The 56,893-nt window shown below is 73.8% G+C and carries 46 protein-coding genes (1 of these 46 cut by a window edge); 17 read left to right on the forward strand and 29 right to left on the reverse strand.

The annotated features are described in order from the left end of the window. The coding region (locus tag ACLJPL_RS05065; protein WP_411080010.1) for an integrase core domain-containing protein at positions 1–124 on the forward strand (124 nt) is incomplete at its 5' end. Positions 125–249: 125 nt separating this feature from the next. Continuing rightward, on the forward strand, positions 250–2,031 hold the full coding sequence (locus ACLJPL_RS05070; RefSeq protein ID WP_411079473.1) for a SpoIIE family protein phosphatase: 1,782 nt from the start codon (positions 250–252) through the stop codon (positions 2,029–2,031). A 214-nt stretch (positions 2,032–2,245) separates the two neighbouring features. On the opposite strand, the gene ACLJPL_RS05075 is transcribed toward ACLJPL_RS05070, so the two are convergent. Then, on the reverse strand, positions 2,246–2,494 hold the full coding sequence (locus ACLJPL_RS05075) for a hypothetical protein (protein ID WP_411079474.1): 249 nt from the start codon (positions 2,492–2,494) through the stop codon (positions 2,246–2,248). A gap of 105 nt (positions 2,495–2,599) precedes the next feature. Then, positions 2,600–3,964: a hypothetical protein gene (locus ACLJPL_RS05080; protein ID WP_411080011.1), complete on the reverse strand. Its 1,365-nt coding sequence runs from the start codon at positions 3,962–3,964 to the stop codon at positions 2,600–2,602. A 231-nt stretch (positions 3,965–4,195) separates the two neighbouring features. Between ACLJPL_RS05080 and ACLJPL_RS05085 the strand changes: the two genes are divergently transcribed. Continuing rightward, positions 4,196–5,455, forward strand: coding sequence for a molybdopterin-dependent oxidoreductase (locus ACLJPL_RS05085; RefSeq protein ID WP_411079475.1), 1,260 nt, complete (start codon positions 4,196–4,198; stop codon positions 5,453–5,455). Positions 5,456–5,831: 376 nt separating this feature from the next. Here the strand turns inward: ACLJPL_RS05085 and ACLJPL_RS05090 are convergent, their stop codons facing one another. From ACLJPL_RS05090 to ACLJPL_RS05100, 3 genes are read right to left on the reverse strand one after another with little or no spacing between them, the layout of a single operon-like run. Then, on the reverse strand, positions 5,832–6,752 hold the full coding sequence (locus ACLJPL_RS05090; protein WP_411079476.1) for a methyltransferase domain-containing protein: 921 nt from the start codon (positions 6,750–6,752) through the stop codon (positions 5,832–5,834). After that, positions 6,749–7,477: a DUF2064 domain-containing protein gene (locus ACLJPL_RS05095; RefSeq protein WP_411079477.1), complete on the reverse strand. Its 729-nt coding sequence runs from the start codon at positions 7,475–7,477 to the stop codon at positions 6,749–6,751. Before ACLJPL_RS05095 ends, ACLJPL_RS05090 begins: the two co-directional genes overlap by 4 nt. Beyond that, positions 7,474–8,208, reverse strand: coding sequence for a glycosyltransferase family 2 protein (locus tag ACLJPL_RS05100; protein WP_411080012.1), 735 nt, complete (start codon positions 8,206–8,208; stop codon positions 7,474–7,476). Before ACLJPL_RS05100 ends, ACLJPL_RS05095 begins: the two co-directional genes overlap by 4 nt. Before the next feature lie 374 nt (positions 8,209–8,582). Here ACLJPL_RS05100 and ACLJPL_RS05105 point away from each other — a divergent pair, with 374 nt between their 5' ends. Then, on the forward strand, positions 8,583–10,115 hold the full coding sequence (locus tag ACLJPL_RS05105) for a ParB/Srx family N-terminal domain-containing protein (RefSeq protein WP_411079478.1): 1,533 nt from the start codon (positions 8,583–8,585) through the stop codon (positions 10,113–10,115). Positions 10,116–10,133: 18 nt separating this feature from the next. Here ACLJPL_RS05105 and ACLJPL_RS05110 read toward each other — a convergent pair whose 3' ends face one another. Both ACLJPL_RS05110 and ACLJPL_RS05115 read right to left on the reverse strand, forming a co-directional pair. Further along, complete coding sequence (locus tag ACLJPL_RS05110) at positions 10,134–11,267, reverse strand: NAD-dependent epimerase/dehydratase family protein (protein WP_411079479.1); 1,134 nt, start codon at positions 11,265–11,267, stop codon at positions 10,134–10,136. Between the two features lie 105 nt (positions 11,268–11,372). Continuing rightward, complete coding sequence (locus ACLJPL_RS05115) at positions 11,373–11,987, reverse strand: hypothetical protein (protein WP_411079480.1); 615 nt, start codon at positions 11,985–11,987, stop codon at positions 11,373–11,375. Between the two features lie 467 nt (positions 11,988–12,454). Between ACLJPL_RS05115 and ACLJPL_RS05120 the strand changes: the two genes are divergently transcribed. The 4 genes from ACLJPL_RS05120 (at position 12,455) to ACLJPL_RS05135 (ending at position 15,721) form a co-directional block, all read left to right on the forward strand. Then, positions 12,455–12,781, forward strand: coding sequence for a MerR family transcriptional regulator (locus tag ACLJPL_RS05120; protein WP_411079481.1), 327 nt, complete (start codon positions 12,455–12,457; stop codon positions 12,779–12,781). 393 nt (positions 12,782–13,174) lie between these two features. Beyond that, positions 13,175–13,378, forward strand: coding sequence for a cold-shock protein (locus ACLJPL_RS05125; protein ID WP_015609674.1), 204 nt, complete (start codon positions 13,175–13,177; stop codon positions 13,376–13,378). 257 nt (positions 13,379–13,635) lie between these two features. After that, a complete protein-coding gene (locus tag ACLJPL_RS05130; protein ID WP_411079482.1) occupies positions 13,636–15,201 on the forward strand; it encodes a DEAD/DEAH box helicase in 1,566 nt (521 codons plus the stop codon). Between the two features lie 151 nt (positions 15,202–15,352). Further along, positions 15,353–15,721 carry an SCO5918 family protein gene (locus ACLJPL_RS05135; RefSeq protein WP_411079483.1) on the forward strand — a complete coding sequence of 123 codons (369 nt, stop codon included), beginning with the start codon at positions 15,353–15,355 and terminating at the stop codon, positions 15,719–15,721. Positions 15,722–15,827: 106 nt separating this feature from the next. On the opposite strand, the gene ACLJPL_RS05140 is transcribed toward ACLJPL_RS05135, so the two are convergent. After that, positions 15,828–18,242 (reverse strand): MMPL family transporter, encoded by a 2,415-nt coding sequence (locus tag ACLJPL_RS05140; protein WP_411079484.1) that lies wholly within the window; start codon positions 18,240–18,242, stop codon positions 15,828–15,830. Between the two features lie 432 nt (positions 18,243–18,674). Here ACLJPL_RS05140 and ACLJPL_RS05145 point away from each other — a divergent pair, with 432 nt between their 5' ends. After that, a complete protein-coding gene (locus ACLJPL_RS05145; RefSeq protein ID WP_411079485.1) occupies positions 18,675–19,904 on the forward strand; it encodes a cation:proton antiporter in 1,230 nt (409 codons plus the stop codon). A gap of 12 nt (positions 19,905–19,916) precedes the next feature. On the opposite strand, the gene ACLJPL_RS05150 is transcribed toward ACLJPL_RS05145, so the two are convergent. Then, positions 19,917–20,342: a universal stress protein gene (locus ACLJPL_RS05150; protein WP_411079486.1), complete on the reverse strand. Its 426-nt coding sequence runs from the start codon at positions 20,340–20,342 to the stop codon at positions 19,917–19,919. A 1-nt stretch (position 20,343) separates the two neighbouring features. Beyond that, a complete protein-coding gene (locus tag ACLJPL_RS05155; protein WP_411079487.1) occupies positions 20,344–21,882 on the reverse strand; it encodes an APC family permease in 1,539 nt (512 codons plus the stop codon). Between the two features lie 171 nt (positions 21,883–22,053). Between ACLJPL_RS05155 and ACLJPL_RS05160 the strand changes: the two genes are divergently transcribed. Next, positions 22,054–22,824, forward strand: a complete 771-nt coding sequence (locus tag ACLJPL_RS05160; protein WP_411079488.1) for a peptidoglycan recognition protein — start codon at positions 22,054–22,056, stop codon at positions 22,822–22,824. A 29-nt stretch (positions 22,825–22,853) separates the two neighbouring features. Here the strand turns inward: ACLJPL_RS05160 and ACLJPL_RS05165 are convergent, their stop codons facing one another. From ACLJPL_RS05165 to ACLJPL_RS05200, 8 genes are all read right to left on the reverse strand, one after another. Continuing rightward, a complete protein-coding gene (locus ACLJPL_RS05165; protein ID WP_411079489.1) occupies positions 22,854–23,219 on the reverse strand; it encodes a PH domain-containing protein in 366 nt (121 codons plus the stop codon). Between the two features lie 136 nt (positions 23,220–23,355). Then, positions 23,356–25,308 carry an ABC transporter permease gene (locus ACLJPL_RS05170; RefSeq protein WP_411079490.1) on the reverse strand — a complete coding sequence of 651 codons (1,953 nt, stop codon included), beginning with the start codon at positions 25,306–25,308 and terminating at the stop codon, positions 23,356–23,358. A 175-nt stretch (positions 25,309–25,483) separates the two neighbouring features. Continuing rightward, a complete protein-coding gene (modA, locus tag ACLJPL_RS05175) occupies positions 25,484–26,308 on the reverse strand; it encodes a molybdate ABC transporter substrate-binding protein (protein ID WP_411079491.1) in 825 nt (274 codons plus the stop codon). A gap of 131 nt (positions 26,309–26,439) precedes the next feature. Beyond that, on the reverse strand, positions 26,440–26,835 hold the full coding sequence (locus ACLJPL_RS05180; RefSeq protein ID WP_411079492.1) for a TOBE domain-containing protein: 396 nt from the start codon (positions 26,833–26,835) through the stop codon (positions 26,440–26,442). Between the two features lie 287 nt (positions 26,836–27,122). Further along, on the reverse strand, positions 27,123–27,881 hold the full coding sequence (locus ACLJPL_RS05185) for a VOC family protein (RefSeq protein WP_411080013.1): 759 nt from the start codon (positions 27,879–27,881) through the stop codon (positions 27,123–27,125). A 257-nt stretch (positions 27,882–28,138) separates the two neighbouring features. Then, positions 28,139–28,339 carry a hypothetical protein gene (locus ACLJPL_RS05190; protein WP_411079493.1) on the reverse strand — a complete coding sequence of 67 codons (201 nt, stop codon included), beginning with the start codon at positions 28,337–28,339 and terminating at the stop codon, positions 28,139–28,141. Between the two features lie 73 nt (positions 28,340–28,412). Continuing rightward, positions 28,413–29,405 carry a TerC family protein gene (locus ACLJPL_RS05195; RefSeq protein ID WP_411079494.1) on the reverse strand — a complete coding sequence of 331 codons (993 nt, stop codon included), beginning with the start codon at positions 29,403–29,405 and terminating at the stop codon, positions 28,413–28,415. A gap of 545 nt (positions 29,406–29,950) precedes the next feature. Further along, positions 29,951–31,078 (reverse strand): LacI family DNA-binding transcriptional regulator, encoded by a 1,128-nt coding sequence (locus ACLJPL_RS05200; RefSeq protein ID WP_411079495.1) that lies wholly within the window; start codon positions 31,076–31,078, stop codon positions 29,951–29,953. A 141-nt stretch (positions 31,079–31,219) separates the two neighbouring features. On the opposite strand from ACLJPL_RS05200, the gene ACLJPL_RS05205 reads away from it, so the two are divergent. Further along, positions 31,220–32,161 carry a carbon-nitrogen hydrolase gene (locus ACLJPL_RS05205; protein WP_411079496.1) on the forward strand — a complete coding sequence of 314 codons (942 nt, stop codon included), beginning with the start codon at positions 31,220–31,222 and terminating at the stop codon, positions 32,159–32,161. Between the two features lie 207 nt (positions 32,162–32,368). Further along, positions 32,369–33,307, forward strand: a complete 939-nt coding sequence (locus ACLJPL_RS05210; protein WP_411079497.1) for an oxidoreductase — start codon at positions 32,369–32,371, stop codon at positions 33,305–33,307. A gap of 123 nt (positions 33,308–33,430) precedes the next feature. On the opposite strand, the gene ACLJPL_RS05215 is transcribed toward ACLJPL_RS05210, so the two are convergent. Together ACLJPL_RS05215 and ACLJPL_RS05220 are read right to left on the reverse strand one after the other, a co-directional pair. Continuing rightward, the gene (locus ACLJPL_RS05215; RefSeq protein ID WP_411079498.1) at positions 33,431–34,231 is read right to left on the reverse strand and encodes a permease prefix domain 1-containing protein; all 801 of its coding nucleotides are present in this window, start codon (positions 34,229–34,231) and stop codon (positions 33,431–33,433) included. Further along, positions 34,228–34,587 carry a PadR family transcriptional regulator gene (locus tag ACLJPL_RS05220; RefSeq protein ID WP_411079499.1) on the reverse strand — a complete coding sequence of 120 codons (360 nt, stop codon included), beginning with the start codon at positions 34,585–34,587 and terminating at the stop codon, positions 34,228–34,230. The genes ACLJPL_RS05215 and ACLJPL_RS05220 overlap by 4 nt, the downstream gene beginning before the upstream one ends. A gap of 102 nt (positions 34,588–34,689) precedes the next feature. On the opposite strand from ACLJPL_RS05220, the gene ACLJPL_RS05225 reads away from it, so the two are divergent. Beyond that, complete coding sequence (locus tag ACLJPL_RS05225; RefSeq protein ID WP_411079500.1) at positions 34,690–35,220, forward strand: hypothetical protein; 531 nt, start codon at positions 34,690–34,692, stop codon at positions 35,218–35,220. 65 nt (positions 35,221–35,285) lie between these two features. Here the strand turns inward: ACLJPL_RS05225 and ACLJPL_RS05230 are convergent, their stop codons facing one another. The 4 genes from ACLJPL_RS05230 to ACLJPL_RS05245 form a co-directional block, all read right to left on the reverse strand. Next, a complete protein-coding gene (locus ACLJPL_RS05230; protein ID WP_411079501.1) occupies positions 35,286–36,758 on the reverse strand; it encodes an LLM class flavin-dependent oxidoreductase in 1,473 nt (490 codons plus the stop codon). After that, positions 36,755–38,188 (reverse strand): NtaA/DmoA family FMN-dependent monooxygenase, encoded by a 1,434-nt coding sequence (locus ACLJPL_RS05235; protein WP_411079502.1) that lies wholly within the window; start codon positions 38,186–38,188, stop codon positions 36,755–36,757. The genes ACLJPL_RS05230 and ACLJPL_RS05235 overlap by 4 nt, the downstream gene beginning before the upstream one ends. 233 nt (positions 38,189–38,421) lie before the next feature. Further along, positions 38,422–39,699, reverse strand: coding sequence for an MFS transporter (locus ACLJPL_RS05240; RefSeq protein ID WP_411079503.1), 1,278 nt, complete (start codon positions 39,697–39,699; stop codon positions 38,422–38,424). After that, on the reverse strand, positions 39,696–40,400 hold the full coding sequence (locus tag ACLJPL_RS05245; protein ID WP_411079504.1) for an SDR family oxidoreductase: 705 nt from the start codon (positions 40,398–40,400) through the stop codon (positions 39,696–39,698). The genes ACLJPL_RS05240 and ACLJPL_RS05245 overlap by 4 nt, the downstream gene beginning before the upstream one ends. A gap of 241 nt (positions 40,401–40,641) precedes the next feature. Between ACLJPL_RS05245 and ACLJPL_RS05250 the strand changes: the two genes are divergently transcribed. Then, positions 40,642–44,385 (forward strand): AfsR/SARP family transcriptional regulator, encoded by a 3,744-nt coding sequence (locus ACLJPL_RS05250; protein WP_411079505.1) that lies wholly within the window; start codon positions 40,642–40,644, stop codon positions 44,383–44,385. Between the two features lie 9 nt (positions 44,386–44,394). Here the strand turns inward: ACLJPL_RS05250 and ACLJPL_RS05255 are convergent, their stop codons facing one another. Together ACLJPL_RS05255 and ACLJPL_RS05260 are read right to left on the reverse strand one after the other, a co-directional pair. Continuing rightward, positions 44,395–48,945 carry a trypsin-like peptidase domain-containing protein gene (locus ACLJPL_RS05255; RefSeq protein ID WP_411079506.1) on the reverse strand — a complete coding sequence of 1,517 codons (4,551 nt, stop codon included), beginning with the start codon at positions 48,943–48,945 and terminating at the stop codon, positions 44,395–44,397. Between the two features lie 16 nt (positions 48,946–48,961). Continuing rightward, positions 48,962–49,369, reverse strand: a complete 408-nt coding sequence (locus tag ACLJPL_RS05260) for a CU044_2847 family protein (RefSeq protein WP_411079507.1) — start codon at positions 49,367–49,369, stop codon at positions 48,962–48,964. A 444-nt stretch (positions 49,370–49,813) separates the two neighbouring features. Here ACLJPL_RS05260 and ACLJPL_RS05265 point away from each other — a divergent pair, with 444 nt between their 5' ends. Then, a complete protein-coding gene (locus tag ACLJPL_RS05265; protein ID WP_411079508.1) occupies positions 49,814–51,034 on the forward strand; it encodes a S8 family peptidase in 1,221 nt (406 codons plus the stop codon). 268 nt (positions 51,035–51,302) lie between these two features. On the opposite strand, the gene ACLJPL_RS05270 is transcribed toward ACLJPL_RS05265, so the two are convergent. After that, on the reverse strand, positions 51,303–52,055 hold the full coding sequence (locus tag ACLJPL_RS05270; protein ID WP_411079509.1) for a DUF4232 domain-containing protein: 753 nt from the start codon (positions 52,053–52,055) through the stop codon (positions 51,303–51,305). A 187-nt stretch (positions 52,056–52,242) separates the two neighbouring features. Between ACLJPL_RS05270 and ACLJPL_RS05275 the strand changes: the two genes are divergently transcribed. Further along, the gene (locus tag ACLJPL_RS05275; protein WP_411079510.1) at positions 52,243–53,754 is read left to right on the forward strand and encodes a helix-turn-helix domain-containing protein; all 1,512 of its coding nucleotides are present in this window, start codon (positions 52,243–52,245) and stop codon (positions 53,752–53,754) included. A gap of 106 nt (positions 53,755–53,860) precedes the next feature. On the opposite strand, the gene ACLJPL_RS05280 is transcribed toward ACLJPL_RS05275, so the two are convergent. Next, on the reverse strand, positions 53,861–54,373 hold the full coding sequence (locus tag ACLJPL_RS05280; protein ID WP_411079511.1) for a DUF3515 family protein: 513 nt from the start codon (positions 54,371–54,373) through the stop codon (positions 53,861–53,863). A 163-nt stretch (positions 54,374–54,536) separates the two neighbouring features. After that, positions 54,537–55,715 (reverse strand): spore photoproduct lyase family protein, encoded by a 1,179-nt coding sequence (locus tag ACLJPL_RS05285; protein ID WP_411079512.1) that lies wholly within the window; start codon positions 55,713–55,715, stop codon positions 54,537–54,539. 323 nt (positions 55,716–56,038) lie between these two features. Between ACLJPL_RS05285 and ACLJPL_RS05290 the strand changes: the two genes are divergently transcribed. Further along, on the forward strand, positions 56,039–56,893 hold the 5' portion of the coding sequence (locus tag ACLJPL_RS05290; protein ID WP_411079513.1) for a cryptochrome/photolyase family protein. It continues 765 nt past the right edge of the window; only the first 855 of its 1,620 coding nucleotides appear in the window; its start codon is at positions 56,039–56,041; its stop codon lies off the right edge, out of view.

Genomic DNA, 56,893 nt, shown 5'->3' on the forward strand with positions numbered 1-56,893 from the left:
CCTGGACCGGATGGAAGCATTCACCGACTGGCTGCACTGGTACAACTACCACCGACCCCACACCGGAATCGGGGGCCAGCCACCCGCCAGCCGCGTCACCAACCTGTCCGAACCACACACCTAGGGCGTGTCCGGCGGATCAGAGCCGGGTCCGCGACGCCCGGCACACCCTGGGGCCCGGCCGGGCCTCCCCGTCGTACGACGCCCCCGGCGGCGCTGCGGATGCGGTGCCGGGGGCCGCCGCCCACGATGGAGATCCGGAGGCCGTCGACGGCGGAGGAGAATCCCTTGCAGGCCGAAGCGTGCGGCGACGGAATGCCGTCGTCCTTCGACCCCGCGACCGTGGCGGCCCTGCTCGACGGCAACCCCGCCGGAGTGGCCGTACTCGACGCGCACCTCCGCTACACCTACGTCAACCCGGCGCTGGAGCGGCTCAACGGCCTGCCCGCCGGGTCCCACCTGGGCCGGACCTTCTCCGAGGTGCTGCCCGAACTGCGCGGCCAGGCCGCCGTCCTGCGCGGCGTCCTGCACGACGGGGAGCCCCGGGAGCAGACGATCAGCGGGCAGACCTGGGCGGCAGGGTCCGAGGACCAGCGGTTCTGGCGCGCCACCTACCACCGGCTGGAGACGGGCGGGTCCGTGTGCGGGCTGATGGCGATCGTCGTCGAGATCAGCGACATCACCCGCCAGCGGGCGGAACTCGAACAGGCCCGCAGCCATGTGGCCCTGCTGAGCACGGCCGCCGTACGGATCGGCTCCACGCTCGACATGGACACCACCTGCCGGGAGCTCGCCGACTTCGTGGTGCCCGCCTTCGCCGACGTGGCGGCCGTCGACGTCTTCCCGCCCGAGGTGGGCCACGCCGTACGCCGCGCCGAGTCCGGTGTCCTGCGGCTGCGGCGCGCCGCGCTGCGGGGCGATGGCGCACTCGACGAGCAGATGCGGAGGTTCGGGCATCCGGAGGAGTACGTCGACTTCGCGGCGGACTCCGCGGTGACCCGCTGCCTGGCCGAGAACGAGCCGATCCTCGACGACTGGACCGCGCACCGCACCGATCGCAGCGCCTTCACCTCGGAGCGGATCGCCGCCTCCCAGGCCCTCGGCCTGCGCGAGGCGCTCGTCGTCCCGCTCACCGCCCGGGGCCGCCCGCTCGGCACGCTCAGCCTGGTCCGGGCCGAGGGCTCGCCCTCCTTCACCGACCAGGACGTGGTCGTCGCCCGGGAACTCGCCGGCCGGGCCGCCGTCGACCTCGACCACGCCCGCCGCTACGACCGCGAGCACAGCATCGCCCTGGAGCTCCAGGGCTCCCTGCTCTCCGAACCCCGGGGCCCCCACCCGCACGTGGAGATCGCCACCCGGTACCTGCCGGCCGAGCGGGGCGTCCTGGTGGGCGGCGACTGGTTCGACGTCGTACCGCTCCGGGACGGCCGCCACCTCAAGGCGATGGGCGACGTGATGGGCCACGGGGTGGAGGCGGCCGTGGCGATGAGCCACTACCGCTCACTGCTGCGGCTGCTGGCGGGTGACGACCTGCCGCCGCACCGGATCCTGGAGCAGCTCGACGCCATGGTGGAGCGGTCGGGCCTGGACCGGGCGGCGACGTGTCTGCTGGCCGTCGTGGACCGGTTCGGCGGGGTCTGCGAGGTGGCCAGTGCGGGGCATCTGCCGCCGGTGTTCATCGACCCGGGCGAGGGCGGGGCCCGCATCGTGCAGGTGGAGTCCGGCCCGCCGCTGGGCATGGGGTTCGGCGGCTACCGGACCACGGCCGTCCCGTGCGGGCCGGGGACGGTGCTGTTCATGTACACCGACGGCCTGGTCGAGCGCCGGGGCGAGGACATCGACGTGTCCGTGCGGCGGCTGACCTCGCTGACCCTCCCGCGCAGCGGGCGGCTGGAGGACCTGCTCGACCAGGTGCTGGACCGGTTCGGCGGGGACGCGGAGGACGACATCGCGGTGCTGGCCTCCCGGATCAAGGAGGGCCCGCCGGTGCTGCGGGGGCCGGCGGGCGGGGCCTGGGCCGAGACCGGGTGAGGGGCGGCCTGGGCCTGGGCCGGGTGAGGGGCGGCCTGGGCCGGAGCCGGGTGAGGGGCGGGCTGGGCCTGGGCCGGGTGACTCGGCCGGAGCCGGGTGAGGGGCAGCGGGTGAGGGGCGGGCTGAGGGGCCGGGCCCCGGTGAAGGGGCAGGCTGGTGAAGGGGAGGCCGCACCAGGGGCCGGGCGCGGACGCGGGTGACCGGCGCTCGGCGCTCACGCCGTTTCCGCGTCGTCCCGTCGCCTTCCGCGCAGCTGCCGCAGGACGAGCGCGGCCGAGGTCACCAGCGGCAGCATCCCCGCCACCGCGTCGGCGGTGTTCAGCTTGTCGTGCGTGCCCTTGGCCCGGCGCACCTGCTTGGACGCCCTGACGACGGCGAGCACGCTGCTTCCCAGGCTCAGCGCGAGCCCTGCCTTGCTGCCGCGCAGGCCCTTGGCGGGCGCGGACCGGTTCTTCTTCGCCATCGGAGGCACCTCCAGGTGGTGCGGGTGCGGTGGGTTGTGGACTCGCCCATTCCACGTAACCGGGTCCTCCCCGCCCCCGCAAACGGACCGGGCGGGGCCGCCGGTTCACCAGCCCGTCCAGAGCAGGTGATTGATCAGCAGCGCCGGGACCACCGAAGCGACCAGCCAGTACCGGGCCGCCCGGGCGGGCAGCAGCGCCGCCGCCGGCAGCAGCCACAGCAGGAACGGCTGCCAGATCCGCTCGGTCTCCGCCTTGCTCATCCCCGAGAGGTCGGCGGCGAGCAGGGCCGCCAGCGCCGCCAGGACGAGCAGCGCCAGCCGCTGCGCGGGCCCCGCGGTTCCGCTACGGAGCGCCCGTACGGCCCCGGGGGCGTACGCCGCGCTCCGGCGCACGCCGACGACGGCCGCGAGGCCCGCCGCGAGGACGGCGCAGGCGAGGTTGGCCCAGACCCAGTACGCGTACGGGCGTACGCCCCCCGCGCCCTGGTAGTAGCGCTCGACGAGCAGGTGGTACGCGGTCCACCAGTGGAAGCCGAAGAGGGTGAAGGCCGCCGGGACCACCAGCGCGCCCAGCAGGAACGGCACCACCGGGCGGGCCGTCCGGGCGAGCACCAGCACCGCGAGCAGGACGGCCGCCATCAGCCCCAGCCCGTAACTCAGGTAGCAGGTCCACCCGAACAGCAGGCCCCCGCCCACCGCCGCGACGCCCGGGAAGCGCACCCGGCGCGTCGCGGCCAGCGCGAGGAGCGCCACCGACCAGGCGGCGACGGCGGCGAAGTACCCGTCCGCGGAGACGCCCGCCCAGACGGCCGCCGGGGTGAGGACGAGGAAGGGGGCCGCGCGCCGGGCGAGGCGCTCGTCGGCCAGGACCCGCACGGTGATCAGGGCGGCCAGCACCGCCGAACTGCCCACGACGACGCAAAAGAGGGCCGCCCACGCGCCCCCGCCGAGCCCGACGCGGTCCAGCCAGACGAAGGTCAGCGTCGCGCCCGGCGGGTGCCCGGCCACATGGGCGGGCCAGTTGCCGGGCTCGCCGATCACGATGTGGTCCGTGAAGCCGCGCAGGGCGGCGGGGATGTCCTCGAAGCGGTCGATGACCCGCAGGTACTCGTGCTTGGTGGTGAGCCGCCGCTCGACGCCCCGGTACCAGCCGTCGATCAGCGCCATCGAGAGGACCCAGGCGGTGGACCCGGCCCAGGCCGCCGCGAGGAGCCCGCGCCAGGGGAGCCGGGCGGCGAGCGGCGGCCCGTACGCGACGACCAGGACGGCCATCGTCAGCGCGGCCGGTGTGCCGGGGCCCAGGTGGGGGTCCCAGGAGGCCAGGAGGGGCGGCCACTGGACCTGGAGGACGCCGGTCCGCCGCTGGACCGCCCGGCCGACGAGGACGGCGGCGGCGACGAGCAGGACCGCGAGGGCGGCGGCGGTGAGGTCGTGGCGGCGGGCGCGGGCGCGTTCGCGGGGCGGGGGCACGGGTGGTGGGCGGCTGCCTGCCGCCTCCGCACGTTCGGTGCGCTCCGTACGTTCCGTCTCTTCGGCGTGCTCCGTGTCCTCGGTCTTCACGCTGGCACGCTATGCAGGACCGGCCGCGTTCCGGCGGTACGACAGGGCCCGCGCCCGGCCGCTGGGCCGTACGAGCGGTGCGGGGGCGGCGGCGGAGCCGCGACCGCTCCCGTACGGGCCCCGGAGCCTAGCGTCGGGCCCATGCCCCTGCCCGACCTCCGCCGCGCCCGCCGTATCCGCATCCCCGCCGACCCCGCCTTCTGGCGCAGCCCGGTGCGCGGGGTGCGGTTCACGGCGGTGCTGGGGCTCGTCCTGCTCTTCGGGCTCACCGTCGTGACCGTCACCGGGCTGCTCTCGTACGCCGCCTACAACCCGGACCTGAGCCCGGCCAACGACTCGACGCCGGGCAAGGGGTGGCTCGGCTTCTACCTGTTCGCCTGGCCGACCGGGCCGCACTGGCTCTACCGGCTGACGCAGGGGCTGCACGTCACCGTGGGGATCGTGCTCGTGCCGGTGCTGCTGGCGAAGCTCTGGTCGGTGATCCCGAAACTGTTCAAGCTGCCGCCGGTACGGTCCGTGGCGCACGCCCTGGAGCGGGTCTCGCTGCTGCTCCTGACGGGCGGGGCGCTGTTCCAGTTCATCACCGGGCTGCTCAACATCCAGCTGGACTACCTGTTCCCGGGGTCGTTCTACACCCTGCACTTCTACGGGGCGTGGGCGTTCCTCGCCGGGTTCCTCGCGCACACCGCCCTCAAACTCCCGCGTGCCGTACGGGTGTTGCGCCACGGCGTCCCGCCCGGGCAGGCCGGTGACGAGCTCGCGTCCCCCGACCCGCTGCCGCCGACCGTGTCCCGGCGCGGGGCCCTCGCCCTGGTCGGGGCGGGGTCGCTGCTCCTGCTGCTCACCTCGGCCGGCCGGAGCTTCGACGGGGCGTTGCGCCGCACCGCGCTGCTCGCCCCGCGCGGCGGCACGGAACCGGCGGCGGGCCCCGGCGGCTTCCAGATCAACAAGACGGCCGCCGCCGTCCGGATCACCGCCGCCGACCGGGGCGAGGCATGGCGGCTGACGGTGCGCGGCCCGGCCGGTGAATTCCGGTTCTCCCGGCAGCAGTTGCTGGCGATGGAGCTGCACAGCGCCGCGCTCCCGATCGCCTGCGTGGAGGGCTGGTCCACCTCCGACCAGCTCTGGCGCGGGGTGCGGCTGCGGGACCTGGCGGCGATCGCCGGATATCCGGGCCGGCCACCGGGCGTGTTCGTGGAGTCGATCCAGCGCAGCGGGCCGTTCCGCAAGGCCGCCCTGCGCGACAACCAGGTCCGCGACGGCCGTTCGCTGCTCGCCCTGGAGGTCAACGGCGCGCCCCTGACGGCCGACCACGGCCACCCGGCCCGGATCATCGTCCCGGCCGCGCCCGGGGTGCTGAACACCAAGTGGGTCGGGTCGCTGACCTTCGGGGAGCTGTGATGGCGCACGGCGGCGGGGTGCGGCGGCTCGCCGGGCGGATGCGCCGGCGCTACGGCGCGGGGCCGTTGCACCTGCTCCTGCTGGCGGCCACCTTCTGCCTGGCCGGATACGCGGGCGTACGCCTCCTGGACGGCGACACCCTCGGCGTACTCCTCTGGTTCGCCGGGTCGGCGCTGCTGCACGACCTGGTGCTGCTCCCGGTGTACGCGGGGGCCGACCGGGCTCTGCGCGCGGCGCTCGGGCCCCGGCGAGCCCTGGTCAACTTCGTCCGCGTACCGGTGTTCCTCTCCGGGCTGCTCCTGCTCGTCTGGTTCCCGCTGATCACCCGGCGGACCGCCCGGCGGTACGAGGCCGCCTCGGGCGCCACCCCGGACGTCTACCTCTCCAACTGGCTGCTGATCACCGGCGCGTTGTTCGCGCTCTCCGCGCTGTGGCTGCTGGTCCGCGCGCTCCGTTCCCGTACCGGGGGACGGGGCCGGGGGTGGGGGCGGCGCAGGGAGACGAAGGCCCGGCCCTCCGCGCTCCACTGATCGGCCGGACGCCAGTCGCAGGAGCGGGCGTACCGCAGCAGCGCCGGGGTGCCGATCCGCGCCCAGGGGAACGGCCGGTCCGCCGGATCGGGCCCGGCCTCGTCCGCCGGTGCGTCGCGGCCGTCGTCCAGGCGGACCTGGACGCGTTCGTCGATGTCCAGCGGCGAGGTCTCCGCGATCAGCAGCCCGCCGGTGCCGAGCAGATCGGCCGCCCGGTCCAGCAGGGCGGCCGGGTCGCCGCCGATGCCGATGTTGCCGTCGACGAGCAGCAGGGTGCCCCAACGCCCCTCCCCCGGCAGCGGATCGAAGACGCTGCGGAGCAGGGCGGAGCCGCCGATCCGCCGGGTGCGGGCCACCGCCGCCTCGCTGACGTCGATGCCGAGCGCCCGGTGGCCGAGCGCGATCAGCTCCGCGACCAGCCGCCCCGGCCCGCAGCCGATGTCCAGCACCGGGCCCTCGCACCGGTGCAGGGCCGACAGATCGGCCGCGCCCGCCTCGGAGCACCACCGCTCGACCTCCAGGGGCAGCAGCCAGCCGTCGCTGCGGCGCAGGAAGAGGGGGCCGCGTCCGTTGCGGAGGGCGTTGGCGTACGGGTCGGTGCCCCAGGGGGCGGGGGAGGGTGGGGCGGCGGTACGGGGGGTGGAGGTGTGGCGGGAGTCGGTGGCGTCGGTGGTTCCGGACGCCGACACGGACGCGGACACGGACGCGGACGCGGATGACGACGCGGACACGGACGCGGACGACGACGGCGGCAGCATCGTGCTCATCGCACCCCCGCCCCGGCCCCGGCCTCAGCCCCGGCCTCGATCCCGGCACCGGCCTCAGCCCCCGCACCGGCACCGGCCCCAACCCCCGTCAGCCGCCCCAGCGTCGCGGCGAACCGCCCGCCCGGCGCGGCGGAGGCGACGCGGTGGGCGTCGGCCGCCGTGTCCACGTCGAGCAGGACCGGCAGGTCCCGTACCGCGAGGCCCGCCTCCACCAGCCTGCGCCGCTGCACCGCACCGGTCTCCGGGACGGACATGGGCACCCCGCGCAGCAGGGCGGGATCGGGTTGTGCCAGGCCCAGGGCCCAGAAGCCGCCGTCCTCGGCCGGGCCGAACCAGGCGTCGCAGCCGTCCCAGGCGTCCGGGGCGAGCGCGGGGGCGAGGAGGGCGGCGGTGATCTGCGGGGTGTCCATGCCGACCAGGAGGGCCGGCCCGGTACACCTCCCGAAGGCCGCCGCGAGCCGCTCGTCCAGCCCGCCCGCGCTCTGCGCCACCACCTCGACGCCCGGCGGGACCCAGGGGCCCGGCCGCCCGTCGAGGACGAGGACGCGCCGCCGGGCGGGGAGGGCGAGCACGGTCTCCAGGGTGTCCGCGAGGGCGGCGGCGGCGAGTTCGGCGGCCTCGGCGGGGGAGAAGGGCGGGCAGAGCCGCGTCTTGACCCGGCCGGGCAGCGGCTCCTTCGCGATGACCAGCAACTCGGTGGGGCCGGCAGGTCCGTACGCGCTCATCGGGCGGCCCCCGCCCCGGTCGGCACGGCCGACGACAGCGAGAGGTCCGCCGGTGGCTCCCGCAGGACGCCCCGCATGTCGCGCACCGCGTGCCAGGTGCCGCGCCAGGTGCCGGTCACCTTCGACTTCCCCGTACGCGGCCGGTACGGGACATCGCTCTCGGCCACCCGCAGTCCGGCGTCCGAGGCCCGGACCACCATCTGGAGCGGGTAGCCGCTGCGCCGGTCGGTGAGGTCCAGGGCCAGCAGGTCGCTGCGGCGGGCCGCCCGCAGCGGGCCGAGGTCGTGCAGGCGCACGCCGGTGCGGCGGCGGAGCATCCGGGCCAGCGCGAGGTTGCCGGCGCGCGCGTGCGGCGGCCACGCGCCCCGGCCCTCGGGGCGGCGGCGGCCGAGCAGCAGATCGCACTCACCGTCCGCGATCCGCCGGACGAACCCGGCCAGCAACGCGGGGTCGAGCGAGCCGTCGCAGTCGCAGAAGCAGACGAACTCGGCCTCGGCGGCGAGCAGTCCGGCATGGCAGGCCGCGCCGAACCCGCGCCGCTCCTCCGTGACGACGTGCGCGCCGAGGGAGCGGGCGAGCTCGGCCGAACCGTCGCTCGACCCGTTGTCGACGACGATCGCCCGCCAGCCTGAGGGAACGCGGTCGAGCACCCAGGGCAGTGCGGCCGCCTCGTCCAGGCAGGGCAGGACGATATCGGCCTTCGGGACGGCTCTCCGGGACGCGGCGGACAAGACGGCCGCACCCGGGAGGGCGGCAGCGGCGCCGTCCGGTTCCGGGAGGGCGGCAGCCACGGCATCGGGAAGGGCGGCGGCAGCGGTGGCGGTGGCTTCGGGGCGGGCGGCAGAGAAGTCGGTCACCCGCCTCACCCTACGGAGACATCTCCGGCATTTCGGTCTATAGGTTCTTCCGAACCATCAGCGTCGGCCGGATGGCGGCGGGGTGGGCCCGCGCGCCGTGCCCCACGCGGCCGGTCCCCGTGCGGCATGCCGACGTCATCGCTCGTTCACGCCACGTCCGTACGGGCGTCGCCGCGCCTTGCGATCGTCACCGCGGAGGAACGCGTGCACGGACGCGCGGAACTGACACGTGTACGGAGAGGACGTCCATGAACAGATCGAGTACCGGCCTGCCCCGGCGCGGGGCCCGGCTGCTGGCCGGGGTGGTGGCCGCGGGCGCCGTCCTCTCCGGTGCGGCGGGCACGGGAACGGCGGCCGCCTCGGGTCCGGGCGGCGCGGACACGGGCACGGTGGCGCGGGCGTGCGCCGGGAGCGGTCCGCTTCCGTACACCTGCGCCCGGCCGGGCGATCTGATCGACGTCACCCTGGGCGAACTCCACCCCACCCAGGCCGTTCTGGGCTTCGACCAGGTCTTCTACAAGCAGGGCCGCTACGGCAGCGACCGGGACGAGGCGGCGGGCGGCTTCAACAAGCGCTTCGACGACTGGTGCGAGACCAACGGCCAGGGCGAGGCGACCTCGGTGGGCCCGGGGGCCCGGCTGGACGACCCGGCGAGCTTCTCGTGCACCGTGCCGATCGGCCGGGAGACCCCGAAGTCGCTCGCCCCGATGAAGACGGCCGTGGTCGGTCCGGGCGGAAAGCTGTACCTCACCGATGGGCACCACACGCTGACGTCCTTCCTGGAGGGCCCGGACGGCTCGCCCCGGCTGCCGATCCGGCTCCGCGTCACCGACAACTTCAGCTCCTTGCCGACGGCCGCGTTCTGGCAGCGGATGACCGCCGAGAAGAAGGTGTGGCTGCGCGACGAGAACAACAAGCCGCTCGCCGTGGACCAGTTGCCGGACCGCCTGGGGATCTCCCGCTTCCGCGACGACCCCTACCGCAGCCTGGTCTACTTCACCCGGGACATCGGCTACGAAGTCCCGGACGGGGCGACGGAGTTCCTGGAGTTCTCCTGGGGCGCCTGGCTGCGCGGCGAGCACGACGCGTCCGCGTACGACCTGACCTCCCCCGGTCCGTATCTGGACCTGGTCGAGCGCGCTTCGAAGTCCATGGCGGCGCTCGACGCCGACGCGGTCGTCGACGACGGGAAGACGGCCGCGCAGTTGGGCCGGATCGCGGAGTGGAACGGCGGCAAGAAGAAGACCGGCGGCGAGTTCGCCAAGCTGAGCAAGCCCCTGACGGACCCCAAGCCCGGCAAGCTCGCCGATGCGCTCGGCTACAAGGCCGGCGTCCTGCCCGCCCCCGCCTGCACCACGAAGATCTCCGGAGTGCGCAACGGCCCGCTGACCGTCGCGGGCGGCGTCACCTGCGTCGACCGCGCCGCCCTGCGCGGCCCGGTCACCGTCCGCGCCGGTGCGTCCCTCGTGGTCACCGGCTCCACGCTGGAGGGCCCGCTCCAGGCGGACCGCGCGGCGGCGGTCCACGTATGCGGCTCGGGCGTCACGGGCCCGGTGGCCCTCAGCCGTACGGCCGGACCCGTCCGGGTGGGCGGCCCGGGCTGCACCGCCAACACGCTGACCGGGTCCGTCGTCCTCACCGGCAACACCGGGGGCGTCCTGCTCGCCGCCAACACGATCACCGGCCCGCTCGTGTGCTCCGGCAACCTGCCGGCCCCGGACGACACGGGCAGGCCCAACGAGGTCCGGGGGCCCCGCACGGGCCAGTGCGCCGGAGTGTGAGCCGGGGCGTACGACGCCTCACGGCGCTTCGACAGCCCCCACAGGCCGGGGCACACCAGCCCCAGCGCCCACACTCGCTCCCGCTCCCGCACCCGCCCCCGCTCCCCGCAGCTCGGCCCCGGCGAACTCCCTCATCCCCTCCGCGAAGGCGACCCGGGGCCGCCAGCCCAGCTCCTCGCGCAACCGCCGCGAGTCCGCCGTGACATGGCGTACGTCGCCGAGGCGGTACTCCCCGGTCACCACCGGCTCCGGCCCGCCGTGCGCGGCGGCCAGCGCGGCGGCCATCTGGCCGATGGTGTGCGGCTCGCCGCTGCCCGTGTTGTACGCGGAGAAGGAGGCGGGCCGGCGCTCCCGTACCGCCTCCAGGGCCACGGCGTTGGCCGCCGCGACATCGTGGACGTGGACGAAGTCGCGGCGCTGGCGGCCGTCCTCGTAGACCCGGGGGGCCTCGCCGCGCGCCAGGGCCGAGCGGAAGAAGGAGGCGACACCGGCGTACGGGGTGTCGCGCGGCATCCCCGGCCCGTACACGTTGTGGTAGCGCAGGGACACCGCCCTGCCTCCCGTGGCCCGCGCCCACGCGGCGGCCAGGTGCTCCTGGGCGAGTTTGGTGGCCGCGTACACGTTGCGCGGGTCGGCGGGCGCGTCCTCGGAGACCAGGCCCGGCTCCAACTCCGTGCCGCAGTCGGGGCAGTGGGGCTCGAAGCTCCCCGCCCGCAGCGCGGCCTCCGGGCGCGGGCCGGGGCGGACCGCACCGTGGCGCGGGCAGTCGTAGCGCCCCTCGCCGTAGACCACCATCGACCCGGCCAGCACCAGGTTCCGCACCCCCGCGTCGGCCATCCCCGCCAGCAGCACCGCCGTACCGAGGTCGTTGCACCCCACGTACAGCGGCGCGTCCGCGAAGTCCTTCCCGAGGCCCACCATCGCCGCCTGGTGACACACCGCGTCGACCCCGGCGAGGGCCTCCGCCACCGCCTCCGGGTCCCGGACGTCCCCGACGACCAGCCGGGCCCCCGGGACCTCCGGGACCGCCGCCCCGGGGTGGGCCGAGGGGAGCAGGGCGTCGAGCACCACGCTCTCGTGCCCGGCCGCGGTGAGCGCGGCGACGACATGTGACCCGATGAACCCGGCTCCGCCGGTGACCAGTACGCGCATGGCGGCCACGGTAGGGGCGGGGCGGCCGCCGGACGGTGCGCCGCGCACCCGTGTCACGGGACCGTGAGGACGGTGCGCACGACCGGGCGTACGGGAGGGAGGCGCTCAGCCGAAGGCGTACGCCGCTGTCGTCGCCGCCCCGAGCGCCGCACCCGCCGCGGTCTGGGCGGCGGTGTGATAGCCGAGGGCCACCCGCGACCAGCAGACGGCCGCCGTCAGCGCGGACGCGGCGAGCCACCAGGGGGAGTGCACGGCGGCGAGCAGGGCCACGACCGCCGAGGCCACCGCCGCGTCGACGGAGATCTTCCACACCGTGTTGACGGCCAGCAGCCCGATCGTCATCACCCACAGCGCGAGCATCGCGACGAGGATGCCGCCCGGCGCGTTCCCGAGGACCATCACCACCGACCCCGCCCCGATCGAGCCGAGGATGACGAAGAAGATCGGGGCCCGTTTCGTACGGTCCACGACATGGCGGTCGCCCCAGGCGCCGCGTCCGCGCTCCCACTCGATGTACCCCGCCGGGATCAGCCCGGCGCAGAGCGCCCCGAGGAACCCCCAGAGCAGTCCCGTCCAGTCGCCGGCCGCGGCGAGCCCGATGCCGAGCATCCCGGCCAGCAGGGCGTTGCGGGGCTGGAGCACGTCGGTGACGGCGCGCGCGATGTTCTCGGTGGTGCTGTCGGTGCTGTCGGTGCTGGTGTTGTCGGTGGTGCCGGTCATGCCGTCTTCTCCGTTGCCGGAGCCCCGGCCGGGGGTCCTCGCTCGCCGGAATTGAGCTTGCGCAAGCACTCTACGTAACTGTTAACTCGAAAAAACGCGGGCAGGGGGCCGCGCGGGGAGCCCCCTGCCCGTGGCGGCCGATGTGCCGAGTCCGTCCGGAGCCGGTTCCGGACAGGGGTGTAGCCCTTCACGACGGGGGATGCGTGAAGGGCTACGCGTGCATTATGGCCCCGCGGTCCGCCGGACGACAACTGACCGGTCGGTCAGCCGTCCCCGGAGCCGTGCGGGCCGCCCCGCCGCCGATGCCTCAAACCTGTTCCGGCCGCGATAGACATGACCTTCCCGGGCGATTAGGGTTTCTTGTGCAGTCAGTGCAGCCAGGTGAAACAGCGGTACGCAGCAGAGGGGCACCCCGCAGGCGTACAGCGCCCGGGCCCTCCGGTCATGCGTGACATGAAGAGGTGCAGATGCCCCCGGAGACCCCCTCGCACGCGGTCGATCGGCTCGACGACGACGATTACCCCGCCTACACGATGGGGCGGGCCGCCGAGATGATCGGTGCGACGCCGGGCTTCCTGCGGGCGATCGGTGAGGCCCGGCTGATCACGCCGCTGCGGTCCGAGGGCGGCCACCGCCGGTACTCCCGCTACCAGCTGCGCATCGCCGCCCGCGCCCGTGAGCTGGTCGACGCCGGTACGCCCATCGAGGCCGCCTGCCGCATCGTCATCCTGGAGGACCAGCTCGAAGAGGCGCTGCGGCTCAACGAGGAGCTGCGCGGCGACGCGGAGCACTGAGGGTCCCGCCGGTCCGAGGCCCCGCAGGACGCGGGCGGCGTCGGGCGCGGGCGCGCTGACGGGCGTCGAGCGCCGGCTCGGGCACGCCGTCGAACTTATCTGCATTCGCCAGCACAGAATTTCGCGCAATCCGCGATGAGGCTTTTTCTTCCGCGGTTTTGTTCCGACATGCCGAGTGATATTGCGTTCAGTCTCTCCCGGTGCTGCCGTGCTACTGTTGATCTCAGTTGCAGTTGTGGTTCCCAAAAACTTACAAGTGCTCCAGCCGGTTGTATGTCGGCAGGCGCGCTTCTGTATTTCCGGTGTTATTCCGGACGGGGTAATCATCGCGGCGACGTGGGGTCCGCACAGTGTGGGCCCGCGGGCACTGCCCCTCCCCTAAGGAGATATGACATGGCTACTGGCACCGTGAAGTGGTTCAACGCGGAAAAGGGCTTCGGCTTCATCGAGCAGGACGGCGGCGGCGCCGACGTCTTCGCCCACTACTCCAACATCGCCGCCAGCGGCTTCCGTGAGCTGCAGGAGGGCCAGAAGGTGAACTTCGACGTCACGCAGGGCCAGAAGGGCCCGCAGGCCGAGAACATCACCCCCGCCTGATCACTCAGGTCGTACTGCGCAGCTGGGGCCCGCACCTTGGGGTGCGGGCCCCAGCTCGTTGTCGTTTCCGGGGCCCGCTGAGCGCGCCCCCTGCCGAAGCCGCGTCCGGTGCACTCATTCCCGGCGGCCGGGCTTCGCTCCCGCTGCAACTCCCCTTTGTCATTTCATCGGCTCGTTCTTGCGATTCTGGGTGCCGTTCACGGCCGCTTCCCGAAAAAGAATCCCTCGATACGTGCCCCATCGAGGAAAGGTTCTGCATGAATCGCGAACGCACCCCCCGCTCCAACGACCGATTCGCCCGCACCCGCTCGGGCGGCCCCTCCTCCGGCGGCCGCAGCGGCGGCGCGCCGAGGTACTCCGGCGGCGGCGAACGCCGCGCGGCCGGGTTCGGCGGCGGACCCAAGCGCTCCGGCGGCTCCAGCCGTCGCGGCTCGGCACTGAAGGGTGAGTTCGCCCTGCCGGTGACCATCACCCCGGCGCTGCCCGCCGCCGAGACCTTCGGCGAGCTGGAGATGCCCGCCACGCTCAAGGCGGCGCTCGTCGCCGAGGGCATGACCGTCCCGTTCCCGATCCAGGCGGCCACCCTGCCGAACTCGCTGGCCGGCCGTGACGTGCTGGGCCGGGGCCGCACCGGCTCGGGCAAGACCCTCGCCTTCGGCCTGGCGCTGCTGGCCCGCACCGAGGGCCGCCGCGCCGACGCCAAGCGTCCGCTGGCCCTGGTCCTCGTCCCCACCCGGGAGCTGGCCCAGCAGGTCACCGACGCGCTCACCCCGTACGCCCGCTCGCTGAAGCTGCGCATCGCCACCGTCGTGGGCGGCATGTCCATCGGCCGGCAGGCCAGTGCGCTGCGCGGCGGCGCCGAAGTCGTCGTCGCCACCCCGGGCCGGCTCAAGGACCTCATCGAGCGCGGCGACTGCAAGCTGGACCGGGTCACCATCACCGTCCTCGACGAGGCCGACCAGATGGCCGACATGGGCTTCATGCCGCAGGTCACCGAGCTGCTCGACCAGGTGAACCCGGACGGGCAGCGGATGCTCTTCTCGGCGACGCTCGACCGCAACGTCGACCTGCTCGTCAAGCGCTACCTGAACGACCCGGTCGTCCACTCCGTCGACCCGGCCGCCGGCGCGGTCACGACGATGGAGCACCACGTGCTCTACGTCCAGGGCGCCGACAAGTACGCCACCACCACGGAGATCGCCGCCCGCGACGGGCGCGTGATCATGTTCCTGGACACCAAGCACGCCGTGGACAAGCTCACCGACCACCTGCTGCACAGCGGGGTCCGGGCGGCGGCGCTGCACGGCGGCAAGTCCCAGCCGCAGCGCACCCGCACCCTGGAGCGGTTCAAGACCGGGCACGTCACGGTCCTCGTCGCCACGAACGTCGCGGCCCGCGGCATCCACGTCGACAACCTGGACCTGGTCGTCAACGTCGACCCGCCGAGCGACCACAAGGACTACCTGCACCGCGGCGGCCGCACCGCCCGGGCCGGGGAGTCCGGCAGCGTCGTCACGCTGGTGCTGCCGGGCCAGCGCCGCGAGATGACCCGGCTGATGGCGGACGCCGGGATCACCCCGCAGATCGCCCAGGTCCGCTCCGGTGAGGCCGAGCTGAGCCGGATCACCGGTGCGCAGGCGCCCTCGGGCGTCCCGGTGGTCATCACCGCCCCGGCCAAGGAGCGCTCCAGCCGTGGCGGCGCGTTCATGGGACGCGGCACCAAGCGCGGCGGCGGGGCCCCGGCCCGTGGCCGCCGCCCGGGTGTGCCGACGCCGGAGGCGCGCGCGGCCGCCGCGATGCGCCGGTCCAACCGCGCCGCGTAACGCGCACGGGGCGGCGGTGCGCCGCCGCCCCCGCCCCGCCCGCAGGGCTTCCCCGCCCGCGCCGCACCCCTCCGCCCACGGCTCCGTCGCCGTCCCCCGTACGGTTCCCCCCCGTGCGGCCCCTGAGCCACTCGACCCCTGTTGAGGACCCATGCGCTGTGTCATCGCCCGCTTCCCCTTCGATCTGTTCAAGAACGAGGTGGAGGACTCGATGAAGGGCATCAAGCCCGAGCCCGTCACCGGCGACGCGGTGGTCATCAGCCGCCGTGTCTACCCGGTCAAGCAGGTCGGCGAGGTCATCACCCGGCAGGACCGGCGTGACTTCAGCTCCGCCGAGGTCGTCCGGGCGCTCTCCAAGCTCGGCTTCACCTGCCGTACCGCCGAGACCGCCGTCGCCCCGGCCGCCGCTGCCGCCCGCACTCCGCTGGAGACGGCGTCCGCGCTGCTGGGCACCCCGGCGGCCCCGGCTCCGGCCCCCGCCCCGGGACCCGGTCCCGCGCAGGGGCTCGGCGCCGTCTGAGCGACCCGCACGTCACAGGCCCTCCGGGCGGACGGCCACCTCGCGGTGGGCGTCCGGGCGGGGGGCCTGTGACGTGCGCGCGTCCCTGGAGGGCGAAAGGGGCTCCTCAGAGGGCGGAAGGGGTTCTTCCGCCCGTCGTGCCCTCCGCCGCTCCCGCCGGGGGCCGCCCGGCGGGCTGCGCGCTTCCCTCCGCGTCCAGGTGCGGCAGGATCCGGTCCAGCGGGCCCGGGACCCACCAGGCGGCCCGGCCCAGCAGGGTCATCACCGCCGGGACGAGCAACAGCCGTACGACGGTGGCGTCGATCAGCACACTCGCGGCCAGCCCCAGGCCCAGCATCTTCACCACGATGTTGTCGCTGATCACGAACGCGGCGAAGACGCTCACCATGATCAGCGCGGCGCAGGTGATGACCCGGGCGGTGATCTCCAGCGCGTGCGCCACGCTCGCCCGCGCGTCGCCGGTGCGCAGCCAGGCTTCGTGGATGCGGGAGAGCAGGAAGATCTCGTAGTCCATGCTCAGCCCGAAGACGATGGCGAACATCATCATCGGCACATAGCTCTCGATCGGGACCTTCCCCGCCACGCCCAGCGCCGGGCCGCCCCAGCCCCACTGGAAGACGGCCACCACGACCCCGTACGAGGCGGCGATCGACAGGACGTTGAGCACGGCGGCCTTCACCGCGACGAGCAGGCCCCGGAAGACGGCCAGGATCACCAGGAAGGCCAGGGCCACGACGACCGCGATGATCAGCGGCAGCCGGCTGGAGACGATGTCCAGGAAGTCGACCTGGGCGGCGGTCGTGCCGGTGACGTACGTGCTCGCGTCGGTGCCGGATACGGCCTGCGGCAGGACGTCGTCGGTGAGCCGGTTCACCAGGGAGGTGGTCCGCTCGTCCTGCGGGGCGGCCACCGAGTACGCCGTGCCGGTCAGCACGTCGCCGTCCGATGTGGCGGTGAGCGGGGTGATCACGGCCGCGTCCGGGACGTTCGCCAGCGCCTTCTGGGCCTGGTCCGCGAGGGCGGAGCGGTCGGAGGACGGCACCTTGCTCTGGTCGATGACCAGGGTCAGCGGGCCGTTGGAGCCGGGACCGAAGGCGCTGGACATCAGGTCGAAGGCGCGCCGGTCGGTGAAGGACTTCGGATCGGCGCCGTCGCCGATGTGGCCGAGCTGGATGAAGAAGACGGGGAAGGACAGGACGGCCAGCAGCACCACCCCGCCGGCCAGGAACCACCACGGCCGCCGCTCCACCCGCCGCGCGTACCGGTGCCAGCCGCCGGGCCCCTTCCCGCTCGTCCCCATTCCGGCCGCCTCCTTTCCGGCCGCCTCCGTTTTGGACGCCTTCTTCCCGGCCGCCTCCTTTCCGCCCGCCTTCTTCCCGGCCGCCGCCGTGCCGTTCTGCGCCGGTACGGTCTCGGCCACCGGTCGCCGTACGCGCACCCGGTCGATGCGGCGGCCGATGAGGCCGAGGACCGCCGGTACGAGGGTGAGCGCGCCGAGCACCGCCGTGACCACGGTGACCGCCGCGGCCAGGCCGAGCTTGCCGATGAACCCGATCCCGGAGACCCACAGCCCCGACAGCGCGATGACCACCGTGCAGCCGGAGAGCAGCACCGCCCGCCCGCTGGTGGCGGCGGCGTTCCCGGCGGCGGTCACCGGGTCCTGGCCGTCGATCAGGTTCTGCCGGTGCCGGGTGACCAGGAAGAGGGCGTAGTCGATGCCGACGCCGATGCCGATCATCGTGGCGAGGGTCGGGGAGACGGTCGCGAAGGTCGCGGCGGCAGCCAGCAGCCCCAGCAGCGCGAGCCCGCACACGGCGCAGACCAAGGCGGTGACCAGCGGCAGCACGGCGGCGAGCAGGCTGCCGAAGCCGATCAGCAGGACGACGATGGCCACCCCGAAACCGATGGCCTCGCTGGTGCGGTCGTCGGGCTCGGGCCTGGCCAGTTCGCCGAGCGGCCCGCCGTACTCCACCGCCACCCCGGCCGAGCGCAGCGGCTGCACGGCCTGGTCGACCCCGTCGAGGTAGGAGGGGTCCAGGGTGGAGGGCTGCACGCTGAAGCGGACGGTGATGTAGGCGGTCTTCTGGTCCGTGGAGAGCGGCCCGGTGTTCGGGTCGGGCGGCGGGGGCGGGGTGGAGCCGGAGGACGGCAGCGGGTTCTGCGCGGAGAGCACGTCGGGCAGTTTCTGGAGGTCGGCGACGGCGGTGGCGATCTGGTCGGAGACCGAGGTGAGCGGCTTGTCGGCGTCGTGCAGCACCACTTGGGCGCTGTAGCCGCCCGCCGACGGGGCGTGCGCCTTCAGGACGGCCAGGCCCTCCTGCGACTGGGCGCCGGGGAGCGAGAAGTCGTCGGAGTAGTCGCCGCCGTAGGCGTGCTGGAGGAGCTGGAGCCCGGCCAGCGCGGCCACCCACAGCACGAGGACGGTCACGAAGTGCCGGGCGCACCACTCGCCCGTGCGGCGCAGCGCCCCCCGGTGGCGCGGGGCGGCCTCCCGGTCCGTGCGGGCCTGTGACGACGGCATACGGCTTCCTGTCCTGTCCTGCCCCGCTTCTCGGGAGGCGCCTCGGCTGTCGGGGCGCGCCTCCCGCTGTCAGGGGCCGCCCCGGCTCCGGGAATCCGCCTCCGGCCGGGGCGTCCGGGACTTCGCATTCAACGGCCACCCCCGCCGCCCGGCACCCCGGCACGGGAGAACGGGTGACGGGAGCGCCCCGGCAGGTGCGGCCCGAGCGGTGCGTGCGCCGGGCGGTGCGTGTCCCGGGCGGTACGTGCCCCGGGCGTGTGTGTCCCGGCAGGGCGTGTCCCGGGCGGTGCGTGTCCCGGGCAGGGCGTGTCCAGGGCAGGGCGGGGCGCGGGAAGAGCCCTGCCCGGGGCACGCGCTCCCCGAACTGACCGGGCGTCACTGGCGGGGTGTCATAACGGCTGATCACCGGCCCTGCCTTGCTATACACGAGCGATGGAGCACCCTGGGACCCTCGTCCTGATCATGGCCGTGGCGGTTCTCGCCCCGCTGCTCGGCCATGCGACGGGGCGGTGGCTCGCGGTCCCCGTCGTCATCTTCGAGATCGTGCTCGGCGTCCTGGTGGGCCCCGACGTGCTCGGCTGGGCCCACCACGACCAGGTCATCGACGCCCTCTCCGACCTCGGCCTGTCGATGCTGATCTTCCTCGCGGGGTACGAGATCCGGTTCGCCGAGGTCCGTGGCCCGACCCTGCGCCGGGCCGGCGGGGCCTGGGTCCTCTCGTTCGCCGCCGGGCTCGGGGTCGCCCTGCTGCTCAGCGGCGCGGACCTGGCGAAGAGCCTGGTGATCGGCACCGCGCTCACCAGCACCGCCCTGGGCGCCGTGCTGCCGATCCTGCGGGACTCGGGGCGGCTGGAGGGGCGGTTCGGGTCGGTGGCGACGGCGTTCGGCTCGGTGGGCGAGTTCGGGCCGATCATCGCGATGGCCCTGCTGTTCAGCGGTCGCAGCCCGGGGGCGGCGAGCGCGGTCCTGGCGGTGTTCGCCGTGATCACGGCGGGCGCGGTGTTCTGGGCGATGCGGCCGAGGCCGCCGTGGTTCGCCCGGATCATCGCCACGACCCTGCACAGCAGCGGCCAGTTCGCGGTCCGCTTCGTGATGCTGCTGCTCGCCGGGATGCTGGGCCTGGCCCATGTCTTCGGCCTGGACACCCTGCTCGGCGCGTTCGCCGCCGGGATGCTGACCCGGCTGGTCCTCCAGGGGGCGGTGCCCGAGCTCAGCGGGGAGATCCTGGGACGGATCGAGGCCATCGGCTTCGGCTTCCTGGTCCCGTTCTTCTACGTCGTCACGGGCATCGACTTCGACCTGAAGGCGCTCCTGGACGGCGGCCGGCCGCTGCTGCTCGTGCCGGTCTTCCTGCTGCTGTTCCTCCTGGTGCGGGGCGTGCCCGCGTACCTCCTGGCCCCCCGCGATCTGACCGGGCGCGCGCCGCGGTCCGCGCTCGCGCTGTTCTCCTCCACCTGTCTGCCGCTGGTGGTCGCGATCACCGCCATCGGCCTGGACGAGAAGGTGATCGGCTCGGGCGAGGCGGCGGCCCTGGTCGCCGCTGCGATGGTGTCGGTGGCGGCGTTCCCCCTGCTCGCCTTCCGGCTGCTGCGCCGCGAGGAGGGCGGCGGTGCGGGGAAGGGCTCACCGGGCCGCGCGGAGGAGAGCGGGGAGGTGTGGTGAGGTCCCGGTCTTTCAGGGGCCGTCCTCTGTGGGCACGCACAGCACCGGGATCGGGGACATGTGCAGCAGCTTGTGCGGGGTCGAGCCGAGGAGGGCCCCGCGCATCGGGCTCTCGCCCCAGGTGCCGACCACGATGACCCGGGCCCCGTGGCGCTCGGCGGCCTCCAGGAGGGCCTGTGCGGGGCTCTCGTCCAGCACCTCCACCTGGGCCGGTACGCCCGCCTCCTCGGCGGCCGTCAGCGCGTGCTCCAGGCCGGTGCGGCCGGCCTGCCGGATCGCGTCGTAGTGGCTGCGGTACTCGGCCCCGTCGCGCAGGCCCGGGGCGGCGGCCCCGTAGACGAGGACCAGCTCCTCCCCGTACGCCGCCGCCACCTCGATCGCGATGCGCAGGGCGCGGGCCGCGCCGGGGGACTCGTCGTATCCGAGGACGACCGACATCTCAGCGCTCCTTCCGGCCGGGGGACTTCCGGCTGTCGGCGTGCACCAGGTCCGGGTCGGCGACCCCGGGCCGTTCCTGCCAGAACACCGCGTCGCGCAGCCGCCACACCACCATGACGATCACGCCGATCAGGGAGATCACGATGCCGATGACGAGCGGCGGTCCGAGGCCGAACCAGGAGGTGCCGCTGTAGGAGTTGGCCGGGTCGGACATGTCCATCACCGACCGCACGAGCAGCCAGGCCAGCAGCCCGGCGCCGACCACGGGGCCGAGGCCGATCAGGACGAAGTTGCGCACGCTCTCGGTGAGATGACGCCGGTAGTAGACGGCGCAGGCCACTCCGGTGAGCGCGTAGTAGAAGGCGATCAGGAGGGAGAGGGCGGTGAGCGAGTCGAACAGGGCGGTGGTGGAGATCTGGTTGACGACCAGGTACCAGACGATGGCGATCGCGGCGACCCACCACGTACTGACGTCCGGGGTGCGGAACCGGGGGCTGATGTGCCCGAAGTGCTGCGGCAGCGCCTGACGGCGGGCCATCGACAGGGCGGTCCGGGACGCCGGGATGATCGTGGTCTGGGTGGAGGCGATCGCGGAGGTGGCGACGGCCAGCAGCAGGATCCAGTCCCAGCCGCCCAGCACGTCCCCGGCGAGCTGCGCGAAGATGAACTCCTCCTCCTCCGCGTTCTCGGCCAGGAACGCCGTGCCCGCGAAGGCGACCACCGCGACGGCCACCGACAGGTAGGTCACCAGCAGCACCACCGTGGACCACAGCCCGGCCCGGCCCGGCGCGCTCGCGGAGTCCTCGGTCTCCTCGGTGAGGTTGACCGCCGACTCCCAGCCCCAGTAGATGAACACCCCGAGCAGCAGCCCGCCCGTCAGCGCGGCCCCGCCCGCCCCGAACGGGTCCAGCCAGCCCAGGGAGGGTTCGATGGAGTCGAAGCCGGTGGTGCCCGCGTACACCCGGTAGAGCGCCACCACGACGAAGACCAGCAGGAACGCGACCTGGGCCAGGATCAGCGCGTTCTGGACCTTGGCCGAGAGCTCGGTGCCGATCACGCAGAGCCCGGTCATCACGATGATCAGGAGCACGGTGAGCAGTTGCCGTACGAAGTCGTTGGCGACCCAGCCGTCCAGGCCCACCGCCAGCAGGGTGAAGCTCACCGCCACGTCCGCCAGCGAACCGACGACCAGCACCCCGGTCATGGTGATCGCCCAGCCGCCGAGCCACCCGGCCCACGGGCCCATCGCCCGGGTCACCCAGGAGAACGTCGTACCGCAGTCCTGGTCCACCTTGTTGAGGTAGTAGAAGGCCGAGGCGATCAGCAGCATCGGCACGAAGGAGGCGAACATGACGCCCGGCGCGTAGATCCCCACCAGGGCCACGATCGGGCCGATCACCGCGGCGAGGGAGTAGGCGGGGGAGGTCGCGTTGAGGCCGATGACGAGGGCGTCGACGAACCCGATGGCATTCGGCTTCAGGCTGACCGCGGAGCCGTCCGGCCCTCCGTCCTGCCCGTCCTGCACAGCGTCGTGGGCCATGGCTTCCTCGATCCGGCCGGGTTCGCCGCAGGGCGCGGCGGATGATCCGGATCTCATCGTAGGAACACACTCACCCGTGCGCATTCCGGGCGAAAAGCCCGCACCGGGCGGGGGTCACCCGATTGGCCCGGCTCCCTGCGAAGCCCGGGGCCGGGGCGCAGGGTGGAGTCCATGTGGTCCCGCCGAATCGTCCTGGGCGCTCTGCTGCTGCCCCTGGTCCTCCTGGTGTTCCGGGACGGCCCGGCGCTCCACGAGCAGCACCGGGAAGTGGCCACCGGGCCGAGGCCGCCGCGCGGACTGCCGCAGCCCGCCGTCGTCAGCCGCCAGGAGTGGCACGCGGACGAGGACCTGGTCCGGGAGGGCCCGCAGTACACGGGTGCGGCGAAGGCGGTGTTCGTCCACCACACCGGCAACCCCAACGACTACGACTGCGCGGACGCCCCGGAGCTGATCCGGGCCGTCCAGGCCGACCACGTCGAGAAGGACGGCTGGGACGACATCGGCTACAACTTCCTGGTCGACCGCTGCGGCACCGTCTACGAGGGCCGGGCGGGCGGAGTGGGGCGGTCGGTGCTCGGCGCGCACACCAAGGGGTTCAACGCCGACACGGTCGGCATCGCCGCGATCGGCACCTTCGGCCCGGGCACAGAGGCGCCCGAGCCGATGATGGACGCGCTGGTGGAGATCGCCGCCTGGAAGCTGCGGCCGGGACTCGACCCGCTCGCCACGGTCGAGCTGGTCTCGACGAACGCCGAGAGCCGCTTCGACGAGGGCGAGGTGGCCCGGCTGAACGTCATCTCGGGCCACCGCGACAGCTATGAGACCCGCTGCCCGGGCGATGTGCTCTACGGGCTGCTGCCCGAGCTGCGGGAGCGCGTGGCCCGGCTGCGCGCCACCACCCCGGGGCACGCGGCGAGCTCGCGGCTGCGCCCGTACGTCTGAGGCCGCCTCTGCGGGGTCGGCCGGAGCGGCTAGCGCGCCACGAACTGCGTGAGTATCGCCTGCACTTCGTAGATGTCGACACCCTTCGTGAACGTCTTCTGGAGCGGGGTGGAGCTGCCCGATATCCAGATCTTCAGCTCGGCGTCCAGATCGAACGTCCCGGCCGTCTCCACCGCGAAGTGCGTGATGCTGCGATACGGCACGGAGTGGTACTCCACCTTCTTGCCGGTGATGCCCTGCTTGTCGACGAGGATCAGCCGGCGGTCCGTGAACAGGATCGTGTCGCGGATCAGCAGGAACGCGGCGTGCACCTGCTCGCCCTGCCCGAGGAGCCGGGCGTAGTCCTGCTGGGCGGTGGCCGGGTTGATCGTGTGCGCGTTGCCGAACAGTGCCATGGGTGCCCCGTCTCTCGGATCTGTCGTACATGAGTACGCGTGCGGCGGTTGTTCTGGTTCCCGCCGGGGCCCGCACCATGCTTTCGGGGGAACAGGGGCGGTTCCGGGAACCCGGGAGTCTTCGGGGCCCGGGAGTTCAGAGCCGTACGACCGTGACCTCGGTCGCCTTCACGCTCGTCCAGACCTGTGTGCCGTCCGCGATGGACAGCTCCGCCGCCGCCTGCGGCGTGATCTCCGCGACCAGGTCCGGGGCTTGGTCGGAGGTGATGAGCAGGCGCAGCCGGCTGCCGCCCGAGGTGATCTCGCGGACCGTTCCGGGCCAGACGTTGCGGGGCGAGCCGGTGGGCTTCTCGCGGTGTACGGAGACGGCCTCGGGCGCGATGACCGCCAGCGCCTCCGTGCCCGGGGCGAGGGGTTCGGCGACCACGAGGCGGCCGCCGTCCGCGAGGGCCAGGCCGTCGGCGGTGGCCGTGCCGGGCCAGGCGTTGCGGCCGAGCATCCGGGCCACCCAGGGGGAGCGGGGGCGCCGGGTCACCTCGGCGGGCGGCTCGTCCTGGATCACCCGGCCCTCGTCCAGGACCAGGACCCGGTCGGCCAGGGAGACCGCCTCGACCGGGTCGTGCGTGACGATCAGGCAGACCCCGCCGAACTCCGCGAGGTGCCGGCGCAGGGTGTGCCGGACGTGGGCCCGGGTCGTCTGGTCGAGGGCGGCGAGCGGTTCGTCCAGCAGCAGGAGGCGCGGGCGGGCGGCGAGCGCGCGGGCCAGGGCGACCCGGCCCGCCTGCCCGCCGGAGAGCTGGCCGGGCCTGCGGTGGGCCAGGTGGCCGACGCCGAGCCGGTCCAGCCACGCCTGCGCCTCGCGCCGGGCTTCGGCACGGGGGACGCCATGGGCGCGGAGCCCGTACGCCGTGTTCGTCAGGGCGCTCAGGTGCGGGAAGAGCGCCCCGTCCTGGGGGACCCAGGCGACGCCCCGGCGGTGCGGGGGGAGTGCCGACACCTCGCTGTCGCCCAGGCGCAGGGCGGCGGCGTGGGCGCGGGGGGTGAGGCCGAGGAGGGCGCGCAGGAGGGTGGTCTTGCCCGCGCCGTTGGGGCCGACGACCGCGATGGTGGTGCCGGGGGCCGCGTCCAGGGTGAGGCGGGTGAAGCCGGTGACGTCGGCGTGCAGGGGCCAGGGCCGGCGGGGCGCCTTCTCCCGTACGTACGCGGGTGGCTCGGGGAGCACGTCGGGCGGGGTGCTCGTCGGCTCCTCCGGGCGCGGGGCGCTCTGCTCCCGGTGGTCGCCGGGCGTGCCGGTCCAGCGGCCGCGCAGCGCGATCAGCACGAGCATCGCGATCGCCAGGAGCAGCAGCGATACGGAGGTGGCGGCCTCCGGCGACTCCTGGAGCAGCAGATAGACCTGGAGCGGCAGGGTCTGCGTGGTGCCGGGGAGGTTCCCCGCGAAGGTGATGGTGGCCCCGAACTCACCGAGCGCCCGCGCCCAGGTGAGGGCCGCTCCGGCGATCAGCCCGGGGGCGACCATCGGCAGGGTCACGGTGAGGAACACCCGTACCGGCGAGGCTCCGAGCGAAGCGGCGGTCTCCTCGTACCGGGGGCGCAGACCGCCGAGCGCCCCCTCCAGCGAGATGACCAGGAACGGCATCGCGACGAACGTGGCCGCCAGGACCGCCCCCGAGGTGTGGAAGGGGAGCGTGATGCCGAACGTGTCCTCCAGCCACGGCCCGAGCAGCCCGCGCCGCCCGAACGCCAGCAGCAGCGCGACCCCGCCGACCGTGGGCGGCAGCACCATCGGCAGCAGCACCAGCGAGCGGACGAACGCCTTGCCGGGGAAGGGCACTCGGGCCAGCAGCCACGCCAGCGGCACCCCGAACACGAGGGAGAGCCCCAGCGCCCAGAGGGAGACGAGGAGGGAGAGCCGGAGCGCCTGGGTGGTGGGCCCCGCGGTGAGGTGCGCGCCCAGGTCGCCCCAGGAGGTGCGGGCCAGGATGCCGACGAGCGGCAGCATCAGGAACGCCACGGCCACCAGCGCGGGCGCCGTCAGCAGGATCGGGGCGCGGAACCCGGGGGTGCGGCGGCGGCCTGGGCGTTTCATGGGTGACCTCGTCGGGCTCGAAGTGCGGTGCCCGGCAGACCCGTCGGAGCCTTCCGCGGGGGCCTGCCGGGGCGTGGTGCGTGCGGTACGGGCCTGCCGGGGCGGTGGTGCGGCGGTACGGGCCTGCCGGGACGGTGGTGCGTGCGGTACGGGCCTGCCGGGGGCGGTGGTGCGGTTACGGCTGCTGGAAGCCCGCGCCCTGGAGGATCTTCTGCGCGGCCGGGGTGGAGAGCCAGGCGACGAACGCGGCGGCGGCCTCGCTGTGCTTGGACCCCTTCAGTGTGGCGGCCGGGTAGGAGGCCACGGCGTTCTCCGCGTCCGGGATCTCGATCGCGTCGACCTTGTCGGTGGCGCTCTCGGCGTCCGTCTTGTAGACGAGCCCCGCGTCCGCCTCGCCCAGCTCGACCTTGCTGAGGACCGCGCGGACGTTGGGCTCCTGGGAGACCGGCTTCACCTCGATCTTCTGCGCGTCGAGGATCTGCTTGCTGTAGCGGCCCACCGGCACCTCGGGGGCGGCCAGGACGACCTTCAGCTTGGTGTCGGAGAGGTCCTTGAGGTTCTCGACCTTCTCGGGGTTGCCCTCGCCCACCGCGATGACCAGGCGGTTCTTGGCGATGACGGTGGGGGAGCCGGTCTCGCCGCTGAGGCCGTCCATCGTCTTGGTGTCGGCGGTGACCAGGGCGTCGGCGGGCGCGCCCTGCTTGACCTGGGCGGCCAGCTCCTGGGAGCCGGCGAAGGAGAAGGTGACCTTCGTGCCCGGGTTCTCCGTCTCGTACGCCGCTCCCGCCTCCTTGAAGACGTCGGTCAGCGAGGCGGCGGCCAGCACGGTCAGGTCGGCGGCCGGAGCGCCCGACGCGGAGTCGGACGGCTTCGCGCTGCTGCCCGCGTCCTTGTCCTTGGCCGTCCCGGAGTCGTCGCCGCCGCAGGCGGCGAGCGGGACGAGGAGGGCGGTCGTCAGGACGGCGGCCGCGGCACGGCGGCGGGTGATCAGGAGAGACATGAGGGTGAGAGCTCCTTGGCTGCGAGCCCGGTCGGCTGAGCGCCGTACGGGCGGGGACGAGTTCGCGCGGGGCGTGTGGACGGTGGTGCGGGCAGCGCTCGGCCCCCGGTCGCGGGCGGCGGCGGCCGGGCTCAGGTGCGGTCGATGTGCACGCTGGTCGACTTCACGCGGGCGGTCGCCCGCATGCCGACTTCGAGGCCCAGCTCCTCGACCGCCTCCCTGGTCAGGAGGGAGACCAGCCGGTGCGGCCCGGCCTGGATCTCGACCTGGGCCGCGACGTCGCCGAGCTTCACCGCCGTGACGATGCCGGGGAAGGCGTTGCGCACCGAGGTATAGGGGGTCTCCTCCTCGCCGGCGGCGCTCTGGCCGACCTCGATCGAGAAGGCGGCCAGCGCACGGCCGTCGATCAGCCGGCGACCGGTCTCGTCGCGATGGGTCGCGACCCGGCCGGCGTCCGCCCAGCGGCGGGCGGTGTCGGGGCTGACCCCGAGGAGTCGTGCTGCCTGACCGATTGTGTAGGACTGCATGTGCGACACGCTAGGCCAATCGGGCTCGCATTTACCATTCTCCGGACGATTGCCCATGGCAGATGCGGGATTCTCGGAGCATCGTACGGAGCCTCTGAGGTCCGGGCCCTCGGGGAGTCAGCCGCGTGGTCGGTGTCTCGTGCTCGGGCCGTCTCCGTCGTGTGGTCGGTGTCTGGTTCTCGGACCGTCTCCGTCGCATGGTCGGTGTCTCGTGCTCGGGTCGTCCGTCGCGTCGGTCGGCGTCTGGTCCTCGGGCCGTCTCCGTCGCGTCGGTCGGCGTCCGGGTCTCAGGCCGTCAGCCGCGTCGTCGGCATCTCGCCCTCGGTCTTCGTCACGTCGATCACGGAGAACGTGGCGCCCTGCGGGTCGGTGATGGCCGCGAACCGGCCGAAGGGGCTGTCCATCGGACCGAACTGCAGCTGCGCGCCCCGCTCGGTCGCCTTCGCCACCGCCGCGTCGCAGTCCGGGACGGTGAAGTACACCATCACGAAGGAGCCCATCTCGGGCGGGAAGTCGTCGCCCATCGCCATCCGGCCGAGCACCGACTCGCCCTGGACGTCGTACATCCCGAAGTCCAGCGACGGGTCGTCGAGCGTGCGGACCGCGTACGGGAACACGGCGGGGAAGAACGTGTCGGCCGTCTTCGCCTCCCGGGTGAAGACCTCGCCCCAGCAGTAGCCGCCGGGCGTGCCCATCTCCGTCTCGAACCCGTCGTGGGCGTCGGCCTGCCACACGCCGAAGACCGCGCCGCCGGGGTCGCGGGCCAGCAGCATCGTGCCGAACTCCCCGACCCGCATGGGCTCCATGAGCACCTCGCCGCCGTTCGCGCGGACCTTCTCGCCGGTGGCGGCGGCGTCCGGCGAGGCCAGATACAGGCACCACGCGGACGGGCCGTCCGAGCCCGGCATCGGCGGGACCACGGCCGCCGCCCGTCTGCCGTTCGCGTACGCCGTCGTGTAGTCGCCGAACTCCGACGAACTCTCACCGAACGTCCAGCCCAGTACGTCACCGTAGAAGCTCTTGGCGCCTTCGAGGTCGGCGAACATCGCGTCCGCCCAACAGGGGTTGCACAGCCATGGCACTGACTCTTTCCTGGCTCGGGTCCTCGCCCGCCCGGGTCTGCCTGGCCTCTCCCCGCCCCGGCCCCGGGCGCACGCACCCCCCTCACCGCCACGCTAGCCACCCACAAGCCCGCCCGCGCGCCGGGAGGACATCGGCCCGGCGCCTCATCGCCCCGTCGCCCCCGGCATCCCGTCGCCCCCCCCGCCCGTGTGCCGGGCCGAGGCCGGGTCGGGCCGGGAGCCTACGGGCGGGACCGACGCCTGGACGGCCGCTCCTCGGGGGCGTACTCCCCGCAGTCGGGGTTCTCGCAGGGACCGGCCCGCCAGACGGGGACGAAGATCCCGAGGGTCTTGTGGCGCCGGATCTCGGAGCGGACGGGGTGCTTGCAGGCGGGGCACATGAAGGCGTCCCGCCGCTGGGTCTCACGCTCTTTGCCGACCATTTACCTACGATAGGCCGGGCATCGCGCTTAGGAAAGTCTTTCCCATCGCTTTGCCCGGCCATTGCCCAGCCGGTCAGCCGGCAGGTTTACCGTCAGATGGCTTCTCCGCACTCTCATCGGTATCGGAATCAGCATTCGGCGGTGGGCGACGAATGCTGAGGACGATCGAGGCCGTCAAGATGACGACGATCACCGCAAGGCTGATCGGCGACGGAATCTCCGGAATGGAGGTGCTGATCATCTTGTGCGATGCCTGAAGAATGAGCTTGACCGCGATGAAGGCCAGAATGATCGCCAGGCCGGTGCTCAGATGGTGGAAGCGGTCCAGCAGCCCCGCCAGCAGGAAGTACAGGGCTCGTAGTCCCAGGATGGCGAACGCGTTGCTGGTGTAGACGATGAAGGCGTCGTCGCTGACCGCCAGCACGGCGGGCACGCTGTCGACGGCGAAGAGCAGGTCGGCCGCCTCGATCGCGGCGACCACCGCGAGCAGCGGTGTGGCGACCCGCTTCCCCTCCTCCTTGATGACGAAGTGCGTTCCCGCGTAGTCGTCCCGGACCGGCATGATCTTCCGCAGCAGCCGCACCGCGAAACTCTTGCCCGGGTCGAAGTTGTCCTCATCGCCCTTGAGGATTTTGTACGCGCTGTAGAAGAGGATCGCGGCGAAGAGGAACAGCACGAAGGTGAAGCGGTTCACCACCGCGACGCCGGCGGTCAGGAAGATGGCGCGGAACACCAGTGCGCCGATGACGCCGAAGAACAGCACCCGGTGCTGATACTCCCGGGGCACCTTGAAATACGCGAAGATCAGCGCGAAGACGAAGAGGTTGTCGACCGACAGGCTCTTCTCCAGCAGCCAAGCGGTCGTGTATTCCGTTCCTGCGGTCGTCCCGAGCACGAAGAAGACGACCACGCCGAAGACGAGCGCGAGGCTCACCCACAGCACGCTCCACCAGGCCGCTTCCTTGAATCCGATGACATGCGCCTTGCGGTGGGCAAGCAAGTCGACTGCGAGGGAGACGACCACCGTTACGGCGAACGCCACCCAGAGCCATACCGGTACATCCACGCCCGAGACCTCCCCTGTTGAGTGTTACGAGTGTGACGTGTCGGGCCCAGGAGTGCGAGGGGGTGTGCGCCGACCGGTCGCCGCGGCCGGGGTCGTCGGGCCCGGGGCCGGGTGCGGAGCTCCGCCGTCCGAGTGGCGACCGTACGGGCGTTGAGCAGGGCTTTCGCGATCCACGGGACGTTCCGGGGCGGCGCTCGCGGGGCTTCGCGCGCGTCGCGACGGGTTGATCCGATTCATTCTTCTTTCTTCTCCCCGGGGCGGCGTTCCCCCCACCTCCGGGGGCGGCCTTCGCGTGCGGGCCCCGCCCCTGCGGGTGAGATGTCCGGATCCCGCCTCTGTGGCGCACTTCCGTTGGCGCGGGGGCGGCTCAGGTTGACCGAAAATAAGTGTTCGTATGCAGAGTCGCTGCCCGGGTTCGGCGTGGCCCTCTTCGTACGGACGTCATGATCCTCTTCGCCCTCCTGGCCGACCTCTTCGTCGTGAGGAGGCTGAGGGGCTCGTGCCCTGTGCATTCGCGCCACAACGGGCGGACGGCGGAGGTGGGTTCAGCCGGCCGGTGCGGTGGAGGCCCTCGTCTCCAGCGCCCAGGCGTGGCGGCGGACCGTGTCGGGGGCGGTGCGGCCCGCGAGGATGTCGCAGAGCAATTCGGCGCAGGCGCGGCCGTACGCGGCGGGGCGCAGGTCGACCGCGGTGACCGGCGGCCCGGCGGTGCGGGCGGCGGTGCCGTCGACGCAGGAGGCGACGAGGAGGGGGGTGCGTCGGCCTCTGTCGGTTCCGCTCGCCGTAAGGTCCGGGGTCCCGCCCCCCGTACGGTCCGGGGCCCCGCCCCCCGTACGGTCCGGGGCCCCGCCCCCCGTACGGTCCGGGGTCCCGCCCACCGTGCGGCCCAGTGCGGCGGCTGCTCGGAGGACGCCCGGGGCCGTACCGTCCGGGGCGCAGATCACCGCGTCCACCGCCGGGTCGGTGCGCAGCAGTTCCCGCGTGGTCTCCTCCGCCTCGCCCGGGGTGGCCGCGAACGGCACGGTGCGCAGGGCCACCTCCACCCCGCGCTCCTGTCCCCAGGACGCCGCCGTGGCCCGCAGCGCGGTGGCCCAGGCGGAGGCGCCCGCGGGGGCCAGGACGGCGGGGCGGCGGGCGCCGCGCTCGGTGACGTGGTCCAGGAGGGCGGTCAGGGAGGCGGCGTTGTCGCAGACCACGGCCCCGCTGGGGGCGGCGGCGGGCCCGAGGTAGCGCTCCCCGGTGACCACCGGAACGCCCGCGTCCAGCAGCCCCGGGACGGCGTCGTCGCCCACCTCGGGGTCGATCACCAGCAGCCCGTCGACCCGCGAGGCGACCGGCCCGCTCGCCGCGCCCGCGACGCTCGCCGGGGCGAGCAGCACCACGTCGAGCCCCTCCTCCTGGGCGCGCGCCACGGCCCCGAAGGCGAGGTTCATGTAGTAGTCCAGCCGGGTCGCGGTCTGCGGCAGGTGGAGCCCGACCGCCCCGGTGCTGGAGCGGCGCAGCCGCCGGGCCGCGCTGTTGGGCCGGTAGCCGAGCTCCTCCGCCGCCGCGCGGACCCGGTTCCTGGTCGCCTCCGCGACGCGGCCCGAGCCCTGGAGGGCGTCGGAGACGGTGCTCTTGGAGACCCCGGCGGCGCGGGCTACGTCGAGCAGGGTCACGGTCCGGGAGGTCACGGGGGTGAAGTCTAGACGTTCGCGAACGTACGGGGCAGAGGCTTGCCGGAACGTTCCGGCACGGTTAGATTCGGACAGCGCCGGAACGTTCCGGCAATCCTTAGCCGTGCCCCCTCGGCCCGCCCACCCCTGGAACTGGTCATGCGTCTGATCACCGCGTACAACCCGCCCGCCTCCCCGACCCGCACCCGCCCCGCCGAGCGCGCCCCCCTGCGCGTCGCGGCCGTCCAGCAGCGCTGGCACCGCGACCCCGCCGAGCACCGCGCCGCCCTGCGGGAGGGCATCCGCCTGGCCGCCGCCGAAGGGGCGCGGGTGGTGTGCCTCCAGGAGCTGACGCTCTCGCCGTACTTCGCGGTCGTCCGCCGCGCCGACCACCCCGCGCCCGCCGAGCCGGAGGAGCTGCTGACCGGCCCCACCTTCACCTTCGCCGCCGAGGCCGCCCGCGAGCACGGCGTGTACGTGCACGCCTCCCTGTACGAGAAGGCCCCGGGCCCCGACGGCGAGGACGGCCTCGGCTACAACACCGCGATCCTTCTCGCCCCTGACGGCTCCCTCGCGCAGCGCACCCGCAAGACCCACATCCCGGTCACCGAGGGGTATTACGAGGACGACTGGTTCCGCCCCGGCCCGGCGGGCGACGACGCCTTCCCGCTGGTCACGGTCGACGAGGCCCGCTTCGGCCTGCCGACCTGCTGGGACCAGTGGTTCCCGGAGCTGGCGCGCGCCTACTCGCTCGCCGGGGCCGACATCCTCGTCTACCCGACCGCCATCGGCTCCGAGCCCGGCTTCCCCGGCTTCGACTCCCAGCCGCTCTGGCAGAAGGTGATCACCGGCAACGCCATCGCCAACGCCACCTTCATGGTCGTGCCCAACCGCATCGGCTCCGAGAACGGCCTCACCTTCTACGGCAGCTCCTTCATCGTCGACCCCTACGGCCGCGTCCTGGCCCAGGCCCCCCGCGACGAGCCCGCCGTCCTGGTCGCCGACCTCGACCTCGACGCCCGCCGCGACTGGCTGGAACTGTTCCCCTTCCTCACCACCCGCCGCCCCGACGCGTACGCCCCGCTCACCGCGACGGAGTGACGGGAGGGAGTGACGCGAGTCAGTGACGGGAGGGAGTGACGGGAGGGAGCGGGGCGAGGGAGAGCAGCGGGGCGAGGCTGCGACCGGAACTCCGGGGTGACCGGGCCCCGGGGCGACCGGGCCCAGAGGTGACCCGACCCCGGAGTGACCGGCCGGGCTCGGTGAACCGGGTGGCCGGGAGCCCTCCGGGCGGAGATCATCCCGGCTATGACTTCCGTGACCCCACAGACGATCACCGCCGACGCGTCGGGCAGTTGGACCCTGGGAGACCTGCCGGTCAACCGCATCGGCTTCGGCGCGATGCGGTTGCCGCAGACCGGCGAGACGCTGGTTCCCGACGCCGTCCCCCGTGACCGCGACGCCGCCCTGGCCGTACTGCGCCGGGCCGTCGAGCTCGGCGTCAACCACATCGACACCGCCGCGTTCTACTTCTCGCCGCTGCGCTCCGCCAACGAGCTGATCAACAGCGCCCTGGCCCCGTACGCGGACGACCTCGTGATCACCACCAAGGTCGGCCCGGCCCGGGACGGGACGGGAAAGTGGGCGGACCACGCCCGTACCCCCGAGGCGCTGCGCGGCCAGGTGGAGGAGAACCTGCGCCAGCTCGGCCGTGACCACCTCGACGTGGTGAACCTGCGCGTCGGCGGCGGCAAGGAGCCGGTCGCCGAGCGGTTCGGCGCACTGGCCGAGCTGCGCGAGGCCGGTCTCATCCGCCATCTGGGCCTCTCCAACGTCACCCCCGCCCACCTCGCCGAGGCCCTGGCCATCGCGCCGGTGGTCTGCGTGCAGAACCGGTACGGGATCGGCGTGCGCCCCGAGGACGACGCGTTCGTCCGTGACTGCGCCGCGCGGGGGATCGCCTTCGTGCCGTTCTACGCGATCGCCGGGGCCGGCCGGGAGGGCGGCGCGACCGGGGCCGAGCCCGACGAGGTGCTGGCCGTCGCGCGGGCGTACGGGGTGAGCCCGGCGCAGGTCCGCCTGGCGTGGACGCTGCACCGGGGTCCGAACGTGCTGGCCATCCCCGGCACCGGCGACCTCGACCACCTGGCCGCCAACGTGGCCGCCGGAGCCCTGCGCCTGGGTGCGGACGCGCTGGAGCTGCTGGAGGGCCTGCACCGGAGCGCGCCGTCCGGCCGGGCTCGGTGAACCGGGTGGTCTATGGGCCGCTGCTCTACGGGCCGCAGCCTTACGGGTCGTAGCTCTACGGGCCCCAGCTCTATGGGCCGCGGCTCTACGGGTCGTAGCGCTACGGGCCCCAGTTTCGCGAGGTCACATCGTGGCCGGAACCCCCGCCGGCAGGCGTGCGCACCGGCGGCAGGCCCGGGCCGAGCCGGCGACGACCGCGTGGGAGGCGGCGGCCAGTGCGCAGGCCGCCGCCGTCGCCGGCCAGTTCTCGGCAAGGACCGACGCGGTGGCGAGCGCCAGGGTGGCCACCGCCATGGACACGCTCGCGGTGGTGCCCGTCCAGGCCACCGTGAGGGGCAGCCGGTGCGGGACGGGGAGCCGGCGGGCCAGGGCCCCGGTCGCGGCCAGGGTGGCCGCCGCCAGGAGAACCGCCGCGCCCGCGACCGCGGCCAGGTTCGTCGCGAGCAGATGCGCGGCACGGGGCACCGCCGCGTCCTGCGGGCCGCCCGTGCTCCGCACCAGGAGCCAGCACGCCAGCAGGAACGGCGCGCTGAGGGCGACCGCCCGGGCGGTGTGCCGGGCCTGGGCGACGGTCAGTTCGCGCTGGAAGCTCCCGGCCAGCTCGCGCGCCGAGCCGAACTCCGCCACCGCGCGGTGCACCGCCCGCTCGTACGGTTCGCCCTCGCGCGTGTACGCCGCCACGGTCTCCGTGAGCCCGTCGCGGGCCTCCTCGATCAGACGGGACTTGGCCCGGGCGGGGCCGCGCAGGAGGGCGTCCAGCTCGGTGACGTACTCCTGTACGAAGTCGCTGCCACGGAGGTCACGGTCACTGAGGTCGCGGTCACCGAGGTCACGGTGACGGAGGTCGCGGTCGCCGATGTCGCCGCCGCTGAGGTCGCCGCTGCTGTCGCTGTCGCTGTCATCGCGCGGCGGGCTGCCGGTCATGCGCCCTGTCCGTGCGGCTGCGGGTGCGGGTGCGGTGCCACCGGGTTGAGCACCGAGCCGATCGCGGCCGTGAAGTCCTGCCACGCCGTGCGCTCGTCGGCCAGGAAGCGTGCTCCCGCCTCCGTCAACGCGTAACAACGGCGCTTGCGCTGCCCCTCCGCCTCCCAGGTGCTGCGCAGCAGGCCGATCCGCTCCAGCCGGTTCAGCGCCGGGTAGATGGTGCCGGTCCGCAGTTCGAGCGCGCCGCCGCTGCGCTGCTGGACCGCCGTGATGATCGCGTATCCGTGCAGCGGGGCCGGTTCGAGCACTGCCAGGAGGAGACCGTCCAGATGTCCGCGTACCGCGTCCTGTCTCATGCGTAGGCAGCCTACCTAAAAGGGCTCGGGCGTGCTATTCCTTAGGCGTCGGCCGATGCCTTGGCAGACAACCTATTGGCAGGAAATCCAGAAGGGCTCTCCGTGACCAAGCTGCTGCTCTCGCTGCACGTCCTGGCGTCGATCCTGGCGGTCGGGCCGATCACCGTCGCGGCCTCGATGTTCCCCCGCTACGCCAAGCCGCCCGCGCCCGGCAGCGAGGGCCCGCACGACCACGACACCCGCACCGCGGCCTTCCTGCACAAGATCTGCCGGGCGTACGCGCTGGTCGGCATCGCCGTCCCCGTCCTCGGCCTCGCCACCGGGGCGCAGATGGGGGTGCTGGGCGATGCCTGGCTGCTCGCGTCGATCGTGCTGACGACGATCGCCGCCGCCCTGCTCATGGCCATGGTCCTGCCCGGACAGCGCGAGCTGCTGGTGGAGGGGGCGGGGGCGGGGAGCGGTTCCGGTACGGAGGCGGGGGCGGGCGACGGGTCCGGGGGCGGCACTCTCACGGTGGCCGAGCGGCGGTCGGCGGCGGCGCGGCTCGCCATGACCACCGGGATCTTCAATCTGCTGTGGGCGACGGTCGTCGTGCTGATGATCGTCCGGCCGGGATCGACGACGGGGGCCTGACCCCGACGCCGTACGGCATCCGACCCTGGCGCCCGTCGCCTGTCCCGGCTCGCTCCTGGAGCTCGTCAACCCGCCTTCGCGTAGCGGCTGATGGGGCGGGGCAGGCCCAAGTGGCCGCGCAGCGTGTCGGATTCGTACGCCGTACGGAACACCCCGCGCCGTTGCAGCTCCGGGACCAGGCTCCGGGTGATCGCCGTGAGGTCGTGCGGCAGGGCTCCCGGGCGGAGGCGGAAGCCGTCCAGGCCGGTGGCGCGCCAGTCGAGCAGCAGGTCGGCCAGTTCGGCGGGGGTGCCGGTGAACACCTCGGCGTCGGAGGCGAGTTCGGCTCCCGCCGTGTCGTCCAGGCGGGCCTTGCGGCGGGCGGCCGCGCCCGGCTCGTCGTCCAGGAAGACGAGGAGGTCCGCGAAGGTGCGCAGCGGGCGGTCCGCCACGTTCCGCCCGGTGCGCTCCACCGCCTCGGCCACCTGGGCGAGGATCGCCGCCGCGCCCGCCCGGTCGTGCGGCGTGACGGCGACGACGTCGGAGCTCAGCGCGGCGAACTCGTACGGCGTCGTCGCGTGCGCGAGGCTCACCACCAGTGGCTGGCCCTGCGGGGTGCGCGGGGTGATCGAGGGGCCCTTCACGCTGAAGGCCGAGCCCTGGAAGTCGATGTGGTGGACCTTGTCGCGGTCGAGGAAGCGGCCCGTCGCCGCGTCCCGTATCTCCGCGTCGTCCTCCCAGCTGTCCCAGAGCCGCCGTGCCGCCTCCACCACCTCCGCGCCTTCCGCGAAGAGCGCGCGCAACGGCTGGGAGATCCGCTCCGAGTCGGCGGTGTCCTGCTCGGTGAGCTGGGGTGTGGTGCGGCGGCCGAAGTGGGCGGCGTCGGCCGCGCGGGACGCGATCTGCGGCCGCCAGCCGGCCCGGCCCCGGCTCGCGTGGTCGAGCGTGGCGATGCCGATGGCCAGGTGGAACGGTTCGGTGTGGGTGACGTTGGTGGTCGGGACCAGGCCGATGTGCGTGGTGAGCGGGGCGAGATGGGCCGCGAGCAGCACCGCGTCGATGCTGCCCCTGACCTGGTCGGTGCGGTCGTCGGGGAGGTGGAAGGCGGCGGACTGGAGGCCGAGGGCGTCCTCGAAGGTGACGAAGTCGAGTAGCCCGCGCTCGGCCTCGGCGACCAGGTCCGCCCAGTACGCGGCGTCGAGCAGCTCACCCGGCCGGGCCCCCTCCTCGCGCCAGGCGGCCGGGTGCCAGCCCGCGCCGTCGAGCGCGACGGCCAGGTGCAGGGGAGCGGCGGGGGCGGCCGGGGTGGCGGAGGCGGCCGAAGCAGCCGCAGTGGCCGGTGCGGTGGGGGTTTCCGGGGTGGCAGGGGTGGCAGGGGCGGCAGGGGCGGCAGGGGCGGCAGGGGCGGCAGGGGTGGCGGGGGTGGCGGGGGCGGCAGGGGTGGCGGGAGTGTCCGAAGTGGTCGGAGTCGCGGAGGTGTCCGAAGTGGCCAGGGTGGCCGAAGTGGCGGAGGTGTCCAGAGTGGCAGGGGTGGCGGGGGTGCCCGTGGTGCCGGTCATGCCGGGATCTCCTTCTCGTCGTGCCCGTCGCGTGCGGTCTGTCCGCCCCATCCGGCCGGGCGGGGCGCGTCGGACAGGCCCAGGTGGTCCCGGAGCGTGGCGCCCGTGTAGTCGTCGCGGTGCACGCCCTTCTCCTGGAGCAGCGGCACCACCCGGTCCACGAAGTCGTCCAGGCCGCCGGGGGTGAGGTGGGGGACGAGCACGAAGCCGTCCGCGCCCTCGCTCTGCACGTAGTCGTCGATGGCGTCCGCGACCGTCCGCGGGCTGCCGACGAACGTCTGGCGTCCGCCGACCTCGATGACCAGCTCCCGGATGGAGAGGTTCCGCTCCTGCGCGAGCCTGCGCCACGCCCGGGCCGTCTCGGCCCGGCCCTTGCGGAAGACGGAGTGCCCCTTCAGGAAGTGGGCGTCGTCCTCGGGTTCGACGTCCGGCAGCGGCCCGTCCGGGTCGTACGCGGACAGGTCGCGGCCCCAGACCGCCTCCAGGTGGGCGATCGCGGTCTGCGGGCTCACCAGCTCGCGGCTGATCTCCTCCGCGTACGCCGCGGCCTCCTCGTCGGTGTCCGCGACGACCGCGTTGGCGGTGGGGAGGATCAGCAGGTCGTCCGGGCGGCGGCCGTACTTGGCCAGGCGGCGCTTCACGTCCCGGTAGAAGTCCCGGGCCACGTCGATCCGGTTGTGCTTGCTGAAGATGACCTCGGCGTCGGACGCGGCGAACTCCCGGCCCGCGTCGGACTCGCCGGACTGGATGATCACCGGGTGGCCCTGCGGGCCGGGCGGGGTGGTGAACCGGCCGGATATGCCGAAGTGCTGCCCGTGGTGGGAGAAACGGCCGGCCCCGGCCCGGACGAACTCGCCCGCCGCCGCGTTCGCCCGGAGATCGCCGTTGCCCCAGCTGTCCCACAACTCCCTTGCCGTGGTGAGGAATTCGGCGGCCCGGGTGTAGCGGTCGGCCTCGGGGAGGAAGCCGCCCCGGCGGAAGTTCTCGCCGGTGAACGCGTCGTAGCTGGTGACCACGTTCCAGGCGGCCCGGCCGCCGCTGAGCCGGTCCAGGGTCGCGAACCTGCGCGCCACCTCGTACGGCTCGTTGAAGGTGGCGTTCACCGTGGCGGCGAGGCCCAGGTGCGTGGTGACGGCGGCCAGGGCGCTCAGCACGGTCAGGTTCTCTGGGCGGCCCGCGATGTCGAGGTCGTACACCTGCCCCTTGTGCTCGCGCAGCCGCAGCCCCTCGGCGAGGAAGAAGAAGTCGAACTTGCCGCGTTCGACGGTCTGCGCGAGCCGGATGAAGGAGTCGATGGCTATCTGGCTCTCGGAGCGCGGGTCCGACCAGACGGTCACGTTGTGGATGCCGGGCAGCTGCGCCGCAAGGTGCACCTGTCTCTTGGCTGGGGTGGCGGGCACGGTGCGGTCTCCTCCTGCGAAGTCCGGCATGGGGGCGGTTGGTTGCACGTGGGACGGGGACGGCGAGGGTGGGGATGCGGGGGCGAGGGCGGGGGAGGGGGCGTTCCGAGCGTGCCTGGGCGGGCAGGCCGCTGCCCAGGTCGATCGGCCCTGCTTCACGAGGTGTTCATGGTGTTCATGGTGTTCATGGTGTTCATTCCGTGGTGGCAGGGCCCGTGCCGTGGCGACGCCGGTCCGGGACGCCCGGGGCGGTGTCGTACGCGTCAGGCGTCCGGGCCAGCCCCCGCGGCCGGAGCCGGGGTGGTGGCCGGGGCCACCGGCCGCCGGGCGGGGAATCCGGCCTGACGGGCGTACAGGACGACCGCGATCACCGGCAGCAGGAGCAGCAGGACGGCCCAGGGGAAGGACTCGCTGCCGATCACGTCGAGCAGGATGCCGCCGACGATGCCGCCGCCCGCCATCGCGACGTTCCAAAGGGTGACCAGCATCGCCTGTGCCGCGTCGGCGGACTCGCCGCCCGCGTCCCCGGCGGCGGTCTGGAGCAGGGTGGGCACGCCGCCCCAGCCCAGGCCCCACAGCACGGCCGCGACGTAGACGAGGGCGGTGGTGTCGGACAGGACGGCCAGCAGCAGCGACGCGACGGCGACCAGCAGCGCGCCGCCCACGGTGAGGCCGCGCAGCCGGCGGTTGATCTGGGAGCCGACGATCCAGATGCTCGCCAGCGAGGCGGCCCCGAAGACGAGGAGGATCAGGCCGGTCGAGCCGCCCAGGCCGAGGTCTTCGAGGTACGTGGCGATGTACGCGTACAGGATGGTGTGCGCCAGGACGAAGACCAGCGTGACGAAGAGGACCGGGGTCACGCCCGGGATGCGCAGCGTCCCCAGCATCTTCGGCCGCTCGCCGCGCCCCTGCCCGGGGAAGTCCGGCACGGCCGCGAAGATCCACCCCAGGAGCACCACCGTGAGCGCCGTCATCGACAGGAACGCCACGCGCCAGCCGAGCCAGTCGCCGAGGAAGGTGCCGGCGGGCACGCCGAGGGAGAGCGCGACGGGGATGCCCGCCATGGCGATGGCCATCGCCTTGCCCTGGAGGTGTACGGGAGCCATGCGCCGCGCGTACCCGGCGAGCAGGGCCCAGGCGAGACCGGCCGCGACACCGGCGACGAACCGCGCCGCCATCGTCAGCTCGTAGACGGACGACAGGGCCGTCACGGTGTTGGCGAGGGCGAACCCGCCCATCGCCGTGAGCAGCAGTTTCTTGCGCCGCCAGCCGGCGGTGGCGGCGGTGAGCGGGATGGCGGTGAGGGCGGTGCCGATCGCGTACACCGTGACGGTCTGGCCGGTCGCGGACTGGCTGACCCGCAGGTCCTCGCTCATCGCGGGCAGCAGACCCGCGGGCAGCGTCTCGGTGAGGCTGGTGATGAAGACGGCGGTGGCGAGGGCGAGCAGGGCGAGGAGGGGGAGTTTCCGCTGCTCCTCGCCCCCGCTCTTCGGGGCCGGTGCCGCAGCGGCTGCGGGCGCCGTGTCGGGTGCGCTGCTCATGGGGTGTGCTCCAGGTCTTCCGGAAGGGAGGGGGCGGGGGAGGAGGCGGTGGCAGAGTGGGCGTGGGCGTGGGCGTCGGCGGGGGGACCGAGGCCGCCGTCGACGGGCAGCCGGGCGCCGGTGGTGAACGTCGCCTCCGTGGCCAGGAAGAGCGCGGCGCGGGCCACCTCCTCGGCTGCGCCGAGACGCCCCAGTGGAGGAAGCGGAGGCGGCGGAGGCCCAGGGGGCGACGGGGACGACGGGGACGGTGGAGGCGAGGACGGCGGTACGTCGCCGACGTCCGGCGCCTCGATACAGCCCGGGGCCACGGCGTTGACGCGGATGCCCCGGGCGGCGAGTTCGGCGGCGAGCGCCCGCACGGCGTCCGGGCACGGGGCGGGCGCGGTGAGCACGATCGCGCCGCCGTCCTTGAGGTGCGGCAGCAGGGGCCGCACGGTCGGGACCGCGTCGGCGAAGAGGAGGTCGACGCCGGCCCCGCCGAATCCGGCGGGGCCCCGCGGCGTGAGCGCGGTCCCGACGTCGAACGGTGCGACGACGCGGGCGGCGGAACCCAGTTCCGCGACCGCGCGGGCGTGCTCCTGGCCGGCGTGGGCGGTCAGCAGGACGCTCGCGCCGCCCTCCACGAGACGTTTGGCGATGGCCAGGCCGATGCCGGTGACCTCACCGACGACCAGGGCCTGCCGCTGCGCGTATTTGGTCATGGCTGCCGCTCCCTCCGGGGAGGCCCGGTGACCGATGGATGGTGCTCGATGTCCGGTTTCTTCGCCGGTGCGTCACGCCGGCCTCCCGCGAGGACGACTCTGCGCGCCGGCGCTTCGGGGAACCTTCGGAAAACCTTCGGGCCGGCTGACGGGGACCGGGCCGGGCCGGTGTGGGTGCGGGGGGCGGTCCGGTGCAGGTGGGGGCCGGGGGACCGGCTCCGGCACCTGTACGGTGGCGGCTATGCGCTTTGGGGTGCTCGGGCCACTGGTGGTGTGGGACGGCGAGGGACGGGAAGTGACCGTCCCCGAGGCCAAGGTCCGGGCCCTGCTGGCGGACCTGCTCGCGAACGACGGGGCTCCGGTCTCCGCCGACCGCCTCATCCAGGACCTGTGGGGCGACGAGCCCCCGGGCAAGCCCTCGGGCGCTCTCCAGGCCAAAGTCTCGCAGCTGCGCCGGGTCCTGGGCCGGGACCGGGTGCTCCGGCAGCCGCCGGGCTACCGGCTGCGGCTCGACGGCGGCCCGGACGAGGTGGACGCCGCACGGTTCAGGGCCCTGGTGACCGAGGCCCGCCCTCTCCAGGACCCCCGCGCGCGGGCCGCGCTGCTCACCCGGGCCCTGGAGCTGTGGCGGGGACCGGCGTACGCGGACTTCGCGGACGGCCCCTTCGTACGGGAGGCCGCGCAGCGCCTCGCGGAGCAGCGGCTGTCCGTGCTGGAGGAGCAGGCGGAGGCGCGCCTGGAGGCGGGGGACCACGCGCTCCTCGCCGGGGAGCTGGCCGGCCTGGTCGCGCTCCACCCGCTGCGGGAGCGGCTGCGCGCCGCGCAGATGAGGGCCCTGTACGCGGCGGGACGCCAGAGCGAGGCGCTGACGTCGTACGAGGACCTGCGCGCCCGCCTCGCGGAGGAGCTGGGGGTCGACCCGAGCCCCGAACTGGCCGCCCTGCACGGGGCGGTGCTGCGACAGGAGCCGGGCCTGAGCGCGGGGACGTACGGGTACGGGGCTTCGGGCGGCAGGTTCGCGGGGGCGGTGGGCCGTGCGGCGACGGGGGGCGTGGCTTCGGGGGGCGGGTTCGCCGGGGCCGCGGACCGCACGACGACGGGGTACGGGGCTTCGGCGGGCGGGTCTGCGGGGGCGGTGGACCGTGCGACGACGGGGGATGTGGCTTCGGGCGGCGGGTTCACCGGGGCCGCGGACCGCACGACGACGGGGTACGGGGCTTCGGGCGGCGGGTCTGCGGGGGCGGCGGACCGTGCGACGACGGGGGGCGCGGCTTCGGGCGGCGGGTTCGCCGGGGCGGCGGGCCGTGCGACGACGGGGGACGTGGCTTCGGCGGGCGGGTTCGCCGGGGCGGTGGACCGCACGACGACAGAGGGCGCGGCCCCGGAACACGCACCGGCCCGGGGCGCAGCGCCCACCCGAGCCGTATCCACCGCGCCCGCCGACACCCCGCCGCCCCACTCCAACCTCCCCGTCCCCCTCACCCCCCTCGTGGGTCGCCGCCAGGCGCTCGCCGAGCTCTCCCAACTCCTTTCCGACGCACGGCTGGTGACCCTCACCGGGCCGGGCGGTGTGGGCAAGACCCGGCTGGCCGTGGCGGCGGCCACCGCCGAGCGGGACCGGGCACAGGCGGGCGAACTGGCGGACGGCGCCTGGCTCGTGGAGTTCGCCGGCATGCGCGCCGGCACCCCCGCCGACCTCGCCCAGGTCGTCGCCGCCACCCTCGGCATCCGCGACGACGCCCCCGGCTCGCTGCCCGCCGCAGGGTCGGGCGCCCCCTCCCTGCCGCACCGCCTCGCCGCAGCCCTGCGCGACCGCCGCACCCTGCTGGTCCTGGACAACTGCGAGCAGGTCGTCGACGCCGCCGCCGAACTCACCGGCCTCCTCCTGCGCACCGCCCCCGGTCTGCGGGTCCTGGCCACCGGGCAGGAGCCGCTGGGCCTGGCGGGCGAGGCGGTGTTCCTGGTCGAGCCGCTGCCGCCCGCCGACGCGGTCCGGATGTTCATGGAGCGGGCCGCCGCCGCGACCCCCGGCTTCCCGCGCGACCCGGGCGCGCCCGAGGAGCCCGAACGCCGGGCCGTCGCGGAGATCTGCCGCCGCCTCGACGGCATCCCGCTCGCGTTGGAGCTCGCCGCCACCCGCGTACGGGCGTTGGGTGTACGGGAGTTGGCGGCGCGGCTCAACGATCGCTTCCGGGTGCTGACGTTCGGGCAGCGCGGCGCTCCGGCCCGCCAGCAGACGCTGCGGGCGGTGATCGACTGGAGCTGGGAGCTGCTGAGCGCGCCCGAACGCATCGTCCTGCGCCGCCTCGCCGCGCACAGCGACGGCTGCGACCTGGCCGCCGCCGAGGCCGTCTGCGCGGGGGACGGCGTCGCCCGGGACGAGGTGCTGGACCTCGTCACCCGGCTGGTCGACCGGTCCCTGGTGGTCGTGGTGGCCGGGCCCACCGGTCCTCGCTACCGGCTGCTGGAGTCCGTCGCCGCGTACGCGACCGAGCGGCTCCACGAGATGGAGGACCTCACCGCCGTACGGGACCGCCATCTCCTCCACTACCGGGACCTGGCCGAACACGCCGAGCCGCGGTTGCGCGGGGCCGGACAGCGGTCCTGGCTGGCCCGGCTGGACGCCGAGGCGGGCAACCTCCGCACGGCACTGGACGCGGCGGTGGCCCGCGCGGGGGCGGGCGAGCCGGAGGAGGCGGTCCGGCTGGCCACCGCCCTGGCCTGGTGGTGGCTGCTGCGCGGCCGCCTCACGGAGGCCCGCCGCAGCCTGGGCGCGGTGCTGGCGGCGACAGGCGGACCGCCTGAACTCGCTCTCCTGCACGACGCGTTCGCGCTGCTCACCGGGGATCGCGCCGCTACTGCTACTGCTACTGCCACTGCCACTGCCGCCGCTTCCGCCACTGCCTCGGCTTCCGCCATGGCTTCCGCTTCCGCCCTCGCCTCCGCCGAGGCCGTCCCCGACCCCGTACGCCGTGCCCGTGCGCTGTGGCTCTGTGCGTACGGCCTGTTCAGCGCGGGTGACGCGGACGAGGGCGACGAGCTGAACACCCGTGCGCTCGCCCTCTTCACCGCCGCGGACGACCAGTGGGGCGCCGCCGCCGCCCTCGGCCTGCGCGCCACGCTCGCGCTCGTCCGCGGCGACCTCGACGGGCTCGGCCGGGACGGGTCGCGCAGTGCCGCGCTCTTCCGGAAACTGGGAGACCAGTGGGGCGAGTTGCAGACGGTGTCCCCGCTCGCCGCGCTCGCGGAGATCAAGGGGGAATACGCGGACGCGGAGCGACGCCAACACGAAGGGCTGCGGATGGCGCGGGAGTTGGGGCTGGAGGCGGAGGTGTCCGCGCGGCTCTCCGGACTCGGCCGGCTCGCCCTGCTCGCCCGCGACTGGGACCGCGCCCGCGATCTGCACGAGCAGGCCCGCAAGATCGCCGCCGAACAGGGCTACAAATACGGTGAGATCCACTCCGAGATGGGCCTCGCCCTCGGTGCGCGCCGCTCCGGCGACCTCGACGGGGCGAAGGCGCACCTGCTGCACATCCGGGACGGCTACGCCGACGTCTCCTCCCAGGCGGGCGACCACCTGCTCCGCGCGGAGCTCGGGTTCGTCGCCGAGCTGCGCGGCGACGCGCGCGGGGCGGCCGCCCACCACCTGGAGAGCCTGGAGATCGCCCGGGCCCTCGCCGAGCCCCGCGCGCTGGCCCTCTCCCTGGAGGGCCTCGCCGGCGCGGCAGCCCTGACCGGCCACGGGCCCGCAGCCACCCGCGCGGCGCTCCTGCTGGGCGCGGCGGACGCCGCCCGCCGCCGGGCCGGAGCCCCGCTGCCGCCCGCCGAACGCGCCGACGTCGACCGGATCACCGCGTCGGCGCGGGCCGTCCTGGGGGAGGACGCGTTCTCGGAGGCGTACGCGAACGGCGCCCGGCTGGACCCGGAGGAGGCGGCCCGCCGGGCCCGTACGGAACAACGGTCCCCGGGAAGCGAAGAACCCTAGGGTCTGTCCTCAGCGGCCGCCCGGCGGGCAGACCCGGTCCGGCAGCCAGGCGGGCAGGCCCCGGCGTTCGTTCTCGGAGAGGTCGCGGCCGAGGATGGCGCACAACTCCTTCTTCCAGAGCGCCGGGTCGAGGTGCAGGATGCCCATGGTGTTCTCGTCGACGGTGCGGAGCAGGGTCCCGCCGTCGCGGGAGACCGCCAGGAACTTCTGCTCCTCCCCGAACACGTAGGACGTGCCGCGGTCCTCGGGGTTCGCCGCGTCCTGGAACCGTACGGAGTTCCCGTTGGCCAGGAAGTACACCGAGCCGTCGCTCCGGAAGCCCTGCCGGTACTCCCACAGGTTCAGGGGCCCCATCGGGCCGAGCACCCGCCGCGGGGGCTTCCCCGTCCGCCCGCCCGACCACAGTTCCATCATGGCTCCCTTGGTCTGCACGGTGGCGAAGTTCCCGGTCCGGTCGAGAACGGCGAAGTCCGTCTCCGGCCCCAGCTCGATGCGCAGTGCTGTGTTCTCCCGGCCCGTGCGCAGGGAGAAGGCGCGGAGGAACTTCTCGCCGTGCATCGAGAGCTGCACGTGTCCCGGCTCCGGGTGGAAGGAGGCGGTGAAGCCCGGGGGAGGCGTCGGCGCGATCCCCTCGTTGCGGACGTCGAGCGGCTTCGACAGGCGCCGGCCGTCCCGGGCGTTCCAGTGCTCGACGACGGATCCGGAGACGGTCAGCAGCTCGTCACCGGGGCCGAAATACAGCCCCACGCCCTGCTTCGGCGCATGGCGGCCGCCGCCGGCGGGAGGAGGCATGCTGACGGTGATGTCGGTGACGGTCCGCAGGGAGGGGAGCTCCCAGATCCGCACCTTGTTCCAGCTGATGAGATCGGCCGCCAGCGTTCCCGCCCGGTCCACCTCTATGTCGGGCGCGATGTTGACGTACAGCGACGGGCTCTCCCTCGGAGGGCGCTTCACCGTCTTCTGGACGGTCGTCGACCCGTCCGCCTCCATGCGGACGATGCCCAGAGTGTCGGCCTCGTCGCCCATCCGGACCAGCATGTCCCCCTTCTCGCCCCAGGCCGTGCCGCCGAGCAGTGCCGGAGGGCCGTCCGCGACGACCGGGTCCGTGACCAGGGGCCGCCCGAGCACTGACGTTTCGTCCCGGATGATCAGAACGGGGTTCGCCGGGTCGCCCACGAGGGACAGGTCGTCGTCGTCCTCGATCGGCTCGCTGGGCCCCTCGATCTCCTGGGCCCCGCTGCCGGGGCGCGTCCCGACCAGGACCCATGAGGTCTGCCGCTTGCGCACCGCGAAGTGCTCCCCGGTCCCGTCGATCGCGATGCCCTCGCACCTGCTGATGGGCTCCTCGAACCGGTGCCGGGTCAGCGTCCGTCCGTCCGCGACCCGGACGGCTTCGTACTCCGCGTGGCCACCGAGCGGGCCCGCCCGGCAGACGGCCAGCACTTCGCCGTCGCCCGACAGGGCGAGACGGGGTGTCGACGACCTGTTGACGCCGTCCGCCAGTTCCCGCGTCCTCCCGGTCGGGATGTCGATCGCGACCAGGGAGGACCTGTCCGTCTTCTTCTGCTCGGCGTCGGGCCGCAGCTGAGCCACGAGCGTGTCTCCGTTCGGCCCGAACATCACCGCGCCGACGCCCGGCGTCCGGCCGGGGAGCTCCACCGACCGCTCCCCCGCCAGCTCTCGAATCCTCACGCGCCCCTCGGCCGCCGTGACCACCTCACCCCCGTCAGGGGAGAAGTCCGCGACGCCCAGGCGGTCGGAGAGCCCGGTCACCTGCTCCCCGAACTCCGCGCCGCGGATGCTGCGTCCGGGGCCCAGCACCGCCGACTCGTCCGTACCCGCGCGGTCCACGTCGTGCCAGAACAAGGTGCCGCCGGCCTTCGTCGACAGGTAGGCGATCCTGCGGCCGTCCCGGCTGACCAGCGGCAGGAAGGCCCCTTCGGCGAGGGGGAGCCGGGCGCGCACGGTGCGCTCGCCCGCGCCCCGGACGAAGAGCACCACGCCCCCCTTGGAGTTCCCCGAACCCCCGAGCCGGGTCGTCATGAGGACCACCCGCCCGTCCGTGCTCGCCGCCACCTGGCTCACCCGTCCCTCGCCCGAGGTCAGGGCCCACCGGTCCTGTACGAAGTGGTCGTAGCGGCGCAGCAGCGCGTTGTCGGCCTCCTGGGTGGGGGCGAGGTCATGGGCCGCCATCGCGACCAGGGCGGCTGCGCCCGGGTCCCGCTGCGCCAGCTCGTCCGAGAGGATCGCCAGCGAGCGCGAGCGCCCGTCCGCCTCCCGCTCCGCGCTGACCCGCGACTGCTGGACGAGGAAGGTGCCGAGCCCGGCGATGAGCGCGAGGACGAGCGCGGCGGCGCCCCAGGCGACCCGCACCCGGGTCCGGCGGCGACGTTGTCGTCCGGTGGCGAGGTCGATGAACGCGCGTTCCTCGGAGGAGAGTTCAGCCTCCCGCGCACGTAACCGACGTGTCAGTGACGCCAGATGGATCGGGCCGGGCAGCAGGTCCGGGGAGCGCGCCGCCGCCTCCCAGCGGTCGAGGTCGTGGTGCAGCTCCGCACGGGCCGCCAACAGGGCGCTGTCGATGTGCACTTGGCGGGCGAGCGTCGGCCAGGCGCTGGTGAGGGCTTCATGGGCGAGCTCGGCCGTCTCCGGTTCGCCCACCCTCCCGTGCAGCACCAGCAGTCGCCGCTCGGCCAGGGCGCAGGCGATCCGCCACCGCTCCTCACCCGCCTCCTTGCGGGTGATCATCCGGCGCAGCGGGGCCTCACTGCCCGGCAGCACCCGGACGAGCCCGGTGAGCAGCCGCAGCGCGTCGGGCTCGTCCTCCGGACGCACGCACTCCTGCCACGCCTGTTCCGCGTGGCGTTCCAGGGCGCCGGCGACCCCGCCGATCTCCTCGTACGTCGACCGGCGCAGCCGCCCCCCGGCCTGCCTCTCCCAGAGCTGGGAGAGGACGAAGCCGAGCAGGGGCAGGATGCCGGGCGCGTCCCCGGCGTCCTTCAGGATGCGCTCCTCCAGACCGGGGTCGTACGCCACGGCCGGCAGGGGCCTGACCGGCTCGCGGATCACCTTCGCGAGCTGCCTTTCCGACATGGGGGCGAGCGGCACGTTCGTCCCGCTCGTCAACGCCTCCCCGATCACCGGGTGGTTGAGCGCCACGTCCACGAAGTCGGCGCGGAGGGTGAGCAGGACGCGGACGCCCTTCGGCTGTCCCTTCCGGAAGAGCAGGTCGGCGGCCTCCGCCACCTCGGCCTCGGTCCGGTCCAGCAGGGCCTCGGCCTGGTCGAGCAGGACGAGAACGCGGTGGCCCGTGCTCCCCAGGACGCGGTGGAGGACATCGGCGAGCCGGTCCGTCCGCAGCAGGGTGCCCACTTCCTCCGGGCTGCCGACCGGGGCGGGGGCGTCCAGTTCTTCCGGGCTGCCGGCCGGGGCGGGGGCGCTCAGTTCCTCCGGGCTGCCGACCGGATTGGGGACGCCCAACTCCCCCGGCTGCGCCGCGCTCTTCGGCCTCTTCGCGCCTTTCGACCTCTCCGCGCCCTGTGACCTCTCCAGCACGTGCAGTTCGTACAGCTTGACGGCGAGTGCGTGGCGCAGGGACCCGACGTCCCCGGCGTTGACGACCACGACCGCGTACCCCGCCTCCCGCATCCGCGGCGCCACCCCCGCGAGCGCCAGCGAGGACTTGCCGCAGCCGGAGGGCCCGTACAGGATGGCCGGCCCCTCGCCCCCCAGGGAGGCGACCACCCGCCCGATGTCGTCGTCCCGCCCGAAGAAGACGTCGGCGTCGGACTCCTTGAAGGTGGCGAGCCCGCGGAACGGGTTGTCCGGAGTGACCAGCGGGATCAGTTCGGGCAGCGCGTCCAGCAGGGTCCGGGTCCGCAGGGCGAACGCCTGCTGGGCCTCGCGTACGGGCTCGGCGGCCACCATCAGGCCCACGACCGCGCCCAGTTCGTCGTTCCAGACGGGGCTGCCGCTGAATCCCCGCTTGACGTACACGCTCTCGCCGTCGCCCCGCGAGAGCTGGACCCATCCCTCCCGGGTCGGCCCCCGGAACGTACCGCTGTGCCAGATGCCCCCGGGGTGGTCGTCGGTGAACCCCACGGCCCGGGCGGCGTGCCGCCAGACGCCCTGCGGGGGGTCGGCCAGGGGCAGCGGCCGGGCGCCGGGGATCGGTTCGGGGAGCCGCAGGAGGGCCATGTCACCGGTGCGGTCGGGGCGTACGGGTATCCAGCGCCGCACTTCGGCCGTACGGTCGCCGCCGTCGTACGCGCCCTGGGCGTCCCCGGCCAGCGGCAGGTCGACGGCGACCTCGGCCCCGGGCTCCACCGCCTCGTCCCGGGGCCGGTCGAGGGCGTCGGAGACCACATGGGCGCAGGTGAGGACGAGATCGTCGGCGACCAGGAAGCCCGCACCGGCGACGACCCCGTCCTGGCCCTTCACGCGGACGACGGCGGAGGAGAGGGCCGTCTCGGGGTCGTACGCGGGGTCGGGGCGACCGGCCGTGCGCTCCGGGGTCGCCCGCCGGTCGTCTCCGGGCCCGGTCTGCGGTGCGTGTGTCACTGGGCCCCCACCCGTATCAACTGCGCGGCTGTCCCACAGTATCCGCGGCGGCATCCGGCTCGTCGCGCCTGTTCCAGGTCAGGGTGACGGAGAAGTTGGCCGCCGTCGCGGTGCTGGCGATGACGACGTCCGCCTCGGCGGACAGGGACACCCCGAATTCGAGGGTGATCTCGTCCGGGGCCTGGGCCATGCCGGAGAACCGGCCCACGAAGCTCTCCGCCACCGGACGTACGGTGTCCAGCATCTGCCCGAGCGTCCGCTCGGCCCGTGCCACGGTGCGGCCGCCCCGCCCCACACGGACGAGCGCCTCGTCCACCTCGCGGATCTGGATCCGGATGGTCTCGTCGCCGGAGCCGGAGCCGGAGCCGGTGCCCGTGCCGTCGCCCAGGGGCACTTCCACGGTGTGGACGGGGCGTTCGCTCATGGCGGTACTCCAATGCTCGGGAGAATGCTCGGGAGTTGGAGATCGTAGCGAGAGCGGGGGAGCGGGGGAGCGGCTGAGCGGAATCAGCGGACGAGCGGACGAGCGGACGAGCGGACGAGTGGACGAGCGGGCAAGCGGGCAAGCGGGCAAGCGGGCAAGCAGGCAAGCGGACGAGCGGGCAAGTGGCTGAGGCGCTGCGTGGCCGAGGGGTGGCGGATGCCGGGGGAGCGGTTCATGCACGGTGCGCGACGGTCGTATTGCCGTGTGTGTAAGGGGAGTTGACGCACGGTTAACTCTGTGGCGCGGGCATGACATTCCCTCGGGCGTCCTTGTCCCGCCCGAACGCGCCGCGCCATCGTCGGGTGAGGCGTTCGAACCCCCGTGCGCCTTCCCCTCCGGCGCGTGAGTTCCCCCCAACGCGCCACCTTTCAAGGAGAGTTCTTCATGGCAGCAGTGCGCACCACCAAGCGGCGGATCGCCGGAGCGATCGCCGCGGCGACGATCTTGGCGCTCGCGGTCGGAGCAGGAGCGGCCTTACCGGCACAGGCGGCCCCCGCCCCGGCCCCCGAGGGCAGAGTCCTGCACGCGGGAGCGGCCGAGGCGGTTCCCGGGAGCTACATCGTGACGCTGAAGGAGACGGCCGGGTTCAGCGCGTCCGCGACCCAGGGCAAGAAGTTGATAGCGGGCTACGGCGGCCAGATCAAGCGCACCTACACGTCGGCGCTCAACGGATACGCCGCCAAGCTGAGCAGCGCCGGGGCCAAGCGGCTCGCCGCCGACCCGGCGGTCGCCTCGGTCGAGCAGGACCAGGAGGTCCACTCCACCGCCACCCAGACCAACGCGCCCTGGGGCCTCGACCGGATCGACCAGGCGAACCTGCCGCTGAACGGCACGTTCACCTACCCGGACTCCGCCGGCGGCAACACCACCGTCTTCGTGCTCGACACCGGCGTACGCATCACCCACCAGGACATCGCGGGCCGGGCCTCGTACGGCTGGGACTTCGTCGACAACGACGCCACCGCCCAGGACGGCAACGGCCACGGCACGCACGTCGCCACGACCGCCGCCGGAACCCGGTACGGCGTCGCGAAGAAGGCGAAGATCGTCGCCGTGCGGGTCCTCAACAACAGCGGTTCCGGCACCACCGCCGGGGTCATCGCGGGCGTCGACTGGATCACCGCCAACCGCACGTCCTCCTCCGTCGCCAACGTCTCGCTCGGCGGCGGGGCCAGCACCACCCTGGACAGCGCGGTACGCCGGTCGATCGCCGCCGGTGTGACGTACTCGATCGCGGCCGGCAATTCCAACGCCCCCGCCTCCAACTACTCGCCCGCCCGCGTCGAGACCGCGCTCACCGTAGGGGCCTCGACCCGTACGGACGCGCGGGCCAGCTACTCGAACTACGGGCCCCTGGTGGACCTCTTCGCGCCGGGCTCCGCCATCACGGCCGGCTGGGCCACCTCGGACACCGCCACCTACACGGGCGACGGCACGTCCTTCGCCGCGCCGCACGTCGCCGGCGCGGCCGCGGTCTACCTGACGAACCACCCCGGCGCCTCCCCGGCCGCCGTGGGCACGGCCATCGTGAACGGCGCGACCAACAACGTCCTGACCGGCGTCGGGGCCGGCTCCCCGAACAAGCTGCTCAGGCTCGTTCCGTAATTGCTCATACCTCTTCATGAGGTGACGCGGTGACGGCGTACTGACGCGGTGACGGCGTTACGTGGTGCTCGACGGCCGGGTACGGGTACGGGGCGATACCCCGTACGCGTACCCGGCCCACGTCGTCTGTCCGTGACGTCGTGACGTCGTGATGCCGTGACGCCGTGGCGTTGTGATGCCGTGACGTTGTGACCGTCAGGCGGGTGCCTCGACGTGGAACCGCACCGTGGGCCGGCTGATGCCGAGCCGACCGTGTACGGAGGCGGGATCACGAGGAGATGGCGTCGCCCATCGACTGCTGCCAGTACGTGACCTTGAGCGAGTCGTCGATGTGGACGCCCTTGCCGGGCAGCGAGGGGCGGGCGCCCGAGCCGACGCTCTCCGTTCCGGAGCGGCCCTGGAAGTAGACGGTCAGGGACTTCTCCGTACGGCCGTGGGCACCGCTGCCGTCCGCGGCGGACAGGTTCACGGAGGCGAAGCCGGACTCGCCCGGCTTGAGCGTGACCACGGCCTGCGGGCGGGAGTCCTCGATCACCGGAGGCACCGACTGGGCCTCGCCGAAGCGCACGGCCGGGTAGCCGTAGAGGTGGCAGATCGTGCTGCCGGTGTTGGTGACGGTGAGGAGCATGTGGTTGATCGGGCGGGTCAGCGGAGCTGCGACGGTCTTGGTGTTGGAGCCCTCACAGGTGACCGCCTTCCCGGAGGGGGCGGGAGCCTTCGCGCCGGAAGCCGTCGAGGTGGGGGCCTGTGCGGTCGGCGGCTTCGAGGTGCCGGTGGCGGTCGGCTCTCCGGAGGAGCCACTGCCGGCGGAACCGGAACCGGAACCGGAACCGGAAGCCGAACCGGACTCGGACGGGCCGGGAGCAGCCGTGGACGGCGAGGCGCTCGCGGAGGAACCGGCCGCCGCGCCCTCGTCCCTCGTGCCCGTTCCCTCGTCGCACGCGGTCAGGGAGAGGGCGGCGAGTGCGACGCCCACGGCGGTGGTCACCAGGCGGGTACGGGAGTTCCGGATACTGGACATGTGGTTGCGCCCCTTCGGCGTTCGGGTGGGGGTGGTGCTTGGATGACTCGAGCCTGTGGGGTGATTCGTCCCAGCCGCCACAGACAGCGGGGAGTTGGGGACACTGGAACACCGACATAGGCTCTGACCAGGCAAGATGTGGTGTCCCTGGAACGCCTGAATGGGACATGGGGGATGGTGGAACAGGTTGTCCGAGGCACAAGGGGCCGAAGCGACGGACGAGTTCGCGGCGCTGCTGCTGGAGCTGAAGGTCCGCTCGGGGCTGAGTTACGGGGCCCTGGCCAAGCGGCTGCACCTGAGCACGTCGACGCTGCACCGCTACTGCAACGGCACAGCGGTGCCCAACGAGTACGCACCGGTGGAGCGCTTCGCGAGAGCGTGCCGGGCGACGCCGCAGGAGCTGGTGGAGCTGCACCGGCGCTGGATCCTGGCGGACGCGGCCCGCGCGGGCAGGCCGGACCGGGCCACGGCGGCGACGGCCACGCCTGCGGCGGCGGCCACGCCTGCGGCGACGGCTACGGCGACAGCTACGGCGGCGACGGCCGGATCGAGCGACGGGGCTGATCCGACCACGACACAGGAGGCCACCGACGAGCGGGTGAAGGCCACCGAGCGGGTGAAGGCCACCGAGCCGGTGGAGGCCACCGACGAGCCGGTCGGCATCGGCGTACCGGGCGGGGTGCCGAGCGGCGTATCGGCCGGCGTACCGTCCAAGCCCGCGACGCCATGGCGCAGCCGTAGAGCACTGATCGCCTCCGCAGCGGCGGCGGCCCTGCTGGGGGTCGTGGCGCTCACCGTTCACGGCCCGTTCGGCGGGGGCGGGAAGGGCGCCGGTGACACCGGGAGAACCGTTGCGGACGCCTCCCCCGCGATCACCGGCACGGCGGATACGGAAGGACGGGGGCCGTCAGCGGCGGATTCCGCCACGCCTGCCCCGAGTTCCCCGAGTTCCCCGAGCTCCCCGGGTTCGCCGAGCTCCCCGGGCGGTGAGAGCCGCGGCCCGTCCGCCTCCGCCGCCCCCGGACCGGGCGGTGACGGGCCGGGCTCCTCGAAGGGCGGCGACGGCGAGCGGGGCGGGGCCGGGAACACCGGCGGCAGCTCCGCCCTTCCGCTGAACGTCGCCGCCCGCCCGTACGTCTACGACAGCCCGTGCAGCCAGCACTTCCTCGTCGACAGCGCACCCGCGCACGTCGGCCCGCCCGCGACCGAACAGGACGCACCGCGCTGGGCCGCCGCCTACGGCGCGGTGTCCTCGGGGGAGCAGCGGGTCGCCCTGACCGTTCAGGGCGCGGGGCGGGAGACGGTGGTCCTGGAGGCACTGCACATACGGGTCGTCGCCAAGGGCGCTCCGCTCGCCTGGAACGACTACGCCATGGGGGTCGGTTGCGGGGGCGGCGTCGACACCAAGTCCTTCGACCTCGACCTCGACGACGGCAGCCCCACGGTCGAGGTGAGGAACGGCCGGCGCGACTTCCCGTACAAGGTCAGCGAGGCCGACCCGGAGGTCTTCTACATCACCGCGCGCACCAAGGCGCACGACGTCCGCTGGGACCTCAGCCTGGAGTGGTCCAGCGGGGGCCGCCGGGGGACGGTGCACATCGACAACGCCGGCATCCCGTTCCGTACGAGCGCCGACGCCGGACGACCCGGCTACGACTATCCGCCGGGCGGCGGCGAGTGGATCGCGCGGCAGGACTGAGGGGCGAAATGCGAGGGGCGAGGGGGCACGGGCGAGGGGCGGTGACAGCGGGGCCCGCACCCTGTCTTGGGTGCGGGCCCCGTTCTCGTACGCACGGATACGGAGGTCAGCCGGCGGACCCGCAGCGCTCGTCGGCCTTGCCGGCCCTGCTGGACTCGCCGGACTCGCCCGTCTTGATGTCCTTCACGGCCGGAGCGAGGGCCGCGAGTACGGCCGGGGCGTCGGCGTCCTCGCTGGTGAAGCGGACCTGGACGGCGGGGCTGCGGTCATGGGTGGCGTACATGGCGGCGGTCCGGTCGTCGGCGGGCTTCTGGGACGTCCAGTCGACTCCGTCCTCGGTGAGGCAGTCGTCGTCAGCGGCCTCGGGCTCGGGCATGCCGCAGTACAGGATGATGTCGCCGTCTCCCCAGGCAGCGGCACCGGTGACGCTCGACTTCGCCAGGCGGTGTCCGCCGAGTTCGTCGGGGACCTTGCCGGTGAGGGTGTCGCAGGCGGGACTGTCGGCGTGGGGCGGCTTGGTGAGGTTGTACCCCTCGCCGGTGCCGCAACCGGCGAGAAGGGCGGTACAGGCGGCCAGCGCGGCGGCGACGCGCAGCGGCCCAGGCATGTGCTTGGTCAAGGTGATTCCCCGTACAAGTGATAGATCGGTCGGCGCAAGAACCTATCGGGCCGCAGGCGGCAGGGCGGCACCCGCCCCTTGCGCTGCCGCGAACCGGGGGTTCCACGCCTTGCGCTGCCGCGAACCGGGGCTTCCACGCCTTGCGCTGCCGCGAACCGGGGCTTCAGAACGCGTACCTGATGCGCAGCCACGGCGCGTGCGCCGCGATCAGTTCCCGCAGGCGGGCGACGGCCTCGCGTTTGACCTCGCGGGTGTAGCGGACGTTGAGAGCGCCGTTCTCCGAGCGCTTGGTCTCCTGGGCGGCCGGCTGCCACAGCATCTCTTCGGCCCGGGGGTGCCAGCCGAGGTTGACCTCGTGCAGCTGCTGGTTGTGGGTCAGCATGATGACCTCGGCGGCCGCCTGCTCCTTCACCCGGTCGGGGAGGACGTCGTCGAGGTGGTCGAGCAGGTCGGCCCAGTCGCGTTGCCAGCCGGGGCGCAGCACCACCGGGGAGAGGTTGAAGTGGACCTCGTACCCCGCGTCGAGGAAGTCGGCCGCGGCGGCGATGCGCTCCGCGACCGGGCTCGTACGGATGTCGAGCAGCCGGGAATCGGCGGCGGGCATGACCGAGAACCGCACCCGGGTACGGCCCTGCGGGTCCAGCGTGAGCAGGTCGGGGTTGACGAACTTGGTGGCGAACGAAGCCTTCGCGGTGGGCAGCCGGCGGAACGCGGCGACGAGGTCGGCGGTGTTGTCGCAGACCAGGGCGTCGACGGAGCAGTCGCCGTTCTCCCCGATGTCGTACACCCAGGAGCGGGGGTCGCACTGGGTGGGCTCCCGCTTGGGGCCCTGGGCCCGTACATGCCGTCGTACGTGGGTGATGATCGCCTCGATGTTGGTGAACAGCGTGATCGGGTTGGCGTAGCCCTTGCGGCGCGGGACGTAGCAGTACGCGCAGGCCATGGCACAGCCGTTGGAGGGGCCGGGGGCGATCCAGTCGGCCGACCTGCCGTTGGGCCGGGTCGTGAGGCTCTGCCTGACGCCCAGGACCAGGGTCTCGGTCTTGACGCGGGTCCAGCGGGCGATGTTGCCGTCGTTGCCGTGCAGGGACGGAATGCGCCAGTGACCAGGCACCTCGGTGACGGGAACGCCCGGCAGCCGCGCCATGATCTGCCGGCCACGCGGGGAGAGGAGCGCGGCGGGTTCGGCGTACACCTCCCGGATGTCCAGCATCCGGCGCGCCTGCGGGCTGTCCCTGAACCCGCCGCCCGGTGGGGGTGCGGGAGCCGTGTCGTCCCAGTCGTCCCAGTCGCGCCAGCCGAAGAGCGCCGGCTGCTCGGGCTCTTCGGGGGGCTGGTTCACGCACCCGACCCTACGGGGGAGGCGGGGGCGGGATCGGGGGACACGGCCGGTACGTGACGCAGTGGCGGAGTGGCGGAGTGGCGGGGTGGCGGAGTGACGGAGTGTCGGCGTACGGGTGCGGGTGCGGGCTGCCAGCATCGTCGGGGGGACCGGGACCGGGACCGGAACGGGGACCGGGAGGGGCGGGGCAGGCCCGGACTCCGCGCATCAGGAACCGGACACCAGGCACCGGACGCCGGGCACCGGACACCAGGCACCAGGCACAAGGCACAAGGCACAAGGCACCGGCACCCCGGCACGCCGGACGCGAGAGGCGGAACCCCATGGCGCCACGCCCCCACTTGCTGTTCGGGGACCAGCTCGGCCCGCACTTCCTCGACCCGCGCCACGGCGGCCCCGACGCCCACGCGCCGGTGGTCATGATCGAGGCGCGCTCGGTGCTGCGCCGACGCCGGTTCCACCGTGCCAAGGCCCATCTGGTGCTCTCGGCGATGCGTCACCGTGCCGCCGAACTCGGTGACAGGGTCACCTACATCCGGGCCGAGACGTACGCCGAGGGCCTGGAACAGGCTCTCGGCCGCCCCGTGCCCCGCCGGTCCGGCACGCACGACGGGGGCGCGGGCGGGGGCGGCGGGTCGGGGTCGGGGTCGGAGGAGAACGGTGCGGGTGACCTGCTGACGGTCTGCCACCCCACGTCGCGCCGGGCGCTGGACTTCGTCGGCGCGTTGGACGGCGTGGAGATCCTGCCGGCCAGGGGCTTCCTGATCCGCCACGGCGACTTCGCCGAGTGGGCCGACCGGAGCAGTGGCAGTGGCAGTGGCAGCGGCAGCGGACGGGCGCTGCGGCTGGAGGGCTTCTACCGCTGGGTGCGCGGGCGGCATGACCTGCTCATGGACGGCGACGAACCGGCCGGCGGGCGGTGGAACCTCGACCAGGACAACCGGGAACCCCCGCCACGTAAACAGGAAACCCTTGACGTCCGGGGCCCCTGGCAGCCGACCGAGGACGAGATCGACGAGGAGGTACGCCGCGACCTCGACCGCTGGGAACGCGACGGCGACGTCTCGTTCGTCGGCCGCGACGGCCCCCGGCGCTTCCCGGCCACCCGGCGCGAGGCGCTGTCCGCGCTGCGGCGCTTCGTCACCCACCGCCTTGCGGACTTCGGCCGCTACGAGGAC

This window comes from Streptomyces sp. cmx-18-6 (assembly GCF_046548915.1).
Lineage (GTDB): Bacteria > Actinomycetota > Actinomycetes > Streptomycetales > Streptomycetaceae > Streptomyces.

Excerpts from the sequence above, each read along its gene's own strand:
- ACLJPL_RS05070 (WP_411079473.1), top strand. The coding sequence starts at position 250 with ATGGAGATCCGGAGGCCGTCGACGGCGGAGGAGAATCCCTTGCAGGCC.
- ACLJPL_RS05075 (WP_411079474.1), bottom strand. The coding sequence starts at position 2,494 with ATGGCGAAGAAGAACCGGTCCGCGCCCGCCAAGGGCCTGCGCGGCAGC.
- ACLJPL_RS05085 (WP_411079475.1), top strand. The coding sequence starts at position 4,196 with ATGCCCCTGCCCGACCTCCGCCGCGCCCGCCGTATCCGCATCCCCGCC.
- ACLJPL_RS05090 (WP_411079476.1), bottom strand. The coding sequence starts at position 6,752 with ATGAGCACGATGCTGCCGCCGTCGTCGTCCGCGTCCGTGTCCGCGTCG.
- ACLJPL_RS05095 (WP_411079477.1), bottom strand. The coding sequence starts at position 7,477 with ATGAGCGCGTACGGACCTGCCGGCCCCACCGAGTTGCTGGTCATCGCG.
- ACLJPL_RS05105 (WP_411079478.1), top strand. The coding sequence starts at position 8,583 with ATGAACAGATCGAGTACCGGCCTGCCCCGGCGCGGGGCCCGGCTGCTG.
- ACLJPL_RS05110 (WP_411079479.1), bottom strand. The coding sequence starts at position 11,267 with ATGCGCGTACTGGTCACCGGCGGAGCCGGGTTCATCGGGTCACATGTC.
- ACLJPL_RS05115 (WP_411079480.1), bottom strand. The coding sequence starts at position 11,987 with ATGACCGGCACCACCGACAACACCAGCACCGACAGCACCGACAGCACC.
- ACLJPL_RS05120 (WP_411079481.1), top strand. The coding sequence starts at position 12,455 with ATGCCCCCGGAGACCCCCTCGCACGCGGTCGATCGGCTCGACGACGAC.
- ACLJPL_RS05125 (WP_015609674.1), top strand. The coding sequence starts at position 13,175 with ATGGCTACTGGCACCGTGAAGTGGTTCAACGCGGAAAAGGGCTTCGGC.
- ACLJPL_RS05130 (WP_411079482.1), top strand. The coding sequence starts at position 13,636 with ATGAATCGCGAACGCACCCCCCGCTCCAACGACCGATTCGCCCGCACC.
- ACLJPL_RS05135 (WP_411079483.1), top strand. The coding sequence starts at position 15,353 with ATGCGCTGTGTCATCGCCCGCTTCCCCTTCGATCTGTTCAAGAACGAG.
- ACLJPL_RS05140 (WP_411079484.1), bottom strand. The coding sequence starts at position 18,242 with ATGCCGTCGTCACAGGCCCGCACGGACCGGGAGGCCGCCCCGCGCCAC.
- ACLJPL_RS05145 (WP_411079485.1), top strand. The coding sequence starts at position 18,675 with ATGGAGCACCCTGGGACCCTCGTCCTGATCATGGCCGTGGCGGTTCTC.
- ACLJPL_RS05150 (WP_411079486.1), bottom strand. The coding sequence starts at position 20,342 with ATGTCGGTCGTCCTCGGATACGACGAGTCCCCCGGCGCGGCCCGCGCC.
- ACLJPL_RS05155 (WP_411079487.1), bottom strand. The coding sequence starts at position 21,882 with ATGGCCCACGACGCTGTGCAGGACGGGCAGGACGGAGGGCCGGACGGC.
- ACLJPL_RS05160 (WP_411079488.1), top strand. The coding sequence starts at position 22,054 with ATGTGGTCCCGCCGAATCGTCCTGGGCGCTCTGCTGCTGCCCCTGGTC.
- ACLJPL_RS05165 (WP_411079489.1), bottom strand. The coding sequence starts at position 23,219 with ATGGCACTGTTCGGCAACGCGCACACGATCAACCCGGCCACCGCCCAG.
- ACLJPL_RS05170 (WP_411079490.1), bottom strand. The coding sequence starts at position 25,308 with ATGAAACGCCCAGGCCGCCGCCGCACCCCCGGGTTCCGCGCCCCGATC.
- modA (WP_411079491.1), bottom strand. The coding sequence starts at position 26,308 with ATGTCTCTCCTGATCACCCGCCGCCGTGCCGCGGCCGCCGTCCTGACG.
- ACLJPL_RS05180 (WP_411079492.1), bottom strand. The coding sequence starts at position 26,835 with ATGCAGTCCTACACAATCGGTCAGGCAGCACGACTCCTCGGGGTCAGC.
- ACLJPL_RS05185 (WP_411080013.1), bottom strand. The coding sequence starts at position 27,881 with ATGTTCGCCGACCTCGAAGGCGCCAAGAGCTTCTACGGTGACGTACTG.
- ACLJPL_RS05190 (WP_411079493.1), bottom strand. The coding sequence starts at position 28,339 with ATGGTCGGCAAAGAGCGTGAGACCCAGCGGCGGGACGCCTTCATGTGC.
- ACLJPL_RS05205 (WP_411079496.1), top strand. The coding sequence starts at position 31,220 with ATGCGTCTGATCACCGCGTACAACCCGCCCGCCTCCCCGACCCGCACC.
- ACLJPL_RS05210 (WP_411079497.1), top strand. The coding sequence starts at position 32,369 with ATGACTTCCGTGACCCCACAGACGATCACCGCCGACGCGTCGGGCAGT.
- ACLJPL_RS05215 (WP_411079498.1), bottom strand. The coding sequence starts at position 34,231 with ATGACCGGCAGCCCGCCGCGCGATGACAGCGACAGCGACAGCAGCGGC.
- ACLJPL_RS05220 (WP_411079499.1), bottom strand. The coding sequence starts at position 34,587 with ATGAGACAGGACGCGGTACGCGGACATCTGGACGGTCTCCTCCTGGCA.
- ACLJPL_RS05230 (WP_411079501.1), bottom strand. The coding sequence starts at position 36,758 with ATGACCGGCACCACGGGCACCCCCGCCACCCCTGCCACTCTGGACACC.
- ACLJPL_RS05235 (WP_411079502.1), bottom strand. The coding sequence starts at position 38,188 with ATGCCGGACTTCGCAGGAGGAGACCGCACCGTGCCCGCCACCCCAGCC.
- ACLJPL_RS05240 (WP_411079503.1), bottom strand. The coding sequence starts at position 39,699 with ATGAGCAGCGCACCCGACACGGCGCCCGCAGCCGCTGCGGCACCGGCC.
- ACLJPL_RS05245 (WP_411079504.1), bottom strand. The coding sequence starts at position 40,400 with ATGACCAAATACGCGCAGCGGCAGGCCCTGGTCGTCGGTGAGGTCACC.
- ACLJPL_RS05250 (WP_411079505.1), top strand. The coding sequence starts at position 40,642 with ATGCGCTTTGGGGTGCTCGGGCCACTGGTGGTGTGGGACGGCGAGGGA.
- ACLJPL_RS05260 (WP_411079507.1), bottom strand. The coding sequence starts at position 49,369 with ATGAGCGAACGCCCCGTCCACACCGTGGAAGTGCCCCTGGGCGACGGC.
- ACLJPL_RS05265 (WP_411079508.1), top strand. The coding sequence starts at position 49,814 with ATGGCAGCAGTGCGCACCACCAAGCGGCGGATCGCCGGAGCGATCGCC.
- ACLJPL_RS05270 (WP_411079509.1), bottom strand. The coding sequence starts at position 52,055 with ATGTCCAGTATCCGGAACTCCCGTACCCGCCTGGTGACCACCGCCGTG.